Annotated in this window: 39 protein-coding genes and 1 other RNA gene (2 of these 40 cut by a window edge); 3 read left to right on the plus strand and 37 right to left on the minus strand. The window is 40.7% G+C overall.

Annotation, left to right across the window (positions count from 1 at the left end; translation table 11 throughout):
- From D8801_RS07350 to D8801_RS07415, 14 genes are all read right to left on the minus strand, one after another.
- Positions 1–657 carry the 5' portion of an envelope stress sensor histidine kinase LiaS gene (locus D8801_RS07350; RefSeq protein ID WP_125848918.1) on the minus strand. The gene continues 339 nt to the left of window position 1, outside the view, so only the first 657 of its 996 coding nucleotides appear in the window; its start codon is at positions 655–657; the stop codon falls past the left edge of the window.
- Positions 654–1,352 (minus strand): cell wall-active antibiotics response protein LiaF, encoded by a 699-nt coding sequence (gene liaF / locus D8801_RS07355; protein WP_125848920.1) that lies wholly within the window; start codon positions 1,350–1,352, stop codon positions 654–656. The genes D8801_RS07350 and liaF overlap by 4 nt, the downstream gene beginning before the upstream one ends.
- 169 nt (positions 1,353–1,521) lie before the next feature.
- Positions 1,522–2,523, minus strand: a complete 1,002-nt coding sequence (gene fni, locus D8801_RS07360; RefSeq protein ID WP_125848922.1) for a type 2 isopentenyl-diphosphate Delta-isomerase — start codon at positions 2,521–2,523, stop codon at positions 1,522–1,524.
- Complete coding sequence (locus D8801_RS07365; protein ID WP_125848923.1) at positions 2,507–3,514, minus strand: phosphomevalonate kinase; 1,008 nt, start codon at positions 3,512–3,514, stop codon at positions 2,507–2,509. Before D8801_RS07365 ends, fni begins: the two co-directional genes overlap by 17 nt.
- Entirely contained in the window at positions 3,501–4,454 is a 954-nt protein-coding gene (gene mvaD / locus D8801_RS07370; protein WP_125848925.1) for a diphosphomevalonate decarboxylase, read from the minus strand. Before mvaD ends, D8801_RS07365 begins: the two co-directional genes overlap by 14 nt.
- A complete protein-coding gene (mvk, locus tag D8801_RS07375; protein WP_125848927.1) occupies positions 4,436–5,314 on the minus strand; it encodes a mevalonate kinase in 879 nt (292 codons plus the stop codon). Before mvk ends, mvaD begins: the two co-directional genes overlap by 19 nt.
- A 117-nt stretch (positions 5,315–5,431) precedes the next feature.
- Positions 5,432–6,436 carry a choline-binding protein CbpJ gene (gene cbpJ / locus D8801_RS07380; RefSeq protein WP_125848929.1) on the minus strand — a complete coding sequence of 335 codons (1,005 nt, stop codon included), beginning with the start codon at positions 6,434–6,436 and terminating at the stop codon, positions 5,432–5,434.
- A 98-nt stretch (positions 6,437–6,534) separates the two neighbouring features.
- Positions 6,535–7,224, minus strand: a complete 690-nt coding sequence (locus D8801_RS07385) for a response regulator transcription factor (RefSeq protein WP_084860271.1) — start codon at positions 7,222–7,224, stop codon at positions 6,535–6,537.
- An 11-nt stretch (positions 7,225–7,235) separates the two neighbouring features.
- Positions 7,236–8,660, minus strand: coding sequence for an NADP-dependent phosphogluconate dehydrogenase (gene gndA / locus D8801_RS07390; RefSeq protein WP_000158802.1), 1,425 nt, complete (start codon positions 8,658–8,660; stop codon positions 7,236–7,238).
- 75 nt (positions 8,661–8,735) lie between these two features.
- Complete coding sequence (mapZ, locus tag D8801_RS07395) at positions 8,736–10,184, minus strand: cell division site-positioning protein MapZ (protein ID WP_125848931.1); 1,449 nt, start codon at positions 10,182–10,184, stop codon at positions 8,736–8,738.
- Between the two features lie 12 nt (positions 10,185–10,196).
- Positions 10,197–11,354: a THUMP domain-containing class I SAM-dependent RNA methyltransferase gene (locus tag D8801_RS07400; protein WP_125848933.1), complete on the minus strand. Its 1,158-nt coding sequence runs from the start codon at positions 11,352–11,354 to the stop codon at positions 10,197–10,199.
- Between the two features lie 84 nt (positions 11,355–11,438).
- An RNA gene (gene rnpB / locus D8801_RS07405) (RNase P RNA component class B) lies at positions 11,439–11,820 on the minus strand.
- A 20-nt stretch (positions 11,821–11,840) separates the two neighbouring features.
- Positions 11,841–12,170: a cell division regulator GpsB gene (gene gpsB / locus D8801_RS07410; protein WP_000146526.1), complete on the minus strand. Its 330-nt coding sequence runs from the start codon at positions 12,168–12,170 to the stop codon at positions 11,841–11,843.
- Positions 12,171–12,239: 69 nt separating this feature from the next.
- The gene (locus D8801_RS07415) at positions 12,240–12,767 is read right to left on the minus strand and encodes an SLOG family protein (RefSeq protein ID WP_125398578.1); all 528 of its coding nucleotides are present in this window, start codon (positions 12,765–12,767) and stop codon (positions 12,240–12,242) included.
- Positions 12,768–12,833: 66 nt separating this feature from the next.
- Between D8801_RS07415 and recU the strand changes: the two genes are divergently transcribed.
- Positions 12,834–13,430, plus strand: coding sequence for a Holliday junction resolvase RecU (gene recU / locus D8801_RS07420; RefSeq protein ID WP_000248771.1), 597 nt, complete (start codon positions 12,834–12,836; stop codon positions 13,428–13,430).
- Entirely contained in the window at positions 13,427–15,574 is a 2,148-nt protein-coding gene (gene pbp1a / locus D8801_RS07425) for a penicillin-binding protein PBP1A (RefSeq protein ID WP_125848935.1), read from the plus strand. Before recU ends, pbp1a begins: the two co-directional genes overlap by 4 nt.
- Before the next feature lie 173 nt (positions 15,575–15,747).
- On the opposite strand, the gene D8801_RS07430 is transcribed toward pbp1a, so the two are convergent.
- From D8801_RS07430 to D8801_RS07535, 21 genes are all read right to left on the minus strand, one after another.
- A complete protein-coding gene (locus tag D8801_RS07430; protein ID WP_125848936.1) occupies positions 15,748–24,171 on the minus strand; it encodes an SIALI-17 repeat-containing surface protein in 8,424 nt (2,807 codons plus the stop codon).
- 172 nt (positions 24,172–24,343) lie between these two features.
- Positions 24,344–30,838, minus strand: a complete 6,495-nt coding sequence (locus D8801_RS07435) for a SpGH101 family endo-alpha-N-acetylgalactosaminidase (RefSeq protein ID WP_125848937.1) — start codon at positions 30,836–30,838, stop codon at positions 24,344–24,346.
- Positions 30,839–31,180: 342 nt separating this feature from the next.
- Positions 31,181–33,163: a peptide ABC transporter substrate-binding protein gene (locus D8801_RS07445; protein ID WP_125848939.1), complete on the minus strand. Its 1,983-nt coding sequence runs from the start codon at positions 33,161–33,163 to the stop codon at positions 31,181–31,183.
- A 246-nt stretch (positions 33,164–33,409) separates the two neighbouring features.
- Positions 33,410–34,510: a UDP-galactopyranose mutase gene (gene glf, locus D8801_RS07450; RefSeq protein WP_125848940.1), complete on the minus strand. Its 1,101-nt coding sequence runs from the start codon at positions 34,508–34,510 to the stop codon at positions 33,410–33,412.
- A gap of 13 nt (positions 34,511–34,523) precedes the next feature.
- Positions 34,524–35,522 carry an acyltransferase gene (locus tag D8801_RS07455; RefSeq protein ID WP_125848942.1) on the minus strand — a complete coding sequence of 333 codons (999 nt, stop codon included), beginning with the start codon at positions 35,520–35,522 and terminating at the stop codon, positions 34,524–34,526.
- A 1-nt stretch (position 35,523) separates the two neighbouring features.
- Positions 35,524–36,939 carry a flippase gene (locus D8801_RS07460; RefSeq protein WP_084947341.1) on the minus strand — a complete coding sequence of 472 codons (1,416 nt, stop codon included), beginning with the start codon at positions 36,937–36,939 and terminating at the stop codon, positions 35,524–35,526.
- Position 36,940: 1 nt separating this feature from the next.
- The gene (locus D8801_RS07465) at positions 36,941–37,882 is read right to left on the minus strand and encodes a beta-1,6-N-acetylglucosaminyltransferase (RefSeq protein WP_125848944.1); all 942 of its coding nucleotides are present in this window, start codon (positions 37,880–37,882) and stop codon (positions 36,941–36,943) included.
- 57 nt (positions 37,883–37,939) lie between these two features.
- Positions 37,940–38,893, minus strand: coding sequence for a glycosyltransferase family 2 protein (locus D8801_RS07470; RefSeq protein WP_125848946.1), 954 nt, complete (start codon positions 38,891–38,893; stop codon positions 37,940–37,942).
- A gap of 1 nt (position 38,894) precedes the next feature.
- The gene (locus D8801_RS07475; RefSeq protein ID WP_125848948.1) at positions 38,895–39,899 is read right to left on the minus strand and encodes a glycosyltransferase family 2 protein; all 1,005 of its coding nucleotides are present in this window, start codon (positions 39,897–39,899) and stop codon (positions 38,895–38,897) included.
- A gap of 8 nt (positions 39,900–39,907) precedes the next feature.
- On the minus strand, positions 39,908–40,996 hold the full coding sequence (locus D8801_RS07480) for a glycosyltransferase family 4 protein (RefSeq protein ID WP_125848950.1): 1,089 nt from the start codon (positions 40,994–40,996) through the stop codon (positions 39,908–39,910).
- Positions 40,997–41,009: 13 nt separating this feature from the next.
- Entirely contained in the window at positions 41,010–41,840 is an 831-nt protein-coding gene (locus D8801_RS07485; protein WP_084947225.1) for a LicD family protein, read from the minus strand.
- Between the two features lie 85 nt (positions 41,841–41,925).
- Positions 41,926–43,143 (minus strand): polymerase, encoded by a 1,218-nt coding sequence (locus D8801_RS07490; RefSeq protein ID WP_125848952.1) that lies wholly within the window; start codon positions 43,141–43,143, stop codon positions 41,926–41,928.
- Positions 43,144–43,162: 19 nt separating this feature from the next.
- Entirely contained in the window at positions 43,163–43,957 is a 795-nt protein-coding gene (locus tag D8801_RS07495; RefSeq protein ID WP_125848954.1) for a DUF4422 domain-containing protein, read from the minus strand.
- Between the two features lie 217 nt (positions 43,958–44,174).
- On the minus strand, positions 44,175–44,768 hold the full coding sequence (locus D8801_RS07500) for a sugar transferase (protein WP_398575011.1): 594 nt from the start codon (positions 44,766–44,768) through the stop codon (positions 44,175–44,177).
- Positions 44,769–44,865: 97 nt separating this feature from the next.
- Positions 44,866–45,549 carry a tyrosine-protein kinase gene (locus D8801_RS07505; RefSeq protein ID WP_125848957.1) on the minus strand — a complete coding sequence of 228 codons (684 nt, stop codon included), beginning with the start codon at positions 45,547–45,549 and terminating at the stop codon, positions 44,866–44,868.
- A gap of 9 nt (positions 45,550–45,558) precedes the next feature.
- Entirely contained in the window at positions 45,559–46,251 is a 693-nt protein-coding gene (gene cpsC / locus D8801_RS07510; protein WP_125415636.1) for a capsular polysaccharide biosynthesis protein CpsC, read from the minus strand.
- 8 nt (positions 46,252–46,259) lie between these two features.
- Positions 46,260–46,991, minus strand: coding sequence for a capsular polysaccharide biosynthesis protein Cps4B (gene cps4B / locus D8801_RS07515; protein WP_125415634.1), 732 nt, complete (start codon positions 46,989–46,991; stop codon positions 46,260–46,262).
- A gap of 1 nt (position 46,992) precedes the next feature.
- A complete protein-coding gene (gene cpsA / locus D8801_RS07520; protein ID WP_125415632.1) occupies positions 46,993–48,438 on the minus strand; it encodes an LCP family glycopolymer transferase CpsA in 1,446 nt (481 codons plus the stop codon).
- Between the two features lie 189 nt (positions 48,439–48,627).
- Complete coding sequence (locus D8801_RS07525) at positions 48,628–50,586, minus strand: peptide ABC transporter substrate-binding protein (protein WP_125848959.1); 1,959 nt, start codon at positions 50,584–50,586, stop codon at positions 48,628–48,630.
- A 149-nt stretch (positions 50,587–50,735) separates the two neighbouring features.
- Positions 50,736–52,703, minus strand: a complete 1,968-nt coding sequence (locus D8801_RS07530; RefSeq protein ID WP_125848961.1) for a peptide ABC transporter substrate-binding protein — start codon at positions 52,701–52,703, stop codon at positions 50,736–50,738.
- A gap of 168 nt (positions 52,704–52,871) precedes the next feature.
- Entirely contained in the window at positions 52,872–54,482 is a 1,611-nt protein-coding gene (locus tag D8801_RS07535) for a glycoside hydrolase family 13 protein (protein ID WP_125848963.1), read from the minus strand.
- Between the two features lie 152 nt (positions 54,483–54,634).
- Between D8801_RS07535 and D8801_RS07540 the strand changes: the two genes are divergently transcribed.
- Positions 54,635–56,119: a DUF1846 domain-containing protein gene (locus D8801_RS07540; RefSeq protein WP_125848965.1), complete on the plus strand. Its 1,485-nt coding sequence runs from the start codon at positions 54,635–54,637 to the stop codon at positions 56,117–56,119.
- A 131-nt stretch (positions 56,120–56,250) separates the two neighbouring features.
- Here the strand turns inward: D8801_RS07540 and D8801_RS07545 are convergent, their stop codons facing one another.
- Together D8801_RS07545 and D8801_RS07550 are read right to left on the minus strand one after the other, a co-directional pair.
- Complete coding sequence (locus tag D8801_RS07545) at positions 56,251–57,282, minus strand: sensor histidine kinase (protein ID WP_125848967.1); 1,032 nt, start codon at positions 57,280–57,282, stop codon at positions 56,251–56,253.
- On the minus strand, positions 57,249–57,671 hold the 3' portion of the coding sequence (locus D8801_RS07550) for a response regulator transcription factor (protein WP_038806419.1). 276 nt of this gene lie beyond the right edge of the window; 423 of the gene's 699 nt are visible here — the last part of the coding sequence; its start codon lies beyond the right edge, outside the window — the gene reads right to left on this strand; the stop codon is at positions 57,249–57,251. The genes D8801_RS07545 and D8801_RS07550 overlap by 34 nt, the downstream gene beginning before the upstream one ends.

Below are 57,671 nucleotides of genomic sequence, written 5' to 3' on the forward strand. Positions count from 1 at the left end.
CTTGTCCTCAAGCTCTTTTAAGAGGATTTGAATCCCCTCAATCAAACTCTTCTCTTCCAACTCAACAGGTCGCAAATGTAGGAGCAAGACCCGCAAATCTTTCTGGGCTGTTTCTAGGATAGCTGCGACACTTTGCAACTGGGTCTGCATCTTTTCTCTATCCAGCTTCAAAGCCTGCTGACTGACACCTGATAAAATCATATGGGCCGCAAACAACTCCTGACTAACTGTATCGTGAAGGTCACGTGCTATCCGCTTTCGTTCTTTCTCGATGATTGCTTCTTCCTTGACCAGGCTTTGATTTTCAGCCTTTTGAACAGCCTCTGTCAAGAGGTTAAGCTTGCCAGACAAGGACTTAAAACTGGCATCCAAGTCTGGATCTGCAAAGGCAACCACCTCTTTTCCTGCTAACAGTCGCTTGAGATTGACTTGCATTTTTCTGCGAGAGACTTCTTCTATCACGCGCCAAAAGAGGACAAAAAAGAAGGTCATGGAAAGGCTAAAGACCAAGATCAAGAAGATGAGTTTCTCTGTTTTCTCGATATCCTGTAGCAAATAGGACCAATCAAGATTTAAAATATCAAGCAGACTATTGGTCAAAAAGAGGATAAAGAGGAAAGAAGTCAGCCCGATTAACAGATACGATTGCTTTTTCATCCTCTGACCACCTCCACATCGCCAACCATAGTAGTTAGGAAAATCTTGACGCTCTTGTTACTCTTGAGGTAGTCTCTGGTTTCCTGATGATAGTGTTCATTGCGGAGGGATCTCTTAGGTTGATGGAGGAAGGTAAGATCTCCATAAAGACAGTTAACACTGAGGCTGATTTCCACATCTACAGGTACGATAATCCTAGTCGTTCCGACCATCTTTCTAAGGATAATGACATTGTCATGATTGGTTAGGATAACTCTTTCCAGATGAATAGTGTCCTTACCCATGAGGCGAAAGAGGTTGATATCGTCAAACTGGCAAGTCTGGTGACTAGAGAAATGATGGAGATTGCCAAACCAGCGATTCTTTTCATTTTTAACCGTCACCACCTCTTCAAAGACCAAGTCGGTCTCCTCTCTTTCTTGATTCATCATCGGATAGAGAAGAAAGAGACTGTAGATCACCGCTACAAAGATAGCTAAAATCACAAAGGGATTGAGCATGACGATGAAAAAGAAAAGAATGGTAGCCACAAGGAGAAGAAAGTTATTGCCCTCTTTGCCTGCATAATAGCGTATCAGGAGAAGAAAGAGGAATAAAATCAGTAGAAAACGCGAAAAATGCTCTGATACCATCAAAATCAGAGCTCCCGTCAATAGACAGGATTCAATAAATAAAAAGATTTGAAATTTTTTCATAGACGCATCCTCTCCCTTCTATTTTATCACAATTCAAAAAAGTCACCTCGGTCTGAGGATGGAAAAAGACAATAGGACAGAAATCGCCCGTACTAGCTAGGTTGCAGCAGCCCACTACGGTTGTTGACAAAGAGATACAAAAAAGGGCGGGATTCTTGTCCCGACCTCTCTACATCTGATCTTTTGCTTCTTTGAGTTTGCCATAAAGAATATAGTCTACGTTTTGCAGATCCGCTATGGTTGCACAATTAAGGGCACACATGATCAAACGCAGATCTTCTTTCCAGCCTTGAACAATACCAATCACTTCTTCGACGGTATAGCTTTCAACCAATTCCAGAACGGTACGTGACAGTCCTACAGCCTTGGCACCAAAGACCAAGCACTTAATCATATCTAGCGGATTCCGAACACCTCCACTGACCAAGAGTTCGACCTTGTCTTTCCAGCCTTGGGCATTGAGGAGGGCTTGCATAGTAGACTGGCCCCATTGATTGAGGTAATCACGCTGACCACTGCGACGGTTTTCGATATAGGCAAAGCTGGTGCCACCACGACCTGACAGGTCAACCGTTCGAACACCCAGTTCATAGGCTCTCTCGATGGTCTTGGCATCCATTCCAAAGCCTACTTCTTTTAAGACAATGGGAACAGGGATTTGCTTGCTATAGTCTGCCAGATGAGATTGCCAGCTTCGAAACTTTCTTTCTCCCTCGGGCATGAGTAATTCCTGCATAACATTGACATGCACTTGTAAAAGTAGCGGATTCATCTCCGTCACAGTCTGCAAACCAAGTCCAACAGGCTTGTCCAAGCCAATATTGGTTCCAAGGAGGAGATTTGGATGGCTAGATTTGACAGAAAAAGAATTATCTGTAGGATTTTTTAGGGCTGCGCTATAAGATCCCGTCACAAACAAAATCCCACAGGCTTCCGCCACTTGAGCCAGATTTTGATTGATTTCTCTCCCCTTATCGCTCCCACCTGTCATGGCATTGATATAAAAGGGAAAGTCCCATTTTCGACCAGCAAATTCTGTCGACAGATCAATCTCATCCAGGTCATAAAGAGGCAAGGAAGAATGAATCAACTCCACCTCATCAAAGCTATTATAGGAACTTTTCTGCTCAAGGGCATAGCGGATATGCTCGTCCTTACGATTTGTCGTCATGTCCTATCCTTTCTTGGTATAAGAGCTCAATCCCCAGATTGGCCCAACGATTTTTTAAGGTTTCGGTTGATTGCACATCAAAACTCAAGGCAATGCCACAGTCACCACCACCAGCCCCGCTACTCTTGGCAACGGCCTGTAAATCTTGGCTTGCTTCTTTCAGCTGTCTAAGCGAAGGCGTGTAAATATCTGCGCTCAAGCCTTCTAAAAGCTGGCTGGCTGTTTCCACCTGATTAATTATTTCTTCTGCTCTCCCCTGCTCCAAGGCATCTACCAAAGTAACCACTGTTGCTTTTGAAGAAGTTAAAAAGTTCTGGTCTATGTTTTGCTTGATTTGCTGAACCATTTGACTCGATACAGCCACTTCCTTAGTCCATCCCACTAGGAAATCACATTCTAAACCTGGTTTTACTTGTGAGATAGAAAAGCCCCAGTCACGCTCCAAAACTGTCGCCAAATTTTCTTCTTCCAACCACGCAGCCACCTTTTGGCGATCAAATGACTGGTAGAGAACCAAATCCTCTGCCACAATACAAGCAAGGTCTCCCATGGAACCATTGTCGCCTCGCTCGAGCAAAACAGCGCTAGCTAACTTGAATAAGAGTTCCTGATCAACCGTAATATCATATAGAGCCAGCAGAGCCTTGATAACCAAGACAACGACGCTGCCGCTAGAACCCAGACCGAACTTTTTCCCTTCCCGTTCCATTTTTCCACGGATTTCCAAGGAAAAAGGTTGCAAAGCCTGACCGCGAACAGCGAGGAAGTCATCCATCAAAGCGATCGTTTCTTGAATCAAACTGTAGGCAGGATTTGGCGTCAAGTCCACTACGAAATCAAACATATCTGAATAGATATGGTAGCTATCAGAAAAGGCAATCTCAGCCCTCATATAGATGGGTATAGCCTTTATCAAGGCTAACTGTCCTGACTCTAAAATAGCATACTCCCCTGCCCAATAGAGTTTTCCGCAAGTTTTAACAGCAATCATCTTGGCTCAAATCCTTTGTTTTTGACACAATCAAGCGATAACGTTGACCGAAGATTTCTGATAAATGCTCCAAGTCTTCCTCTTGACAGAGGACTTTAACATTGGGGCCAGCATCCATAGTAAAGTAGCAGACTTCTCCTTGCTCACGAAGTTGGCGGACAAAGTCCATAGCTTCATAGGACGCATCCGTCAGATATGAAAAGGCTGGACTAGCAGTTTTGGTCGTAGCGTGCATAGCAAGGGCATTTCTCTCCGTTAATTCTCCAACCTTGGCAAAGTCATTTTCTTTGAGATAAACCAGCATCTCCTGATAATCTTTCTCAGACTGGCGCACCCAGTCATCAAAGGTCGTCGAGGTTTCCACACAGAGTTTCATCCCATCACGGCTAGAGATTGGTTTTTTCTTGTCCTCTAGCACCAACATAATCATAGCTAGTTTCAAGTCTGTCTCTACAGGGTAAATCTCTCCACTATCCTTATCCCAAGCACCTAGCGGTCCATAAAAACTCCGAGAGGAAGAGCCTGAGGCAAACTTAGCCTCCTGTGCCAACTGACTCCGATCCAAACCAAGCTGGAAATAAGCATTGCATGCCTTGACCAAGGCGGACAAACCACTAGAACTAGAGGACAATCCCGCTGCAGTAGGCATGTTGTTTTGGGTATCGATACGGACAAAGCCCTCACCTGCTGGACGATAGCGGTCGATGATCTTGCTCATCTTGGCATGCTCGGCCTCATTTTGTAGCTGACCATTGATATAAAATGTATCAGCCGTCGCATCCGTCGGTAGAGGCGACAAGGTCGTCTCTGTGTACATATTTTCCAAAGTCAGAGAGATACTGCTAGTAGCAGGAACCATCTCTTTTTCTTTTTTCTTTCCCCAATATTTGATAATGGCAATATTTGCGTAGGAACGTACTGTTACAGGCTCTCGATCCATGTCTGAACAGCTCCTTTCTCTTCTAATCGTTTTGCTAGTTCTTGTGCTTGGTCCAGATTGGCTACCAAGGCGATAATACAGCCTCCTAGCCCACCACCACTCATCTTGGCACCCAGAGCACCGTGGCTCAGAGCCGTTTCAACGAGGGAATCTGCTTCAGGGCTACTAACACCAATTTCTTTTAGATGTAAATGCGCTTGACTGAAGATTTGTCCCAATCCTTCAGCATCTTTTTGTCTGATCACCTCTTCTGCCTTCTGGGTCAATTCTCCCAAAGCATGCAAAAACGACAAAGCATCCTTGCCCTTGCTTTGAACCACTTGGATGGCTTCGCGTGTATGACCATAAACGCCTGTATCTGCAATCACCAAATAAGCGGATAGGTCCATCTCAAGCTCTGTAAAACCAAGATTCTTGATAAAGCGAATAGGTCGATTACTGAGACAAGTCTTGGCATCCAAACCACTCGGATTCATATGGGCAATCATCTCAGCCCGATTGACCAAGATTTCTAGTACATGATGAGGCAGGTCGGCTTGATAGTAGTCAAAAACAGCTCGAATGGCTGCTATGCTGATAGCAGCTGACGAACCCATCCCCCGTTTTTCAGGGATAGCCGAGTCGATCACACATCGAATGCAGGCATCCTTGATATTTAGATGTTCAAGTGAAGCATACACCGCCATGGACAAGGTATCTTCCTCATAAAGACGCCATGGACTTTCAGAAGGGACTACCTTACAAGTCACTTCCACCTCTAAGAGAGGTAGGGAAATGGCAGGATAGCCGTAAACGACCGCATGCTCCCCTATTAAAATAATCTTACTATGTGCCTGACCGACACCAACTTTTTTTGTCATGTTTTCCTTTAACCAGACGAAAAGACCGTCTCATTTCATACAGTAGTATTTTCTCCTATCTATTTTATTATATTTTCACAAAAAAAGCGATTGTTTCCTTCACAATCGCCTCTTTCATTATTGAACCCATTCGCCATTATAGTTGACGTAGTAGCCATCTACAGTCGTATTCACTGCTAAAGCACCTGAGCTATAAGCGTAGTACCATTTCCCTCCGACCTGGAACCAGCCTGTCTTCATATCCCCATTACTTGCATGTAGGTAGTACCAAGTCGAACCATCTTTCAACCAACCTGTCGCCATAGCTCCTGAGGAACGGAGATAGTACCACTTGTTACCGACATAAGCCCAGCCTGTCTTCATATCTCCATTTTGAGCATCTAGATAATACCAAGTTGAACCTTCCTGATACCAGCCAGTCGCCATAGCTCCTGAGGAACGGAGGTAGTACCACTTATTACCCAGATATTCCCAACCAGTCTGCATAATACCAGTTGTTGGATCTAGGTAGTACCAAGTCGAATCATCGTTTATCCAGCCACGCGTTAGTTCTCCGACCTTTAAACTGTTGATACGAGATTCGAATCCGCCATTCTTTTGTAAATAATACCATTGCCCGTCGTCATATACCCAACCAGTTTTTAAGGTGTGATAACTTCGTTGGTCTTCAAAATAATAGACTCGTTTCTCTGCTGGGCTATCATATTGTTCACCATGATATTTATCGATATTTGTATCAGTTTTTGCTTCTAAAACTTGCTTACCAACAAACTCTTGTAGTACGCCATCTTGATTAAAGTAGTACCATCTTGACATTGGCATATATTCTAATCTGATACCATTTGGGTAAGGACCAATTGTACTACCTTTATCTGGCATGGGAATATACTGCCATCCAACAACCATCTCACCTGATACATGATCAAAATAATAGTACTTGCCATCAATCACTCTCCAGGCCGTTTCTTTGATCTCACCCTTCTTGTAGTAGGTTCTACCATTTTCTTGGACAAATTTCCAGCCTTCTGAATCAGAATCATCCGCAAATACTGTATTTGTCGCTAGCAAAGCAAAGAAAAAGACTGCGAGTCCAACTTGCATCATTATTTTAAATTTTTTCATTAGATCTTTCCTCCATAATTGATTGTAGCAAAGACCTGACTGTATGTCAATATATAGAACTTCTCAAAAAAAGCAGTTACACAACTGCAACTGCCTTTCTATTCTTGCATGGTGTAACCAACACCACGCACGGTTTTAATGTAGCTTTTTTGACCTTTTACGTCAAGCTTGCTACGTAGATAACGGATATAAACATCCACGATATTGGTCTCTGTCGCACTTTCGTACTTCCAAACACTTTCCAACAACTGCTCACGAGTCAAGACTTTCTTGCTTCCCATGAGAGTAGCCAAAAGGTCATACTCACGGCGCGTCAGAGCAATCATCTCCTCGCCACGATAAACGGTATGATGTTCTACATCCATACGTAGGTTGCGGTAAGACGTTGGGACCTTCATCTGACTACAGTGTTGGTCGATAAAGTCCCGACCTCGAAAAATCGCTGAAATACGAGCTACTAGATTATCAATAATCACTGGCTTATAGATGTAAGAAACGGCGAAGCGCTGGATTGTCTCAATCTGGTCTTGCAATTCTTCGCGATGGTCCAAGACCATGATCACTGAGGCAGGTTTTGTCCGACTCAGCTTGTCTGCAAAATCCTGGGCCGTCATATCCCCCAGACGAGCATTCAGTAAAATCAAGTCATAATCTGTCTGGAGAGCCATGGAGAGGGCTTTTTGCCCCTCCTCGACCAGATCAACACGGTATTGCTCTTTTTGGAGCTCCAGACTGAGAAAATGAGCGAGATTTCGTTCTTTCTCAAGTAATAAAATCCGTTTCCCCATGGCAGACCTACTTATTTTTCGTCATACCAAGAGTAGTGGAATGTTCCTTCTTTGTCTTTACGTTGGTAAGTGTGAGCACCGAAGTAGTCACGTTGTGCTTGGATCAAGTTAGCAGGAAGGTCAGCTGAACGATAGCTATCAAAGTAAGTAATAGCTGCTGAGAAAGTTGGCACTGGTACACCAGCTTGAACAGCAAGAGCTACGATATCACGAACTGCTTGTTGGTACTTAGCGGTTACATCCAAGAAGTATTCATCCAAAAGAAGGTTTGCAAGGTCTGCATCACGGTTGTAAGCATCTGTGATCTTTTGCAAGAAACGAGAACGGATGATACAGCCATCACGCCAGATAGATGCGATGTCCGCAAATGGCAAGTTCCAGTTGTTTTCTTTAGATGCCACACGCAATTGAGCAAAACCTTGTGCGTATGAAATGATTTTTGAGAAGTAAAGGGCTTGACGGATTTTTTCAATCAACTCAGCCTTGTCACCTTCAAACTTGAAGGCAGCTGGTTTTGGAAGCACCTTGCTAGCATGTACACGCTCTTCTTTGTATGTAGAGATGTAGCGAGCAAATACTGACTCAGTGATAAGTGACAATGGCACACCAAGGTCAAGTGATGATTGGCTAGTCCATTTACCAGTTCCCTTATTACCTGCGGCATCAAGGATGTAGTCTACGATTGGGCCATCTTGACCTTCATCGTCTTTACGGCTCAAGATATCAGCTGTGATTTCGATCAAGTAGCTGTCCAACTCACCCTTGTTCCACTCAGTAAAGATTTCAGCCATGTCTTCTGCAGAAAGACCAAGCAAGTGTTGCATGAGATCATAGCTTTCTGCGATCAATTGCATGTCACCATACTCGATACCGTTGTGAACCATTTTCACATAGTGACCAGCTCCATCAGGACCGATGTAAGTCACACATGGTTTGCCATCTTCTGGTGCTTTAGCTGAGATTTCTTCAAGAACATCAGCAACCAATTCATAGGCTTCTTTTTGTCCACCAGGCATGATAGAAGGACCTTCAAGGGCACCTTTTTCACCACCAGAAACCCCTGTACCGATAAAGTTGATACCAGAGTTTGCCAATTCTTCATTACGACGGATGGTATCTTTGTAGAAAGTGTTTCCTCCGTCAATCAAGATATCACCCTTGTCAAGGTGTGGAAGAAGGGCTTGGATAGTTGCGTCTGTACCAGGTCCAGCTTGAACCATCAGCATGATACGACGAGGTTTTTCGATAGATTGAACGAAAGACTCTACATCGTAGCTAGGTACAAAGTTCTTTTCAGGATGGCAAGCAATTACGTCTTCTGTTTTTTCTTTACTACGGTTGTAAATGGCAACTGTATAGCCACGAGATTCGATATTTAGGGCAAGGTTACGACCCATTACGGCCATACCAACGACACCAAAGTTAGCTTTTGTCATGTGACACTCCTCTTGTTTAATATGTTTTATTTTATCATTTTTACCTATGAAAGGAAAGAATTTTGTAACGGACTCCTAGTAGTCCAAGTCATCCGCGTGACCAGCTCCATTACCAACAAAGTATCCAGTCTTACAGTTGAGGGTGAAGAGATAGGTTCCATCTGGTTTGTAGAGGTTATAATAACCATTTCCGTTTACGATATTGACACGTTCTAGGATATATTGATTACCAGTGATATAGCCACGAGCACGTGATGTTGCTAGGATTTGTTCCAAAACACCCTCAGCAAAATTCCAAGCAGGGTTGCTGCTATCCTCTACAGCGGATTGGTTGTAGGGTACACGACTAGCACTTCTTTGAAGATTGACACCATCACTAGACAAACCTCCACTTTCTGGTCTGCTGGCAGGCGCTGAACTTGATGAAGCAGACGAACTGCTCGTACTGCTATCAGTCGTTGTACTTGAACTTTCTTGGCTACTGCTACTTGAACTTGAACTAGAGGCGCTTGTTTGCTGGCTCTTACCAAGGCTAATGGCCTTATCTAACAGTTTATCTAGCTCTGTATTCCCTGTTTTAATTTCTGTAAATTTAGCATCTGCCTTGACCTTCACATTGGTATCCAAGACACCATCAGTAATTGCTGGAGTTTCAAACTGATCATTCACTTCTTGCACAGCCTTGATTTGAGTTTCTAAACTATCATACTTAGACTTGGCAAGGGTATACTCTCGACTGCCTTCGAGTTTATCTAGTTGAGCCTTGAGTTGCTTCAACTTGTCAAACTGACTATTTTTCAAGGCTGTTTTATTAGCATCCGTATAAAAGGCATCGTAGAGAGTATTAAACTCTTGTAGAGTCGCTTGTGTTTCCTGATTACTAGAAGATGATTGAGAAGACTGGATAGCTTGGTTAGAGCGAGTTACTTGGCGATAGATATAGTAACTACCTGCCAAGATAAGGGCTGCAGCCAAGGCTGAACCGATAACAAACATGCGCTTCTTTTTAGAATTAGAAGTTGTTTCTGATTCTCCCTGAGCTGATCGTGAAAGTAGAGCTGTCTCTTCCTCTTCTTTCTCATCAGTAATCTCTGCCGGCTCTTGCTTTTCCAACACGAGCGGTTCCAAGTCTTGATTTTCCTCTCCCAAAGGAGGCAAAATCACATCCGAGCCTGTAGTTTCAGCTGAATCTGACACCGTTTCTTCTGAAACTGTATCGGGTTCCTCCATGATTGACGCCGACTCTTCAGTGATCTCTGGAACTTCCTGTGTCAATTCTTCTTGAGCCTGAGCTTCCTGCAGTTCTTCTTTTTTAAATTGACGTGTTTCAAACTTGTCCGCCTCGATTTCCTCGCGGTGCTGTTTGATGTATTTATCCAAAATATTGTCCTCAGGCAATACTCCAGCTTCAACTTCTTCATTTTTACGGATGACTTGACCAACTGTCAAATCTTTCGCCTCGTCAAAATCAAATTTGGATTCTTGATGCTCTTTTTTATGACGATTGTGTCTTTTTTTACTCATCTATCTTCCTTTCTACTTTACCTCTTGGCGCTTCACACGCTGACCAAAGTATTGATACAAATCCACTTTTAAGGTTCCGTTATAGAGTTTTCGTTTTTTATCTGCTGGACTTCCGTACTTACTTTCAAATGCTTCATCACTCGTCAGGATAAACTTACTCCAGGTTTTCAGTGGTGCAAAGACCTGTCCCATTTCAGCATAGAGTTTGGTTACTCCAGCATCATCCGACAAACGTTCACCATATGGCGGATTGGAAATGATGACACCATTTATCTTGTCTGTGCGCAAGTCTTGTACCCGCATTTGCTTAAAAGTGATATCACCTGCCACGCCTGCCGCTTGAGCATTGGCCTTAGCAATCTCAACCATCCGAGCATCAATATCACAGCCCATAATATCCAATTCTATCTCACGATCGATTTTCTTGGCAGCATCCGTACGCACTTCTTGGATTAACCGATCGCTAACCCAGTTCCATTCTTCAAAAGCAAAGGAACGGCGGAGGCCAGGAGCCATCTTTTTAGCTATCATAGCCGCCTCGATACAGAAAGTTCCTGAACCACAGGTCGGATCAATCAAGGGCTTGTCTGGATACCAGTTAGAGAGTTGTAAAATGGCTGCTGCCATGTTTTCCTTGATAGGCGCTCCACCCTTTTCCGTACGATAACCACGCTTAAAGAGGCTAGAACCTGTCGTGTCAATCATGACAGTCGCCACATCTTTCAGGATGGACACCTCTATCTTAAACTCAGGACCAGTTTCCATCAAGGGAACCCCTTCTGGACGGGCATAGTGCTTTTGCAGTTTCTTCACAACCGCCTTCTTGGAAATAGCCTGAACACTAGGCTCATTGTGAAGTTTAGACTTAACGCATTTGGCCTTGGAAATAGGGAAACGTGCCCCGAGCGGGAGATAGTTTTCCCAATCCAGAGCAAAAACTCCTTGGAAAAGCTCTTCAAAAGTCTTTGCAGGAAAGCTTCCAACTACAATCTTGATGCGGTCAGCTGCTCGAAGCCAAAGATTGGTCTCAATAATTGCCTTCACATCTCCTTGAAAACGGATACGGCCGTTTTCAACATGGCAATCATAGCCTAACTCTCGCATCTCACGTCCAACGACAGCCTCGAGCCCCGCTGCAGCAGTTGCGATTAAATTAAATTCTTTTTTCATTTTACAGTCTTGCAAGACCTTTCTCTTGTTCACTTTAAAAAATGAGGTTGAGAAAAAGTTCTCAGCCCCAACCTATATGCAATTTTCTATAAGCCATGTTTTGTTCCAGAAGTGACTAGGACCACTTCCTTCGATAATCATCTGTCTACCACTAGCAGCCTATAACTGATAGCAGTCAGAGTACTACGTTCGTTTCCGTGCACTCCATGCCCCGACCGAAATTTGGGTTGCTAGCTTGAGGGGTTTACCGCGTTCCACTCTCTCCGTTTCCAGAAAGACTCCGTCACTGTGGCACTTTCAAGCCTACTCTGACCTATCCGAAGACTTAGCCATTTCGACTGCCGTAACGATCTCTCGTCCCTAGGCTTATGGTTTCGCCTAGCACAAACACTACAGGCATCACAGCCTGTGCTAGCATGGACTTTCCTCATGAAAAGGGATTCTCTTCACGCGATTATCCAAAAATTGCATCTAATAGACACCTGATTATAACTCAGAATTGTCTACGATTTGCTTACCGAATACTTCTTTTTCAAGTCGATTCAATCGTTTCAAAATATCAAAATTTGTCATTGGAGTAGAACTTGTTACTTCGATAGAACTTTGTTGAGTAGAACTTGCCTGTGGCTTGTTAGACAATTCCTCCTTCAAATCAGCAATCTCCTGACGAAGAGATTTGACCAAAGCTGCGTAAGTCTCATAATCCTTGATCACATCATCTAGGAACTCGTCTACCTCTGCCTTACTATATCCGCGAACTTCACGTCCAAACTCTTGTTCAAAAATATCTTTTGCTGAAAAAATAATACTTGCCATTTCTCTCTCCATTCTTGATTGCTATTCTTATTATATAAAAAAAGACAAACAAAAATCAAGGTCAAAGCCTCATTTTTCGGAAAAATTTTCCACTATTTCGTTCAGATCCTCAAATGTTAATCTTTTTGTAACATAGCCTTCTTGATTTTTCATCATCTGGTAAAAATACTGTAACTTGGTTTCATTTTCTTCGTCATAAAAGAGATAGCACCCTTCCGTATTTTCCAGCAGAAATTTCTGATAATCGCGTAATTGTCCCTTGTGCTCATATTGTGGATAGGCGTATTTGACAAAGTCAACTTGCTTAAACTCACTGAGTTTGATTTGATTGGCCTCATTCCAATTACTGCCATGGGTTTCAAAGGCAAAAATCGTTGCCAACTGAAAGCCATAGTCTGCTTTCATATCCTGTGCCACTTCCAGCACCCAGTACTCAAAGCCCAAGGTCCCTGTAAAGACAAGCCAGGTCACCCCTTCTTCTGCTAGACGTTCTAGATCTCTCCGAATGGCTGTTTTGATAATATCAACGCGAATATCCTTGTCATTAAAGAGACCAAGGTCGAAGGCTGAATAGCCTAAAATCAAGGCTGTTGTCATTTTTAACCCTTTCTTTGTAAATTTATGATATAATAAAGTGATGTTATTGTACCAATAAGGAGAATTATGGTCAACTATCCACATAAACTTTCATCACAGAAGAGACAAGCACCCCCGTCACAAACTAAAAATTTCGCAAATCGGGGAATGTCTTTTGAAAAGATGATCAACGCTACGAACGACTACTATTTGTCGCATGGGTTGGCTGTTATCCACAAGAAACCGACACCCATCCAAATCGTACGTGTCGACTATCCCCAAAGAAGTCGAGCCAAGATCGTTGAAGCCTACTTTAGGCAAGCCTCAACTACTGACTATTCAGGGGTTTATGATGGATACTACATCGACTTTGAAGCAAAGGAAACCAGGCAAAAACATGCGATTCCGATGAAGAATTTCCATCTTCACCAGATCCAGCATATGGAACAAGTTCTTGCCCAGCAAGGAATCTGCTTTGTCCTCCTTCACTTTTCTTCTCAGCAAGAAACCTACTTATTGCCGGCCATTGATTTGATTCGTTTCTATCATCAAGATATGGGACAAAAGTCAATGCCACTTGGATATATTCGAGAAAATGGATATAGGATCGAGCCTGGTGCCTTTCCACAGATTCCCTATCTCGAAGTTATCAAAGAACATTTACTAGGTGGTAAAATAAGATGAACAAACAAACTTTCCTGCGAATAGTTAAGTATGTCAGTATCTGCCTCTTGACTGTATTTATCGCAGCTATTATGCTAGGTGGAGGCCTCTTTCTCTACTATGTCAGCAAGGCTCCGGCCCTATCCGAAAGTAAGCTAGTCGCTACAACGTCTAGTAAGATCTATGACAGCAAAAATGAACTGATCGCTGATCTGGGTTCTGAGCGCCGTGTCAATGCACAGGCTAATGAAATCCCTACGGAGCTGGTCAATGCAATTGTCTCTATTGAAGATCATCGTTTCTTTAGTCACCGAGGAGTAGATACGATTCGTATCCTAGGCGCTTCCTTACGAAACCTCCGTGGTGGGGGTGGTCTTCAAGGTGGTTCTACCTTGACACAGCAGTTGATTAAATTAACCTACTTCTCAACGTCAACATCTGACCAGACACTTTCACGTAAGGCTCAGGAAGCTTGGCTAGCCGTTCAGCTAGAACAAAAGGCGACCAAACAAGAAATCCTAACTTACTACATCAACAAGGTCTATATGTCCAACGGAAATTACGGGATGCAAACGGCAGCCCAAAACTACTATGGCAAAGACCTCAAAGATTTAAGTCTACCTCAATTGGCTCTCCTAGCCGGAATGCCCCAGGCTCCAAATCAATATGATCCCTATTCTCATCCAGAAGCGGCACAAGAACGCCGAGATCTGGTTCTCTCCGAGATGAAGGGACAAGGTTACATTACAGCCGAACAATACGAAAAAGCCATTAACACTCCTATTACAGACGGACTTCAAAGTCTAAAATCTGCTAATAGCTATCCTCCGTATATGGACAATTATCTCAAAGAGGTAATCGACCAAGTCGAACAGGAAACTGGTTACAACCTTTTGACAACAGGGATGGAAGTTTATACCAATGTTGATCCAGCCGTTCAACAACGTCTCTGGGATATCTACAATACCGACGAATACGTTAACTATCCAGATGATGAATTGCAAGTGGCTTCAACTATCGTAGATGTCACAAATGGAAAAGTCATCGCTCAATTAGGTGCCCGTCACCAATCAAGCAATGTTTCCTTCGGTATGAACCAAGCTGTCGAAACAAACCGCGACTGGGGTTCAACCATGAAACCCATCACAGATTACGCGCCAGCCTTGGAGTATGATATCTACGACTCAACTGCTTCTATTGTTCATGACGTACCTTATAACTATCCTGGAACCAACACACCTGTCTACAACTGGGATAAGAGTTACTTTGGAAACATCACGTTGCAGTATGCTCTTCAACAATCACGGAACGTTACAGCTGTAGAAACCTTGAATAAAGTCGGTTTGGATAGAGCCAAGACCTTCCTAAATGGACTCGGTATTGACTACCCAGACATGCACTATGCCAACGCGATTTCAAGTAACACAACCGAATCTAACAAAAAGTATGGGGCAAGCAGTGAAAAAATGGCCGCAGCCTATGCTGCCTTTGCCAATGGCGGTATTTACCATAAGCCAATGTACATCAACAAAATCATCTTTAGTGATGGTAGTTCAAAAGAGTTTTCTGATTCAGGAACACGCGCTATGAAAGAAACTACTGCCTACATGATGACAGAGATGATGAAAACTGTCCTAACCTACGGGACAGGACGTGGAGCCTACCTTTCATGGCTACCACAAGCTGGTAAGACTGGTACATCAAACTATACAGATGATGAAATCGAGAAATACATCAAGAACTCTGGTTATGTAGCTCCAGACGAAATGTTTGTCGGCTATACTCGTAAATACTCGATGGCTGTTTGGACCGGTTACTCTAACCGACTTACTCCTATCGTTGGTGATGGCTTCTACGTTGCTGCTAAGGTCTACCGTTCGATGATGACCTACCTCTCAACAGATGACCATCCAGGGGATTGGACCATGCCTGAAGGCCTTTACAGAAACGGAGAATTTGTCTTTAAGAATGGAGCACGCAATACGTGGACCCCTTCATCATCTACACAACAAAGTTCGACTTCTGAAAGTTCTAGCTCAACATCTGAGAGTTCAACTTCTCAGTCAAGTTCAACTACTCCAAACACAAGTCAAACGCAGACGATTCCTCAACAATCAGGCACTGCACCTGCTGAGCAAAACCAACCAAGTCAACCACAACAATAAGCAAAATCCTGAGAAGTAAAATTCTCAGGATTTTTATTCTTTATAGCACAATAGTTTATCTCAACAGCGCCATAACTCTTTTGATAGTTTCTCTAACTATTATAGAGGTTATGGAGCTGTCTTTTCACTTCCTCTTGATGCTAAAATTTGTCAAAAACAAAGGTAATCAGAAGCTATTCCTTTTTCCCTTTCGCGATAAAGAGAGCAGATAGGGCTAGACTTACGCCTGCCAGGAAGAGAGCTGTGTCAGATTTGCTTTCACCTGTTGCCGGAAGCTCCTTCTGATCATCATGTTTAACTTCTGGAGTCTTAGTATCAGCGAGTGGACTTAAGTTCAATTTGTACTCTGGTTTTTCAACTGTCGGTGCTGGTTGGTCCCCGGCTGTTCCAAGCTGACCTGTGTACTCTGGTACTTCATGTACTGCTGCTTCTACCGCGTTCACACCACCTGTAAACTCTGGTTTCTCAACTGTCGGTGCTGGTTGGTCCCCGGCTGTTCCAAGCTGACCTGTGTACTCTGGTACTTCATGTACTGCTGCTTCTACCGCGTTCACACCACCTGTAAACTCTGGTTTCTCAACTGTCGGTGCCGCTTGGTCTCCGGCTGTTCCAAGTGGGCCTGTGTACTCTGGTACTTCATGTACCGCTGCTTCTACCGCGTTCACACCACCTGTAAACTCTAGTTTCTCAACTATCGGTGCTGGCTGATCTCCTACTGTACTAAGTGAACCTGTGTACTCTGGAAGCTCATGTACCAAGGCTTCAACTGCATTGACACCACCTGTGAATTCTTGTTTCTCAACTGTCGGTGCTGGCTGATCTCCTGCTGTACCAAGTGAACCTGTGTACTCTGGTACTTCATTCACTGCCGCTTCAACCGCATTGACACCACCTGTGAATTCAGGAACCTCCAGAACTGGTGGTTGCTCTTCACCCTTGCTTGATTGAACCGATTCTTCTGTTAATTCTTGATAGAAGCTCGCCAATTCATAAAACTCAGCCTTGCCGCCTTCCCAGACTAATTTGACGTCTAGAAGAGAGCCACCATTTCGGATAGCGAAGGTTTGGAGACTAGATGTAATGGCACCGAGGTCTGTCCAGCTGTCTTGACCATCCTTGAGTGTTCTAGCAAGAACACGTGCCTTAGCTCCTTCAGGAAGACTGGAAACGAGACGAAGGTGGTTGGCATTGGTTGGCTCAGATAAGTGATAAACTAACTCGCCCTTGTCTTTTTCAGACTTATAGCTGGTCAAGACTTTGCCGTCTACAAGATTATTGTAAAGATTACCTTGGCTTTCTCCACTACTTCCTTCTACTGTTGGATCATTGATTGGTTTAACAAATTCACCGTCATTGATGACCAATTCTGTAAATCCTACAAAACGAGCATCATAGTCTGCAGTATAGAGAACACGGAGATAGTTAGCTTTGACTGGTGTCGTCAATTCACCTTCGATGTAGCGATTTCCTGGCATCTTAGAATCATGTGTCCAACCATCTGTCAGAGAATCATCGTGTTGGCTATTGGCCACACCATCTCCCACTGTCACGACATCTGTCCAAGTTTTACCGTCTTGGCTGACTTGGATCTTACCATCACGAAGGTAGTTTTGAGTTCCGTCTTGGATGTAGGCTCTAATCTTCTTGATAGTGCGTTCGCTACCAAGTTTCAAGGTCACGTGGCCATCTTTATGGGCATAGTCTGAAAACTCAACGAAGTTGTTGTAAACACCGTCAAACAATTGATCTAGATTGTTCAGTTTACGAACATCATTGCTGCCGTATGCTGGGTGAATGCCCATCGTGGTAGATTCCAGTTTAGTTGGTTGAACTTCCTTAGTAGTTACTAGGAGAGAGGTTGCTGTAACAGCTTGCTCTTGATCAGTCTTGTTGACCAAACGAACATAACGAACCAAGGACTTGTCAGTCAACTGACTAGCTGGGTACCATTCTTGTGCATTTGCAGAATATTCCAAGTCGAGAGCTGGATTGTCTTGACCTTGCAACTGAATGCTATCTGCCTGATGGATACGGTCAAGTTTCATACCTAGATAGCTATTTACAGGAAGTTTAGTTCCAGCTGGAATTTGAAGCTCATAATGTCCTAAGCTATCCACTACCGGCGTTTCCTTCAAGGCATCGACGTTGGTGTCCGTTAACTCACTGTTTCCAGAGCGTGTCTCAACAGAGAAGTCTTGGATACGCCACCAGAGGTCGAGTGCCTTAGTATTGCGTACTCGGATATAACGAGCATTGATAGCTCTAGTCACTTCCTTGGTTTGCTCACCTGTCAAGCGATCAAGTTCCTGCCAAGTAGTACCGTCTGTAGAATACTCAAGCACACCTGCCGCAAGTTTATCACCTGTTCCTTGACGAAGGCGAACTTTAGTGACTGACTTGACTTCGCCGAGGTCAAGTTGTGCCCAGGCATCTACTGGAGTGGTATCGCTACCATCAGCGTTTGCCATCATGGCTTCTGTATTGTCCTTGCCATCAGTGATTTGACGGGCTGAGGTATTTAGTTTATAGACTAAATTTGAGCTCAGACTAACTGTCGTTTCTTGTTGGCTACGAGCTTTTTCAACTGGTCGGTTGACTGCAATTTCCTGAACTGCAAACCAAGTGTTCTCACGGTCTGCCGTCGCAATCATGCGAACTGCCTTGGCCTTGATAGTGAGATTTTCAAACTTAAGAAGGGATTCATTTCCGACATAGCTTGGCTCTTTCAAGGTTACCCAGTTGTCATTTTCATCTTGATACTGCACTTCTGCCTTACTAAAGGTATCACGTGGATTTGCCTGCGTTCCCATAGCAAAGGTCAAGGTTTGGATCGCTATCGGCTTGTTGAATTTCATACCGATATAATCACCTGTCTTGATGCTGTTTGGTGATTTAATAATCGCATGGGTTGCCAAGTCGCCATCCGTTACTTCTGCCAAACCTCCCTCTACACCTGTTCGATTGGTGATAAAGGTACTGATGATTTGGTCTGGATGCAAGACTTTTTGAACTTCAGACGCCAGAACTTCTTTCAAGGATAGGATAAATGGACGAATATGTTGAACACCCAATTCAGCCTTTTCCATATGGTCTACATAATGGAAAGTGTGAGTTTGAGACTGTTCGTACAATTTCAAACCTTTATAGTAGCTGTCCCAAAGTTTGGCTGCATCGTTTGTAGCCATCGCTTCAGTTCCTGTAAGGAAGGCATCGAGAGCATTCATTTGATCGATTGCATTATCCAACCAATAGTGGATTTGCGCAACCATTTTTTTATCACCTGATGCTTTATAGAGCTCAGCTGCTTCTTTAATCTTGGCAAATTCAGCTCGCAAGGCTGCACGCTCTGCAGTCACATCCTGACCTGCTTTGAGCTTGGTCATGAAATCTGTTAATTTTGGAGCCAAGTCTACAGATTCTTCTAGTTTGACGACACGATTATCCATGTTTTGGTTGATCATGTGCTTACCAAGTTCGCGGAAGGCTGCTGATACCTTGCTATCTTCAAAATAACCATTTTCAACAAAGTTGAAGGCAATATCATTGATTTTCTTAGCTTCTTCTTCTGATTTCCACTGTTTCCATGAGTATTGAGCTCCTGAAAAGAGGGCAATCTTAGATGGTTCAGACTGTTGCATTGGGTTCAACATGATACCAGATAGCAAGCTTGGATCCACATTTGGATGAAGGAATTTCTCACCACCACCTAGAATCAAGTGTTGTTTAGAGTTATCTGTTACAGGCCAGTTAATCCAAAGTGAAACTGGGCGATAGGTCTTACCACCTGCGGATAGATTGTTCTTGAGAGTTGAAAGGAAGCTTTCAGAAACTTCACCCCAAATCTTACCACCCGTCAAGGTCATGGATGTTGAACTAGGGAGATTTTCATTGAGGGATTTCAACTCATCCTCACGTCCATTACCCCAATACTGTCCAGGAACAAAAATCATTTCTTTACGAAGACCGCTGTAAGTTCCCTGCATTTCAGTCAACCAATCCGTCATGTCTTTCATCAAGCGGTTGTAGCTATTGTAGCCTCCGACTGGGCTTGGAGCATCATCTGCAAGGATACCAAATTCGCGGACACCCACTTTCATCAACTGGGTAAATTTGGCCTTGATGGTTGCCAAGTCTTCTTGGTAGTGTGCTTCATTGCCAAAGCGGATGCGGTTGTTCATGAATGGATGGATGGTCCAGACATAGCGGGTTTTACTTTGATTTCCGACACGAGCAAGTTCACGGATTTCAGCTAGTTTTTCTTCTGGATAGAGTTCACGCCATTTCTTGTTGTGGTATGGATCATCTTTTGGTGCAAAGAAGTATTGGTTCAATTTCAAATCGCCACCATAACGCATGAGCTCTGCACGATCCGCATTAGACCATGGATTTCCATAGTAACCTTCGATGAAACCACGGTTCTTGAGCTCTGCGTAATCTTCTACTGTCACATTGCGAAGGACTGGTACTTGGCTTTCCTTGAGCATATGTTTCAGAGTTGTCAAACCATAGAAGACCGCATCTGTGTCTTTTCCGACTATGGAAATCGAATTATCCTTGATGCTCAAAACATAGGCATCAATCTTGTCAAAGAGGCCTGCTGAAACCTTGGACAAGTTTTGTTCTGCTTGTGAACCTTGTCCATGCACTCCAAGATAGATATTGGTTGCGCCAGCGATTGCCGCCTTACCAGTTGTATAAGATACTTGATTGTCCTGCAAGACACTCTTCAAACGATTGCGAGTATAGATATCGAGTTGATCGCCCATAACCAGATTGACTTGCTTACGAAGGGCTGTAACACCTTCGCCATAGGTCACTTTTTGTGGAGTTGGGAAGACCTTGTACTCTTTCTTGAGATAGTCTGCGCTCTTGCTAGCAGCTGCAATGCTGTCTTCGCTAGCTGGTTTACTTGCTGTGAATTGATCTGCCAATTCAACTGTTCCATCACCGGTTTGGTCTACTTTTGGTTTTTCAGGAGTAGTTGGTTTTTCTGGTTGACTTGGTGCAGGCGTTTCTTGCTCTTCTTTGACAGGTTTCAATAGATGAACTTCAGCTGCACTTGCAAAACCACCAACGCCTTCCAATACTTTCAACTCAATCTTGTTGGTATGTACCGCCGCAAAGTTGACTGTTTTTTCTTGGGCATTGTTGTCCCAGTTTCCTTCTGAAACCTTGACCATTTGGCCATCTTTTTGTGCGTAGATTTCGTAGCGAGTAACGACACCATTTCCACCACCTGGACGTGGGAGATAAGTCAAGCCATTGACTTTTTCTGCTTCTTTCAAGGTCATAGAAAGAGTGTATGGCGCAGTGTCACCAGTCCACTTAGTATGCCAAAAGGTATTTGGATCATTGTCAAAGGCTTTCTCAACAGCGCCTTCAGTCGCTGTTCCTGGCAATTCTTGGCTACTTGCAGTAGCAGTGAATTTGTCATTTGCAATCAAACGAGGATTTACAAAAGGCTTATCAGTCAACTCAGCGCTGTGCAAGATTCCCTTGAAGCCACCGATACTTTCAAGTGGCAATACCAAGCTTGTATGAGCCAAACGTGGATGCGCAGGATCCGCGATACGCTCAATCTTTTCACCATCCACATAGACTTCTGTTGATTGTGGTTTGGTCACGATAGAGACTTGATAGCGTTTGTTCTTTTCAAGTTTTTTCTTGAATTGGATATGGAACTGTTCAAATTGATAAGCGAGGTAGCCATCTTTATCAGCTAGATAGATACGGTTATCCCCACTTGTTGAGAAGGTTTGTTCACCGTCTCCAGTGATAGTTACATCAAACTTCAAGACATGACTTGGACCAACATCACCAGGCAAACCTTCGATGCTACTGTCTTTCTCAAAAGCCAATCCATTTTCTGTTGCGGTTACTTTCTTCGTTGCATATTCTTTCACCTTGTCTGGAGTGATGTTGAATAGTTCCTCTGAAGCAATTGCTTTTTCAGGGTTAGACTGTGGCGCATAAGGACTCGTTGGTAGGGTGCGTTCTGCAAAGGTCGTAGCCGCACGATCAGATCCCCAAGTCCGCTCTGCAGTGGTTTGCATGCTCTTGAAGAAACGTTTAAAGATATCGTAAGAGGTCAAACCTGTCTCATGAAGGTCGATATTGTCGTTCCAAACCGCATGACCTCCTCCGATAATACTTGGATGAGACGATTCAAGAAGCGGACCTCCACCTGTTCGGAAGTCGTTTGGTGTCCAGCTATTATACTGGCGTTCGTAGTTAGCATAGTCCCCGTAGGCTGCTTGACTATTACTTCCACTTGGGACACTATATGTCGGCACATCCGTGATATTGATAATCTTAGCTCCTTGAGCAATGGCTTCATTAGGACGTTGCCAGTGAATACTCCAAATATCAACTTCTACTCCGTTCCAATCAACAGGAGTGTTTCCACGTTTCGCACTGAGCGAGCCCCAGATACGTGGTGTATAGCCCTTAGACTTGATATATTGAATCAAATCATTGACATAACGACGATAGCTTTCTCTGCTACCATAATACTCATCTGTACCGATATGAACAGTGGATACACCATGCAAAGGAGCATCTGGACCATCGAGGAGTTTGTCATAGACGGATTTGACAAAAGCCAGCGTTTCATCGTACTTGTTATCCAAGTCTAGCATGGCAACTCGTTCGACATTGTGCTTGCCTGCGTAATCGCTCAAACTACCTTGATACATGAGGTCTGGACGGACTTTGACAAAGGACAAGGCGTGACCTGGTGTGTCAATTTCTGGTACTAGGTTGATATGCAAGGCCTTGGCCAATTTAATCAGATTTTGCATTTCTTCCTTAGTATAATGCTCATCTGATGTCAATTTTTGACCATTCTTACCGACAATATCTGTCTCCACACGGAAACCAGTCTTGGCATGTTCAAGTACATACTTGAGTTGTTCTTCTGGGGTTAAATTCTTACCTGCCAAGTGTTCCTTAAGGAAGATATAGTTATCATTCAAGTGCAACTGCAAGTCGTTCATCTTGTAGTAAGCCATGTTGAGCATGATATCTACAAGGGTGTCATAAGGGATAAATTTACGACCTGTATCCAGCATAAAGCCACGATGACTGAAACTTGGGAAGTCTCGAATTTCACCGTTTTGCAGATCCTTTTCTCCCATCTGAAGGAGCGTACGAGTGGCGTAGAAGGCACCTGTGTTTGTTGCAGCTTCGATGGTAATCACATCATCTTGGATAGTGATGCCGTAGCCTTCCTTGCCATAACCTTTGTTTTCAACCTTTTTAAATTCAATTCGTTTTTGTGCTTGCTTGTCACCTGTCGCAAGTTCCAATCCACGGCTTGCAAGGTCTGACTGGTAGAAGGTTGCAGCCTGATCAAAACCTGAATCACCTGTCGCAAGAACTGTATCTGAAGTGATAGAAGATTGGCCTTCTTTCCCATACCATTGTTGAACAGCTGGTGCTACTTTTGGTTTGACACCTACACCCTCGTCCTGATGTAGCCCCTTGATGACTACTTCAAACTCTTTGGTAAAGGTATGACTGTCTTTGATTTGTTGGACCGTAACCTTGACACGTTGATCTGTCAGAGGTTGGTAGATGCGATTTTGAAGGTCAATCACACCCTGCTTGTTACTGCCAATCAGACTGACCTGACCCGGCAAACTTGGTAGGACAAGAGACTGTCCATCTTCTGCTACTGTTAGTTCGGTTACTTGGCGAATATCCGTCACCTTACTATGGTCCGGAACGTTTGAATAAGCTCGAATTTCTTGGATTCCAACGTTTCTCCAGCCCATTGTTCCCGCTTGGTAATCATTGACCTCCAATTTGAGGTACTTAGCTTTGATACTTTCAGCTAGGTCTACTTTCTCATCTAAAACAGGATCTCCAGTCTTGGTATGAGCTAGTTTCCATTGTTTTTCTCCGTTAGCGCCCACGTCTTCTTGACCTGCGTAGTAGAGACTCCAAGATTTGATATTTGGGTCATTTTGCCCATTGCGAAGACGACGATCCCAGTCAATTTCCACATGCTTGATGAGGGTAGTTTTTGGAAGAGTTAATTCGAAGGTTGGTTTTGGTACATCTCTGTCCGTTGCCCAACGAGTATTTTCATCTCCATCAATAGCCTTATCTGCAGTAAAGTTGGTACCAGTCTCATGGTTGTTTGCTGAAGCAGTAGTTCCCTCTAAGTGATTGAGATCTGGACGTTCTTCTACTTCTTGATTAGTTGGTTTAGTAGCAGGAGTATTTGTTTCTGCTGGTTGCACTTCTTCTTTAGGAATTTCAGATGTTTCTGGAACTGAAGGAGTCGTTGTTGATGTTGTTTTTCCTGTCTCTTCAGGTTTTGTTCCTTCTTCGGTTGCCTGGCTACCCTCTTGATTTCCTTCTGTTGCAGCTTCTGCATCCGCCTTTTCAAGCGCAGCTGCTAAATCATCTGGTAACTTATCCATGGGTTTAACCTGCGTTATGGTATCCTCTGTACTAGATTTTACTTCTGTCTCTGAAGCATGGGCTAGATTTGCCCCAAAAATACTAGCACCAATCATAACTGAAGCTGCACCAATTGCAAATTTGCGGATACTATAATGACAGCGTTTCTCAAAAAAGTGTTTGTCCATATTTCTCCTATTTCCTTTCATCCGCTTACGATAGTAAGCGTTATCATTTCTCCTTTTAAAAAGAAGAGAACCAAGAGGTCCTCTCCAGGTGTTTGATTCATTTTCCGACTCTGACCCCCATAGAAGTCCAAGTCACTTATCCAAACAATGTAGTTGTGGAATAAATAAATATCTATTCTTTTTTACTGTTAATAGCAAAGAGGGCGGCTGACAATGCTAGGCTGATTCCTGCTAGGAAGAGGGCTGTATCAGACTGGTCTTCTCCTGTTTCTGGGAGTGTCTTTTTGCTTTCTTCATTTTTCAGAGTATCTTTGATTTCTGATGTCTTTGTATCAGCTAGTGGAGCTGGTGTCAACTTATACTCTGGTTTCTCAACAGTTGGTGCTGGTTCATCACCTGCTGTACCTAGTGGGCCTGTGTACTCTAGTTTTTCATGTAGGGCTGGCTCAACTCCATTAACACCACCAGTGTATTCTGGCAATTCGTGTACCAAGGCTTCAACTGCATTGACTCCTCCCATGAACTCAGGTAGGTCATGAACAGCTGCTTCTGCCGCATTAACGCCGCCCTTGAACTCAGGGACTTCATGTACAGCTGCTTCTACTGCATTGACTCCTCCCATGAACTCAGGTAGGTCATGAACAGCTGCTTCAACCGCATTAACGCCGCCCTTGAACTCTGGGACTTCATGAACAGCTGCTTCTACTGCATTGACGCCGCCCTTAAATTCAGGAACTTCAAGAACTGGAGGTTGTTCTTCACCCTTGCTACTTGTTGGAGCGTCTGGTTTCGTAGCAGAATCTTTTAATTGGTTGAGATAGTCTGCGAAGTAGGCCACCATTCTTTCCGTCAAGAGATGGTTATCCGTCGCATATTTCATGCTCGCCTGAACTCCAGCCACTTCCTCTTGATTTTCTTTGTCTGTCAATTTTTGAGCCTTAGCTAAAGCTGCTTCATATCCTGACAAGTCAAGCGGTGTCTCTGCTACCTGTGGACGGGTAAAGATGAGTTCCGCTGCAGATTGGTATTTATCTCCACCGTCTCCGTAAGTCTTTGTTCCCGTAAGGACGATTTTCTTAGCCTTGATTGTCTTACCAAAGTTAATGTCTTTTGGCTTATTGTTATCAGGCCAGTCCGTCGCAGTGAAAGTGTGCTCCTTGCCAGACTCATCTGTTACAACCAGTGTCACATCTCTCAAGTTACCGTTTGAACTTGAACCACGTGGAACATAGCGAAGTCCTGTAATTTCAGTCGGTTCTTTCAAGACCATAGTTGCAGGCTTGCCTACATCTCCTCCATCCCAAGATGTATGCCATAGGCTAGATACATTACCATCAAAGGCATTTTCCAAGCCTTCACCAGCTTGAGCAGGGGCATCCAAACTTTCAAAGTCTTCTGCTACCAAGGCTGTTTTCTTCTGAACCAAAGCATTCTTCAAGGCTTCAATCTTGGCAATCTCTGCACGTGCTTCTTCGACACTGATATCATCATCTGCCTGACTGAGGTTAAAGACCGCCTCTTTCAGAGCATCCATAGACTCTTTGGTGTAGTTGGTCATGGCAACCGTTGGCAAGTAGTTCTTCAGAGCATTTTCTGTCAACATCTTACCTGTTAGGGTAATTTCCTCGATTTGAAGATTGTCCATCATGAAGTCGTTGTAACCACGGAAGTTGGCATTTCCACCAGAATCACCACGAGTATTGCTTGCGTTGCCAGTTGAGTAGATACCTACCCAAGTATCGCCTGTTTCTGCACCAGTCACGAGGAAGGTTGCCTTCTTGGCTTTCTTAGAATCCGTCCACGTATTTGGCAACTCATGCATTTCCAAGTTGCTTGCTTGAGTACCACGACGACCTGACTCGAATTCTCCCTTACCGACTACAAAGGCGTAGGTATTGTCAGAACCTGCTTCGTATTCAAAGGTTACACGGTAGGTCTTACCAGCTTCAAAGCGGAAGTTTTGTGGGATGGTTTGGTAAACCAAGTTACGACGGCTAACCAGTCCATTGGTCTTGAGTGACCAATTTCCATCGATAACATCATCAACTTTCTTGCCGTTCCAACCACGCTGTGTATATGGATCATGCTTTTCAGACAAGTGAGTGCGGTTGTCTTCAACACCTTCGACACCGCCCACTACGAATGGGAAGATACCCTGAGCAACATTTTCAAAGTCTTGTTTGAAGGTGCCTTTACCTGTATCATGGTTTTCTCCGTACATGCTTGAATTATTTTCAAAGGTACGAATTTCATCAAAGTAAGTTGCTTCATCACCAGCTTCGCGACTCAAAGTAAGAGTAACATTTGATACGTCAGATCCAGTTGTAAAGAAAGCGTACATGTTTTGGAAGTAACTTGTATTGTCAACTGTCGCATTGTCACGACGTGTATTGTGAGCGTAGGCCTTAACATAGTTGAGAGCGAGAGACTTATTGGTATAAGTAGTCACTTCTTTTTCACCAGTGTTTACAGTGATGCTCGCCTTGGCATTACTACGATTATCGACACCTACATAAACGGCATACTTGGTATTTGGTTTCAAACCAGTTAATTTCTGAGTGAGACTAACTTTTTCTTTGTTTCCTTGAATACGAAGCATATCGTTTGCCCCTTGAGACTTGACAATTTCTGCCTTAGAAGCATCGCCCGAAATATTCCAATGCTTCAAGGTTCCGCTATTAAATCCTTGGTCATAGATGTGCATGCCTTCGCTCCATGACATTTCAGGATTGCTTTGTTTCGAACGGTAAAGTACGTATGGTTGATTAGCTAGAAGGTCTAGGCTAATCTTACCATCTGTTACAGTGAGTTCCTGCTCTTCTGTCTTACCTTGGTCAGTTAGCTTGTAAAGGTAAACCTTGCTCTTTGCCCAATCGCTCGGAAGGGTCCAAGTTGTTGCACCAGCCTGCGTATTGAAGTAGTACATTTTTTCCTTATCAGTAGGAAGTTTCTTACCATTCGCATCCCAGTTCCAAGGAGTCAAGTAAGCTGAACCATCTTGGATCACACGTCCGTTGAGAGTTACTGTACGTTCACGGTATTGTGGGCTATTGACATCATTTGACTTACGAGTCACAACCACTTTATTCTTGTCAGCATCTACCAATTCCACTCGCATTTCTGGAGTCCATTTATAGGTACTACCATTATCGGTCATGGTTACTGGCGTACCATTTTCCCATTTACTTACAGTGAAGTGTTGGAAGTACTTAGTCATGACATCATGGGTAAACAAGTTGGTTACATAGCCATTGTAGTCGCTTCGTCCTTGCCATCCTTCAAAGTCCTTCATGCTATAGCCACCTAGAAGTGGGTAGTCTGCAGCACCTCCGTAACTTCTGTAGTCCCCTACCCAAGCATCTTTTTGGTGGTTACGGATAAAGCGCGTGATGGCACTGTTGATACCTTTATTGGTGTAGCCACCGTAGGTCAAGTCAGCTGCCCAGTGATGGAAGGTAGAGTCGTACTCACCACCATGGCCCCACTCAATCGCAAAGCGCCAGCCTTGTTTGTTAATCTCTTTAGCGAGAACGTGAGTAGCCCAGGCACCGTTGTCACCTGATTGGCCATTTCCCCAAACGTCCACATAGATAAAGTCGAGACCTTCACCAAGTTTATTCTTCAAATCTTCCCAACGTGCCAAACGACCATGAGCCAAGTCATAAGCTGCATCAATGTTGATACCTTGGTCTAGCCAGTTCCAACCATAACTATAGCTACCATCTGGATTCTTGCGAAGAATTTTTTCATTGAAGTATTTAGACTCTGGATAGGTTTCAGAAGCGTTAACGTGAATACCAAGATAAGCTCCGTACTTCTTAGCCTTCTCAATCAGGGTCTTGAAATCTTCGACACCACCGATACGTTTACCAATATCAGCATAGTTCAAATGACCAGAGTCATGTCCCTCACTACCATATCCTTTAAGGAGAACACCTTGTCCAAGACCATCTGTATGGAGATTAATCTTCTTGATACCATCTAGAGTCATGAGGAATGGGTTTTGTGCTTGAGAACCAAAGTTCATCGCGATACGATAAGCTGTGATATCCTTGACTTTTTCCCAACCTTGAGGGTTGTTCATGATGCTACGATAAGCAATGGCTCCATCCTGCCAATCGACTTTGTTATCCGCATTGGCATCTTCAGTGATAACAACTTTAGCACTTGGAAGTTCCTTGGTGTATTCTGGGAAGACAATGCCCTTATAAGCTTTTTCCCATTGCCATTCAGAACTATGAATTCCTACATAGTTGGCATTTCCGACTGTTTCTTTGTAAGCTGTTAAGCGAGTCCAGTCATAAGAACCACCACCGTAGCTGTTTTGAGAGTTGCTCCAGACCCCTGCAGCAAGCTTATCTGTAGAAACAAATCCATACATGTAACCCTTAGCCAAATCCTTCATTGGATTGGTTACATCGATATGATCATCTCCGCTGACATGGGTATTGTTTGACATAGTTGCCCCATCAAACTTAGCACCAGCTTGGTCACTTGACACAGATACTAAAGCATTCCCAAGGAAACTAATAGAAGAAAGCAGTTTTCTTTCATCGTCAATCTTTTGACCTGGAGTGACTTGATTGTGGTTGACAATCTTGGTCACATCAAAGTGCAACTGATTATCCACAACCTGCAAACGAACCGTCATTTCCGCATTTATTAAGTGAGCATCATCGCGAAGCTTCATCAAGTACTCTGCTGTTGTCTCATTGATTTTTTTGTAGGTAACTTCAGGTGTGACTTCGTGTTTGTTGATAAAGACTTTATTGAATTGTTGGACTTGTCCTGGCAAGGTATGCCCATTCAAGCTGTATTCTTTAATACGTGGGAAGGCTTGGTCAATCACTGCCTTGAGGACCTTAGATTGGATAGTATCATAAGTCACTTTACTATCATCTACTTCAGGACCTGTTTCTTTTTCAGCAGGAGTATCCTCTGTTTTTACCCCCTCTTGGTTATCCGTTTTAACGCTAACAACTGTTCGCTCATCACCATAGGAGCCTGCCTTGAGAAGAATCTTCTTCTCATTTTTAAGATGATCATTGACCGCAGCTGGTAGAGTTACTGTATCAAAGAGCTTCACATCATTATTCGTTGCATTGAGTTGTCCATCTGACTTGAGGGTGATAGAGAGACGGTTTGTTGATCCTGTTTCAGGGGCAGCAACACGACTACCTCTATACCAAGTGCTAGTTGTTGGAGATTTATACTCCCAGAACCAGCCATCCTTGTCATAACCGACAAAAACATTATTATTGGTATCTTTAAATTTCAGGAAGACACCAAAGCGTGATTTGCCCTTTTCAGAATCTTCTTTGAAAGTTAAATCGACAGTCGCATTTCCATTGGCATCAACGGTCAAGCCCTTCTTTTCAAACAGGGCTGGTTTACCTGCGTTATCATTTTGAGCAGTTGAGGATAGTTGGTTGTAGCGGACACCTTTTTCTTCTCGGATAGTGACTGTTCCCTGTTGTTCTTTTTTCTCTACCGTTTGCCATTCAGCTGTCAATTTCTCAGGTGTTTCAGGTTTAGCAGCCGCAGGTTTATCCTCTTTTGGTTTTTCTTCAGCCGGTTTTTCTTTTTCTTCCAAGTCTGCTGGTTTGACACTTGAAATCCCCTGCATGTGGTCTTGGATCCATTTCAATTGGGCAGGTGAGAAGAGAATGCCACCACTACGTTGACCAACAACTCCATTTTGATGAACACCGACTAGTTTTCCTTCTGTATCAAAGATACCACCGCCACTAGCACCTGGATGACTACCTTGATAACCGATCCCTTTTACGCCCTCACCGTAGGATTCGACTAATTCAACAGTTGTATTGAGCACTGGTGATAATTTTCCAGTTGGATAGCCAAAGACATGCAATTTATCTCCAACCTTTTTCACTGCAGGTTTTTCAGTCACTTCTGCTGGAGCATTTTCCAAAACTGTTCGCAATCGAACAAGAGCCAAATCATTCTTGTAGCCTTTTAGGAAACCTTCACGATCCCAGTGAATAATGTCTTTTTTACCAAATTTAACATCTGGTAGTCCTGGATAGGAAATGCTATAGATATCTCCATCACCATTATCATTGTCAACGACCTTACGATTATTGCCATCTGGAACGTCTTTTATAAAGTTATGTGAAACAGTTAAAACAAGATTTTCGCCAATGACAATCCCACTACCTTCACCTGATGGTGTCTTGATTTTGACAGTTGCTCCGTAGTTTAATTCACCATTCTTGGTTTTAGCTACATCTTCTGGAACGAGATTCTCAGTATTCTTAGCTAATTGATCCTTATCAACTTCTTTCCCTTTATCTTCAGCCTTATCTAATTTGCCCTCTAAGCCTTCTGGTAACTTATCTGAACTAGCTGATTTTGCTTTTTCAAGTGCTAATAGTTCTTCTTCTGTCTTAGGTCCATCAGTAACTTCTGGAGACCCTTGGTCTTCTCCCGCCTTTGGTGCTTCAAAATCACGCCCATCATTCTCTTTTGCTGTTGCAAGAGCAGCGGCTAAATCCGCTGGTAAATTCGCTGTGGAGCCAGACTGCACGCTATCTGCAAGAACTGTACTTGTCCCAAAGAATGCAGCCCCAATCATAACAGAAGCAACACCTAATGAAAATTTCCGAATACTATATTTACAACGTTTTTCAAATAATTCTTTATTCATAAATTCCTAAATCCTTTCATTTTTGAGTAAGCGTTTACATTCTTTTTTTAAAAAATACTCCTTCCTCTGAAAGTGCAATGCTTAACCCTGATAAATAAAAAATAATTATACTTTTAATATAACAAATAATAACTGAGAAAGCAATAGGAAACAAGTAAAATTAAGGAAAATTTTCTCTATTCTGACAAAAAGAGGCTCCAAATTTTGAACTGACCCCAAAAAGTTAGACAGAAAAAAATCTAACTTTTGGGGGTCAGTACATTTAGAATCTTTCTTTACAAATGTAAAAAAGGATTCAGCATTCAAGAGAAATACTAAATCCTTTCTTATATTTTGCAACAGTTATTTCACATGTTTCGCGAGATCTTCTTGGGCCTTTTTATTAGACTCTTCTTTTTCTTTCAGCCATTTTTCTTGGGCTTTTTGATATTCTTCTGTTGTTACTGGCTTATCTTGTAAATCTAGGTATTTATACAAGAGGGCTTCGCTCGTACCCTTGTTACCTGAGTAAGCAAACGGAAGAGTAAATGGCACCATCTTAGACAACATTGGACGACCAGTTTTAGAAGTTGTTGGGATGAGCAAGGCGCTGTCTGTCAACCAAGCTTGGGCAGCAGCATACTTTTCATAACGTTTTGAAACATCAGAAACTTCTTCCCCAGCTTCCACAACCATTTTTTCGTAGTCTTCCAAACCAACTTGCTTAGCCGCAGCATTGTTTGTTCCAGAGTCAAATCCTAGGTAAGTCTTCGTATTTTCTCCGACAGATGGCTTGATGATATCAAGGTAGGTAGATGGATCCGCAAAGTCTGGAGCCCAACCAACGTTATCTGAGATATCCCAATCTTCACCAGCAGCAGTCTCGGCAAAGTAAGTGATGTTCAATACATCATCTTTTTGAAGTTGTTGGATATCCACAACTACATTATCTGTTCCCAAAGTTGCTTCAAGTGACTGTTTCAAAGATTGCACACGTTGAACTTTTGTTGTGTTTGTTTGGTCCACAGGCATATCCAAGTGGACTGGGAATTTCACACCTTCTGCTTGAAGAGCTGTCTTAGCCTTGGCGAATTCTGCTTTGGCTTTTTCTGGATTGTAGAGACCATCTTGAGCATCATCCAAGTTCACGTTGCTCCACTCGTCACCGTATGTCACCAATTTTTCTTTGACCAACTCACCAAAGTTTTTGCCATCTGCTTGAACAAATGTAGGTGGAACAAACAAGTTACGAAGCAGTTTAGTCGCACCACTTGCACCGTTTACTTGAGAGGCATAGGCAGTTCTATCAAAACCAAAAGCAAGAGCTTGACGGAAATCTTTGTTTAGAAGAGCTTTCTTGGTTGATGTTTTTTCTTCATCCGTTGTCTTAGAAGTATACTTATAAGACTGGCGATCAATATTCGTACCTACTAAATAAGTAGTAGAATCTTGTTGTGTGTAAACAATATTATCTTTAAATGCTTTTTCAGTCTCTGGGTAGCTAGCGCTTGTTGGGAAGAGACGGGCCATAGTGAAACTTCCATCCTTGAAGGCTTCAGTCGGTTTGTTGGTATCTTGACCATCCCAGAATGATAATTTAACCTTATCAAGATGAACATTGTCCTTATCCCAGTAGTTTGGATTTTTTTCAAACTCAACAGAAGATTTAGCTACGATAGATTTGAGCAAGAATGGTCCATTGTATAGGATGCTACTTGGATCTGTTCCTTTAGCGAAATCATCCCCTTTAGAGTTTAAGAACTCTTCATTAACTGGTGCCATTACACCCATCGTTGTCTTAGAATTCCAGAAGCTTTCTGGTTTGTTCAAAGTGTACTGAACTGTCTGATCATCCAGAGCCTTAATTCCTACTTGTGAGAAATCTTTGATTTCCCCTTTTACATAGGCGTCCAATCCTTTGATCGATTCTTGAACTAAATAAAGACCATCAGATTTTTTATCAGCAGCATATTTAAGTCCTGTTACAAAGTCTTGAGCTTTGACTGCCGCGTATTCTTCACCTTCAGAAGTATACCATTTTGCATCCTTACGGATAGTATAAGTGTAAGTCAATCCATCCTTGGATACAGACCAATCCTCAGCCATAGATGGCACAAAGTTACCATAGCGGTCATTTTCAAGTAATCCATCAATCACATTACTAGTAATGTCAGCAGTTGCTGCCTTACCAGTTGTCAAATAGTTGAGGTTGTCAGGGTCTGTTTCATAGATATATGAGAATGTCTTCTCTCCTTTAGCGCTCGAACCTGATCCAGAGCATGCAGCTAAAGTAGTAGCCGCCAATAAGGTTACACCCGCAAGAGCAAATAGTTTTGAACTTTTCATCATTTTCTCCTTTAAAACTTTCTATCTATTATAGAACCTTTTCAGAAAGATGTCAACAGAATTTTCAGAATTTTTGTGTTAGTTTGGTATATTCTGAAAAATCAAAAAGGAGAAGACAGTGATTGTCCTCTCCAGATGTTCGTTGACATCAACCCACTATAGCTGACAAAGAGCCGCTTTTTCAATCTCCTATTAAGATGAATAAAATGAGGAAAAGAAGTGGTCCCTCATTTTAATATCAAATCTTTAGTTACCTAACTCTTTCTCCGCAACCTCAAGCGCCCGTTCAATCACCACATGCATATCATAGTATTTATAATCGGCCAAACGTCCGCAGAAAATTACCTTATCATTCTGTGCTGCTTCTTCTTGGTACTTAGCAAACATAGCATTATTTTTCTCATCGTTGATTGGATAGTAGGGCTCGTCCCCGCGCTTCCAGTCAGCTGGATATTCACGCGTGATGACTGTCTTTGGCTGCGTTCCATATTCAAAATGTTTGTGTTCGATGATACGAGTATAAGGGATCTCACGCTCTGTATAGTTCACTACAGCATTTCCTTGATAATTTTCCTCGTCCAAAATTTCATGCTCAAAGCGAAGGCTACGGTATTCTAACTCCCCGTGTTTGTAGTCAAAATACTGATCGATCATTCCTGTGAAAACAACTTTGTTAGCAGATGCTTCCAACTCCTCACGGTGAGCAAAGAAATCCACTCCAAGTTCAACCTCTACGTCTTTAAGCATATTTTCGATAATCACATTATAACCACCAATAGGAATCCCTTGGTAACGGTCATTAAAATAGTTATTATCAAAGGTTAAACGAACTGGTAGACGTTTGATGATAAACGGTGGAAGGTCAGTCGCGGAACGCCCCCACTGCTTTTCAGTATAACCCTTGATCAACTTTTCATAGATATCTGGACCAATCAACTTGATAGCTTGTTCTTCCAGATTTTTCGGCTCAACATCCTTCATATCAGCTGTCTGCTCAGCAATCTTATCTTTTACTTCCTGTGGAGTTTTTGTGCCCCACATAGCATAGAAGGTATTCATATTGAAAGGAAGATTATAAAGACTTCCTTTGTAGTTTGCGACAGGTGAGTTGATATAGTTGTTAAACTCAGCGAATTGATTGACATAGTCCCACACTTTTTTATTAGAGGTATGAAAGATATGGGCACCATATTTATGAACATTGATACCTTCTACATCCTCACAGTAGATATTTCCACCAATGTGATCACGCTTGTCTATCACTTTTACTTTTTTACCACGCTTGGTTGCCTCATGAGCAAAAATAGCTCCAGACATACCAGCTCCAACGATTAAATAGTCGTACATATTACTCTCCTTTTTATAATTTAACGATTCGATTGAAATAAGGAATTTTCATTAACATTCCAACAATAATAAAACTAACACTTAAAGTAAATATAGCAAAAAGTAAATACGATCCTACAAAACTAAAACCAAATAGTTTTTCCCATACCTTCATAATATATGTGTGTATTATAAAAACTCCCATAGTTTGATTAGAAAGGGAAACAATCCATTCGCTCCATTTTTCATTCACAGTAAGCGTGAGGATAGTTAGAAAAATTCCCAGGCTTACAACTTTTACAAATAAAATATCATAAAAATATTCAGCAAAAAGATTATGATAAGTGGTCTTCGCTATGAAAAATAATATTACCGGTGAAAGCAATAACAAAAGTATGCTAACTATTTTCATCCAATTCTTAAACCTGGCTTTGAGTTCTTCCATAGTGAATTTCGCTATATAACCACCTAAAAGATAATAGAATAACCATGTCCATAATCTAAAAGTTTGTATTACATATGTTTGTATTGGCATTTGAAGTACAATATTTGTTAACTCAAAAATCAAACCAATAACTGCCAATAAAGAAAGACTGTAGAAAAAACTTCTTTTTGAATTTAGAAATTTTTTCAAAATCGGCAAACATATATAAATGAGCATCAAAGCTCCGAAAAACCAAAACTGAAAGAAATAACCTTTTTGTATTAAAGAACCTACAATTTTTTTAATTAGGTTCTCTGTGAAGTCTCTTTTAAACAGCCAGACGATAAAGGTCCATGACGACACTGTTATTAGAATCCATTTTACTTTCTGCAGTATGTAAGAATAGGTAATCTCTCTCTTTCCTAACAATAAATAACCATTGACCATAAAAAATAGAGGGATAGAATAGGTTCCTAAGTAATATAAATATGTCAAAAGATTCCATGAACCCGTCTCTTTAAACCCACCCATCGTTGTATGAAGTAGAACAACTCCAACACATGCAAGTACTTTTAGTAGATCTAAGTTAATATTTCGATATTTGCGCATTCTAATTTTTCCTAATCATTTGTTTTAATTCTTTCACATCTATTACTTTCATAGATAAAATAGCAAAAAGATAAATGATTCCACCAAGCACTGCAAATACTAGAACATTTATAGTCGGCGAAAAATGTATAAATGTTTTTGAACCTAGCAAAATGCCATACATAATAGCGGATGCTAGGACAATTTTTGTCATAGATCCAATTATAGGAACTTCTTTTAGGTATTTACGAGTAAAGTATAATTGTATCGCCCATACCAACGCCTCTGTCAAAACAGAAACAATGGCCGCTCCGATATATCCAAGTTTAGGAAGGAATAGTAAATTCAAACCAACACTGAGAATCGCAGGAACAGTTGTTGAAATCATATATTCTTTATTCTTATTGTGTGGGATTAGCATTTGAAAGCCCATAATATTGGTCCAACCGATAAAGAACATGCGAAAAATCATTATTGCTATCGCATAGCGGGCATCCTGAAAATCTTTCCCAAGAAAAAATTGAACAAAATCGTTGTTTACAATCAACATTCCTGCCATAATTGGAAAAATAACCAAATTATAAATTAAGAAGGATATCTCATGCATCTTATTAACAGCTTTATGATTTCCCGTCCCCAATAGACTAGATACTCTTGGCAACATAACGCTCCCTAGAGAGGTTACCAAAGTCAACAAAATACTAATTAACTTAAGCGCCTGATCATAAATTCCTACATCCTTTGTAGAAGCCAAGGCACCAAGCATTGTACGATCCAAAGTGACATACAAGGAAATCGCTATCTGAGGGAGGAATAATAAAAGAATTGGCTTTAAATGATATTTGGCATATTCTAAGTCAAAATGCGGTTTTCCAATAAATTCTCGAGCAGGCAACCACATACTTAATTGTCCCAACAACTCAAATATCGTCAAAAGAAAAACATAAAGGTAGAGGTCGGTAGCTGATTTTACAAACAAAAATATTGAACCCACACCAACGAGTTTCACAGTGATATTTCTTACTGTAATTTTACGAAAATCTTCTAAACCCTGAAAAAGCCAAGAAATATCTAATCCTTTGGAAAACAAACTCAAACACAATATATAGGCTACTGGATTTCTCATTGTCCCAACTCTCAGACATAAGAAAATGTATAAGAAAATTGATAACAATGTTGCACCAAATTGGAGTGTATATATCCCCCAGAAATTCTGTGGGATATTTCTCCTATTCGCCGAAATTTCCTTCGTTCCATAACTAGCAACTCCCAAAGTAGCTAATAAAATAAAATAAGTAACAATAGAATTAAAATACCCATATGTCCCTAAATCCTCTGAAGAAAATACTCTAGTTACATAGGGAGTTGTAATAATGGGTAGTACAATGAGTAATAGTTGATAGGAGAGGTTATAAGCGTAATTTTTTAGTACTTTCATATCAGTCGGTCCCATTTATGATAGTTAGAATTTCTTCTTTAAGATTCGGATATTTCTCTAAATCAAATTTTCTAGAAAACTTATGACCTAAAGCTTTACCACGCTTCAATTGTTCTATATCATGCTCAGAGTCAGTCCATGTATGAGGATCTCCATCCCACCAATTGATATATCTTAGATTTCCTTGAAAATCATCTGGGGCATCTGTTATCGGTGAAGATGAATATAACGATTCCATCAAATTGTATTTATACATTATCGTAGGAATGAACAGCTCATCATTTACTATCGAATATTTAAATATTTTTTCAATATTTTTCTCTTCTTCTAGTATTATTCTAACTAATTCCTGATTAATAGATACCCAGTTAGATGCATAACCCAATCTCATGTTATATTTTTTAAAACAGTCTATTTTCACTAAACGTTGAATTTTAATCTCTAGCTTACGGTAATATGCTACAAATTTACGAACATATTTGTTCTTAATATTTCTAGCTAAGAATCTAGGAAATAAGTATCTAAATTGTACACGCTCATATACTTTATTTGATTTCAAAATCTCATCAGAGACCATGCTCAGAAAATTCTTTGATTTGTTCTGATTAAAGAATTTAAACAATTTATCTGCCGGCACTAATGGTAAATCTACACCTGACAACAAATGGAACATACTATAGTTATCGTAATTATATGCATGACGAAATCCTAACATCTCTGCAGAAATTTGTGAATAGCTTCCCCAATAAATAGGAACTCTATCTACGAGAATGACATTGGAATGTATTACACTGGACTTAAGCGAAGTAATTGTAGTTTTCTCCACATTAACTTTGCTGTCTATAATAATAAAAATATCATGTTCTTTATAATCCAACAGAGAAATTAAAAATTTCAACTGTTCAAACTTATTATGTGCAATTANTATATAAGCTTGTTTCATAATTCCTCGTTTCTTAAAATACTCGATATTCTTATTCAAATAAATTGATCTACTATACTATCTTAATCTTAAATACATTTTAGATGATAGCATAAATATTGTATATTTTAATTTTAGTCTCCACGATATTTTTTTATTTAATAACATGTTCTTAAAATCAACTTTCAATAATTCTCGATCTTTCGAAAAATCTGTTAAACCAGAGTCAGCCTTTGCACCAATTACAACAAAGCCTCCTCGTAATTTTTTAGCTTGCAGAGATTGTTTTAATTCTATACTTTGAGTGTATTCTTTCTTTATAACTTCCTCGTTTTTCGAAACGGCATCAAAAAAATCATATCTTTTCTCAGTAAAAGTCGAACGGACAATACTACCTTCTCTACGGTAATAGTTATATGTTTCAAGTGGACTAATCACAATTTTATCCGCTAAGGCAAGGTGATCCGCTACCACATAAAAGTCTTCATAGATTTTTCCAACAGGAAATGGAATTTTTTCCAAGATATTTTTGTGATAAAGCTTAGCACAAGCAGAAACTGTCGCAATCTTGTCGTCTAGCATTAGCTCAAGAGCCTTCTCTTTTGTAACAACACACAAATCCTTATAATCTGACTCCTCAAGTTGATAAGGACTATAATCGTTATACTTAGACGTTGCCTTCACTTTGGTAGAAATCAGGTCTGCTTGATGCTCTTGTTGAATTTTCACTATCAAATCTAGAGTATAATCTTCCAAATAATCATCTGGGTCTAAAAAGAAAATCCACTCTGATGACGCTTTCGAAACTCCTAAATTACGGGCATCAGACAAGCCTCCATTTTCTTTATGAAAAACAGAGACGTTTTCATACTGCTTAGCATACTCTTCACATAACTGAGGGGAGTTATCTGTTGAACCATCATTTACAAGGATTATTTCGAAATTTTGATACGTTTGTTTTATAAGACTATCCATGGCAAAATGTAAATAATCAGAAACATTATAAACCGGAACAACAACACTAATAAACATCCTAAACTCCTCTCTCTTTTTCTTTCTTTTTAGAATATTTTTTCAATATTGGATTGAATACAAAGCCTAGAAAATAATGAGATTTATAGTTCAAATAAGACAATCTATCAAATTTTTTTGTAGGCGTATACTCATAAGAACTCTGCTCAATTTGTCTATATAATTCTTTTGATAGTATCTTTGAGTCCTCAACCATCCATGACAAATCGATTTGTAAACTAATAAGATAGTTCAACGCATCTACAACTACTTTTTTTAAAATAGGATCCTCTGAAATTTTTGAAAAAAAATCTAGCACAGAATTTGTCACAGTCAAATGATGGCGAACATTTCGTTTCATACTCTCAATATTCATACTCTGCTCGGGTCGTCCGATATAGTATTGGTAAACATCATAATTCCAATAACCGAAACTATGAACATACTCTAAAGGAAAAAGAGTGTACTGAATGTCAACATAAAATGTCTTTTCACTTAAACGAATTTTATTCTCAACTAGGATAGATGTTCTGTAGGTTACCGAGTGCATTGGGATTCGTTTCTCTGGAATTCCAGAATATTCCTTACCAACCTCATACTTCTCAGCAAAATCATTTCGAACAGTAGTATTGTTATAAACATGTTGTTCTGTAAAGTCCGTAAGAACCATATCTGCATCAGTAACTGTAAGGGCATCTAAAAACTTTTCAAACTCTGATGGGATAACCCAGTCATCCCCATCAATAACTTTAAAGAACTTCCCCTTTGCCTCCTGGATACCACGATTAATTGTTGAGCCATGACCTCCATTTTCCTTTGTGATAATACGACCATTCAGCAACGAATCTTTTCTTAGAGCCTCTTCTGCTACTTTGGCTGTGTCGTCCGTACTTCCATCATTCACAATTAAGATCTCAAATTTTTGTTTGTAATCTGGGTGTACTTGCTGGAATGATTCGATTCCTTTGGAAATATAGTCCTGAATATTATAACTAGGCATTACAATTGTCAATAAACACTCTTGCATCTTATCTCCTAAATTGTCTCAATTAATTCTATCCACTGATTAAGAATTTTATTTTTATCAAATTTATCCATATTGTCTTTGGCATGTTCTGAAAAAGATTGTCGCAAATCATCATTTTTCATCAATTCAAGCAATTTCTCACTCATCTGATCCACGTCATAGCAATCAATCAGATATCCGTTGATTCCATCTTCAACAATCTCACTAGGTCCCGTCGGACATCTAAAGCTAACAATAGGAAGATTGTATTGTTGTGCTTCTAATAGGACTAAAGGTAAACCCTCATAGCGAGAAGTCATGACGTAGATACTATGATTGGGATAGATATTTTCAGTTCCTTTTACATTTCCTTTAAAATTAACTTGTGAAAAAACACTACCTTCTTCAAGTTTTCTTTTCAGCTCCTGTTCAATGAGCTTATCCCCTGAACCATATATATCCCACTGCCAATCTGTATGTCGGGATAATACTTTTATAGCTACTTTGGCAAGATAATCATACCCCTTTTGACTGTGAAATCGACCCACTGTGAGGATCTTTTTAGAATCATTATTCAAGCCTGTTTTATGGTGCTTGGTTTCTTCTATCCAATTATAAATTGTAGCTACTTTCTCTATAGGAATCTTATATTTTTTTGAGTATTTTATCCGGTCTTCCTGCGTTAAAGTAACAACCTTATCAAAATACTTCGCTCCAATATATCTCTGTATTTTTCTGCTTCTTCCATCTTGAAACTCTAAGCTGTGATGATCACAAAAAACAATTTTCACATCTAGACCCAGAGTAGCTAACCGTATCATGATATTTGTTAAAGGAGCTATTGAAAAAATCACTTCTATTCTTTCTTTTTTTATATACTCTCTGAGCTTAGTAGTTAATTTTAAAATAGCAGTTCTAATACGAATGTCACCCTTGTAAAAATTCACCAATTGAACATCTGGATGAATATCATAATTTATGAATCCATCCTCATCCAATAGAATAGACAAAAGTCTTACATCATAATGGCTTGACAACTCATTAGCCATACTGATAGCTACTTTTTCAGCTCCCCCAATTTTACTTAGATTGTATCTAACTATTGCTATTTTTTTCATATTTAACCTATTCTTATCCTTCTTTCTCACCAAGCGATATTATTTTATAGTGGTGTTGGACTCTCTGTTCTTCTGGAGGCAATTGCATATAATTTTCCCCATAGATCGCTGTCAAATATTCTTTATACCTACAAGGACAACTCAAGGCAATTCCTTCAAATTTTAATAAGACTGGTGTTCCAAAATAATCAGAGGGTACAATCTCCCTCAATTTATATGCCCCAGTATAATTTCCTGAAAATTCTTCATAAAATGAATATCTTTTAATGGTCTTTATATATTTTTTTTGCGCCCAGTCAAAAGAAAGTATCTTTTCAATTTTAACTATGTTTGCAAAGGCAATAATCACTTTTTCAACTAAGGGCCGATTTTCTTTCTTCTGATTTACTAAACTATTAAACTGAGAAAGTTGAACCATCATCCGTCTATATAAGTATCTATACTCATGCATTTTTCTCTTAAAAGGGGCAGCAGGCATACCATCAAGTGGAAAAATGTCTATCCACAAACTCTCTACCAATTCCTCTTTACTATAATTCATTATGATTTTCGTTGAATCGTCCCGAATTACAGAGAAAGCTTTTTTATAACCAGCAGTATTTTCACTCAAAAATTTATAATTACTTGGTAACAGGTCTGGGGCTAGTTTTTTAAATTTTTCATAATCTTCTCTGGGCATGCCGATATCGATGTCATCATCCCAAGGTATGAAACCTTTATGACGTACCGCTCCTAGCAAGGTTCCACCAAGAGCATAGTAGGTTAGGTTATTTTCTTCGCAAATACTAATGAACTCCTTTAAGATAGATAAAATCTTATCTTGAATGATTTTGATATCCGACATACTTTCCTCCTATATAAATCGAAATAAAACCGCCTTCCCAGTCCATGATCTTTTAAGTTCTCGTTAAATACTTCTTAGCATTTCACTATATGATTTTTTCAAACGAATTTCCCCTTAACTCTTCATCACTTTCATCAGAAAACTGATAATCCGGGTAGATTAAACTACCTAACAATATCCAAAAAATATTGTAATGAAGGTACAAATTCAAATCATCAATCATGGAATGAAAACTCATCAATATCAAAATAAAAGCAAGAACCCATTGGCGACTTTTAATTACTTTAAATAAAGTTAAAGTTAGAAGCGAGATCATCAATGCTAGAATTAGTAAACCGTATTTTTGTGAAATTTGAATGTATAAATTGTCCACATACAAGTATGTCTGATCATTTCTTACACCTTCAATAGTAAGAGCATTACCATTCCATTCAACTGATTTACCGAACAAGCCATAACCATAAAGTTGGAGAGATTTGTTTGCTAAATAAATACGACCACCCAACATATAGTTTAATTTAAAAAGAAAATTATTGACAAAAGAATTAGTTGAATTTAGATAGATTTGCACAAGCCAAAAACTTGCTATTGCATTTACAATAAAAGTTAGTTTAAAAATATTAAATATATTTCCTAAGTTAGTGAATAAATTGGGAATCCATTTTATTAATAAATTGCAGACCAATAGTATACAAGAACTATAAAATGTCAACCGGGAATCGGTTTGATCATATACCCAGTAAGTACAAAGTGCCAAAAAGAACCACTGCCAATAATAAATCTTATCTTTCTTTAAGTACAATGAAATGGCAACTATATTCATCAGTAAAATTGACGGAAATAATGCATACCTAAAACCTAAATAGCTACGGACTCGAGCCCCTGATATCTCTAAATAATTAGGTATAACCCCTAATTTTGCACCGATTATTACAAATGATAACAAGAAAATACTTATTATGATGGATGTTTTGGCTACACTCTTGAAAGGAATATCACGCAATGCATAAATGAATAATATCCCTATTGCAACATTAGAACTAAAACCATTTATTTTTCCTACGATGAGATAAATTAAAGATGTTATACACAATCCTATAACAGCTCTATAATCATAATTTTTTTTAAACAATTCTTTTATAGATAATATAAAGAGTGATAGAGCTATCACTAGTTTAGATACTATTCTAGGTAGATATTGAGCATAAAAAGTCACATCTAATATCGAAACGATTAAAAACATTCCTAAGGCAACAAGAGCCAAAAGTTCTGGTACAGATTTTATTTTTAGTACTACTTTCATCCTTATTATTCATCCCTATCTAAAAACTCTGTCCATATTTTTTTCCGAAAAATTTTGCTTGTAGGAAGGATTTCCCTTTTTGAATCAAGTCAATTTTCTCCATATAGATAAACGGTATCTCTTTTACCCGCAAATCTTGTTTTGCCAACCAAACATTGAACAATCGTTCACTGATACGACCAAATAATCTAGCATCAAAAGCAGAATAGTCTGTAATGTCCAATCTTCTATAGAGTTCATCGATAATCGGGAACAACCATTCACAATAGGCTGCTACATTTTCTTTGGACATGATAAACATATTGAACATATAGCCACTGCGTTGCTTCATGACCTGATCAAAAGCGACGATATAGTCCGGTCTCAATTCGCTAACAATCTGACGTGTCACGTCTAAATGATTGGCATCATGAGTATGTGCATAGTGTGAGTATAGCGTTTCAATATAATATTTCCTTTTTTTAGGAACAACAACATCGTATTTTGACAGCAAGTTTTTGACTTCTGACTTTGAAAGAATAATATCATCCATACTAATTGCTTCTCTATATGTGTGTCGTTTTGATGTGAAATATCTACGATAATGTACCAATCCAAGATAATCACATTCTAAATTTTTCCAAGCCCAGTATAATCCTGTCAATTCACAATAATAAGGATTGAGGTGTGAGATATGATTACCTTGATCATCTCGTTGGTAGCCTAAATTTTCCTTTCCTTCACTGCCAACCTGAACAGGAATATATAAGTCCTTATCTTCTGGCATTTGAAATCTTTTATGAGTCGCTACTATAATTTTATACTTTTTTGACATTTCTACATCCTAACTCCAATTCCTAAAATCTTGCCTCACTGGACAATTCTTTAGATTGAATTCCCATTCATTTTTTCAATCAAAAAATACTAGATCAAATCCACTTATTCATAATGCTTCCTTCACTTGAAAAAATGAATACGAATACCCAAGAAACGTTATTCGTATTCAACTTCGTCTTTCTATCTATTTTTTGCTAGATGATTTAGCTCATACATCAATGAGCCCCTTCTCCAGACAGAACTTTTTTTATTGTCAAAAAGAAGATTTTGACATCCAACAAAAAGGATTGGTTCCGAGGATAGTACAGCTCCATTTCACAGCGTTCAGGATAATATACCTCACTCCTACCAGAAACTTGCCACATCCCTGTAATACCTGGCCGTACAGATAACAAAACTTGCTGTTCTTCCTTAGAATACTCCTCTAACTCATTCTCCAAAATCGGTCTAGGTCCGATAAGACTCATATCACCTAACATTAAATTTATAAATTGAGGAATTTCATCAATACTCGTTTTTCTTATAAAATCTCCGATATTGGTAAGACGAGGATCCTCATTTGAAGGTAATTTGTAGCTGTTATTTATATATTTCTCATAGAGTGCTTTATTTGCGGTCAAAACTTCTTCAGCATTTTCAACCATTGATCTAAATTTAATAATTTTAAATTTTTTCCCTCTTAACCCCACTCTGTATTGTGTAAAAAATATACTCCCTTTATAACCTTTTATTTTATAGATAATATAAATTATTAGAAAACAGGGCAAGACTATGAATATTGTTCCAAACAAGCCAATAAGAACATCCATAACTCGTTTTATGCTAATATAGATAATGCTGTTTCTTTTCACCTTAACCCCTTCCCCATGATAAGTATCTCAATTAGTTTCGCTACTACAAACTGGTTTACTCTTTCCCGTAATTCCCATAACTTCCATAAGAACCGTATTTGTCTACTGAAGTATCGAATTTGTTCAACACAACTCCTAAAAACGGCTTCCCAGTTTGTTCCACCTGTTCTTTCGCTTTTTGAATATCCCGTCGATTTGTTTCACCTGCCGCTGTCACTAAAATAGAAGCATCGCATTTTTGCGTAATGATAGCCGCATCAATCACGACACCGACAGGAGCAGTGTCTACGATGATATAGTCAAAATATTTACGCAAGGTTTCAAGCATTGTACTGAAGTTCTTACTTTGGAGAAGTGCTGTCGGATTTGGTGACACAGAGCCAGCCTGAATCACAAAGAGATTCTCAATATTGGTATCACAAAGCCCATGCGACAGATCCGTTGTACTCGATAGAAATTCTGTCAGACCTGTAATTTTATCCCTTGCTTTAAAGACACCTGACATAACAGAATTGCGAATATCTCCATCAATCAGCAGCGTTTTGTAACCTGCACGCGCAAAAGCCCAAGCGATATTGGTGGAAGTCGTTGATTTTCCTTCTCCTGGTTTCACAGAAGTGATAGAAAATACTTTCAAATCATCTCCACTTAACTGTAGGTTCGTACACAAGGCGTTATAATACTCCTCTGCCTTTTTCGCAAGATCTAATTTCGCCTGTGAGATTTCTAACGTTGGCATAACTTCCTCCTATTTCATTTTGTCCAAATCTGGAACGACCCCTAGAAGTGGAATTTGCAGTACATCTTCGACATCTTCAGGACGTTTCACACGGGTATCGAGTAACTCAATCAAAAGAACAGTAATTACTGTTACGACGGCTCCTCCGAGAAAACCAAATAAGGTGTTGCGTCGAACATTTGGAGAAGAGGGAGTCGTAGCTGGTCGCGCTTCTTCAAGCGTCGTTACATCAGATACTCGCGTTACAGCGATGATCTTTTCTGCAGCAACTTCTCGTAGAGAGTTAGCAATGCGACTGGCTTCCTCTGGTTGTTTATCCTTGACAGAGATTGAGACGATACGAGTGTCGGCTGGTACAGTCACTTGAACTTTGCTAGTTAACGCTTTTGCTGGCACATCCAATTTCAAATTTGTCGCTACCTTCTCCAACACATCTTGCGAAAGGATAATTTCGCGGTAGTCTTTTACCAGATAAGATCCTGCCTGCAAGTCCTGATTCGTCAGCCCCGGCTTATCTCCTTGATTACGGTTGACTACGTAAATACGCGTGGTGCTCGTATATTCTGGCTTAACAATAAAAGTGCTATATGCAAAAGCTCCCGCCCCTGTCACAAGTGCCACTAATAAAATTATTAGTTTGCGTTTCCACAAGGTTTTAAGTAATTGAAATACATCAATTTCTATCGTGTTTTGTTCTTTCATCATTTCTCCTAAATTAGTTGATCCATTACAATTTTTCGAGGATTGTCTATAAAAAGTTCCTGAGCCTTCGCTTCTCCGTATTTTTGGGAAACAAGGTCATATGCTTCTGCCATATGAGGAGGTCTACCGTCTAGATTGTGCATATCACTTGCAATCACATGAACCAAATCACGCTCCAAGAAATACTGCGCTCTTTTTTTCATGAATTTATAAGGTTCTCCAAAAAGTTTGGATTTGAGGACATGTGAACTATTTACTTGCGTGTAACAGCCCATATCGATCAGCTCTCGAACGCGTTTTTCATTATTTTCAAGAGCATCATAGCGCTCGATGTGGGCAATGACTGGAGTAACCCCCAACATCAATATTTTACTCAAGGCACTATGAATATCGCGATAAGGGGTGTTCATACTAAACTCTATCAAGGCATAACGACTATCATTGAGGGTCGGAATCCGCTTTTTTTCCAGCTTATCCAAAACATCTGGTGTGTAGTAAATTTCAGCCCCATAAGCAATGACCAAGTCACTCGCGACTTCCTTAGCTATTTCCCGAACCTGAAGAAAGTTTTCTGCTATCTTCTCTTCTGGAGTTTCAAACATGCCCTTGCGTCGGTGAGAGGTAGAGACAATGGTTCGTACTCCTTGTCGATAGGCTTCTGTCAAGAGAGCCTTACTTTCCTCTCTTGACTTGGGACCATCATCTACATCAAAGACAATGTGCGAATGAATATCAATCATTTCATCTGCCCTCCAACACGTCCTGAATAGCAGTTTTGACAGATGCAAGGCTACTGTCGTTAATTTCCATCATATAGAGGTTACTATCTGGCATCGCATAAGAAGGAAGATCCATCCGTCCCGTACCCTTCAAGTCTTGCGAATTCACTTTGTAAGTTCCACCACTTTCTAACTGAGCATTGACCAAGTTCATCATGGTCTCAAGTGGCATGTTTGTTTGGATAGAATCTTGCAAGCTATCAATGATCGTACTATAATTTTTCAGTGCTTCGGTCGAAGTTAATTTTTGAAGGATAGCCACAATCACCTTTTGTTGATTACGTCCGCGATCACGATCACCATCTGCTAGAGAGTAGCGCTCACGAACAAATCCCAGAGCCTGCTCAGAATCTAGATGGACATTTCCAACTGGATAGTACTTCCCATTAGTGTGTGCGGTAAATTCTTGATCATTATAAACATCAATTCCACCTAAAAGGTCAATCAACTTTAAGAACGAAGTGAAGTTCAAACGGACATAGTAATTGATATCCACTCCATAGAGATTTTCTAAGGTGTGGATGGACGAATCAACTCCATAAATGCCCGCATGGGTCAATTTATCTTTTTGATTATTTCCACCATCTGCGATTGGTACATAAGCATCACGTGGCGTTGTGGTCAAGAGGATTTTCTTGGTATCTCGATTGACAGTCATCAGGATATTGACATCTGAACGCGACACCGAACTAATTGGACCATAAGTATCAATTCCACTAACATAGATATTGAAAGACTGATTCTTAGACGTCTTGGGAGCTTCTACTTTTTTAGTGAATCCCTTGGTATAAATCTTTTTTATCTTCGATGCGTAATCTGGATACTCCGATTCGATGATATTTTCAAAGACACTATTTAGGACAATGGCTTTGGTATCTCCTGCAATCAAACTCTTGTAGGCTGCCAAGTAAGACGAACTCTGATTGACCGTCAAATCGGTATTCTGACTTGATTTGATATCAGCTAGTAGTTTTTGAATATTTTCATTATCAGTCTCAGTCGGTGCTGTCACACTCGTCAGTTGCGTAACATTCCCAATCTCACTATCTGCTAAAACAGCTACACTGATCGAATATTCTGAGTAATTAGAAGTCGCATTTAAACGATTGGTCAGTCCAACAAACTGCTGTACTGCAAAGAGCGACACAGAGCTGACAAGGATAGAGAGCACCAACAGAAAAATGGTAAACTTTTCAGCTTTTTTATAGATAATCAAGAGCAGCCCTATTAAGGCAACTAGTAGAACTAAGGCAGTTGCCACTAGATTAAGATATCTAAAAGCAAGGATATGGTATTTAAAAATCAAAAACAATAAAAAGCCAGCCAACAATAGATAAACAGCTAACAAGGCTATGTTAACGCTTCGCTTTACTTTTCCCGAGCGAGTTCTCTTTGAACGTTTAGTCATGTTAATCCCCTATACGTTAATAATTAGGTTAATTATACCACAGAAGTAGGATAATTTCCATTTATTCCCCTAATTCTCAGCGTTTTCATTCATTTTTTCTTAGCTATATTTCGAAGTGATCGCTTTCATTATTTAGGAGCTTAAGCAAACAAAAATAAGATCCCTTGCAAGAGACCTTATTTCAACTTTTTATTTGATATGATTTTCAAATTCTTTTTGACTCTTTTCGATAGCCTTTTTACTTTCTTCTTCCCACTTAGCCTTGGCTTCATCAAATCGTTTCTTGGTAACAGGATCTTTTTGCAGTCTCATGTACTTATAGTTATTTCCATCACCTTTGATTCCCACTAGAGAGTATGCACGTGTGAATGGAGTTACTTTGGTTACAGAGGCCGTACCACCATTGGACATCGTAGACATGATCAGAGAATTATCAATCATCCAAGCTTGAGCTTCAGCGTATTTTTCATAACGCTTAGCGACATCTTGATTCTCAGCGTCTGCTTCTTTTAGAAGTTTCGTATAGGTATCAAGCCCCAGACTCTTGATCAGCTCTTGGTCTTCCTTAGCATCAAGACCAAAAATCTTGAGATAAAAACCATCTTCGGCATTAAATGGATCCAGATAAGTTGATGGATCCTGGTAATCACCAACCCAGCCATCAAAGTTCAAATCGTAATCACGAGCTGCTGGATTTGGAGCTAGGAAAGCGACATTCCCAAAGTCATCCGTTGAAAGTTGCTGAACATCAACGACGATATTATCAGAACCTAGTACTGTTTCAAGTGTCTGTTTAAGCGAATTCATACCAGAAACTGCATTTTTATTGGTTTGATCAACCGGGACATCCAAATGAATAGGGAAGGTAACACCTTGAGTTTCCAATTCTTTTTTAGCTTCCGCAAATTTTGCTTGGGCCTTTTCCTTGTTAAAGTAACCGTCTTGGGCATCTGCCAAGTTGATTCCTGACCATTCTGTTCCATACTGAACAAGTTTAGAAGAAACCACTTCTCCAAAGCTCTTATCTCCCACCTGCACAAATGTAGGGGGAACAAGGGTATTACGAAGGGTCTTGCTTGCCGCTTCTTGCCCGTTAGATTGAGCAGAATAGGCCGTGCGATCGATGGCAAAGTTCAAGGCCTGTCGGAAGTTTTTATTCAAAATCGCTGTTTGCGTAGATTTCTTTTGCTGGTCTGATGTTTTAGCAGTGTGGTTATAAGCTTTACGGTTTACATTAAAGTTGAAGTACCAAGAAGTCTTGTCTTGTAAGCTATAAACGATATTGTCTTGGTATTTTTCTTTTGTCTTGGCATAGCTCGAGCTATTTGGATAGACTCCCGCAAGTGAATAGGCACCACTTTCAAAGTTTCGAATGGTCATCTCCTGATCAGAGCCATCAAAGTAAGCCAATTTAACTTTTTCAATAGTCACCTTGTCATGATCATAGTAGTTAGGATTCTTCACATACTCGATGGAAGATTTTGATGTGAAATCTTTTAACAAGTAAGGTCCATTGTAAAGGATACTGTTTGGCGTCAAGGTTCCAAAGTCTTTATCCTTTGATGTCAAGAATTCTTCGTTAACCGGGAAAAGGATACTGTTGGTTGTCTTTGAGTTCCAGTAGGGCTCTGGTCGTGTCAAAGTGTACTCAACCGTATAGTCATCCAAGGCTTTAACACCAACTGTTGTGAAGTCATTGCTCGCACCTGTCACATAGTCATTCAATCCCTTGATAGAGTTCTGGATGAGATCCATGGCTTGCCCCTTGTTGTCCGCAGCATACTTAATCCCAGTGACAAAGTCTTGGGCTTTAACTGGAGCGTACTCTTCTCCATCAGCTGTGTACCACTTAGCATCTTTTCTGAGTTTGTAGGTATAGGTCAAACCATCTGCCGAAACTGACCAGTCTTCAGCTAGAGCTGGCGTTAGATTTCCATAGCTATCATTTTCTAGCAAACCATCCACAAGATTGGTAATCACTGCAGTGTTATCTGCATAATAGTCTAAAAGATAGTTAAATGTCGTTGGGTTTGCGCTAAATGTTGATGAGAAGGTGCTTGTATCCGTATTGGACTGTCCACAAGCTGTCAGTAAAATCCCTGTAGCTAGGACAAGACCAGTTCCGATGAGTCTTTTTTTTATGTTCATCCTCTACTCCTTTATGTCACTTTTTATAACATAGCCATATTTTATCAAATTTATCCTAAATTGTAAAGTTCCTAATTTTACGACGACTGATGTCTCAAAACCAGAAAAAGGAAGCACAGATTTTCTGCAACTTCCTTTTCTTTTATAGACTATTTAACGTGTTTTTCTAGCTCTTTTTGGTATTTGGCATTTGTTTCAATTTTTTCTTTCTGCCATTTCTTGAGAGCTTCTTCGTATTCTTTTGCAGTCACAACATCATTTTGCAACTCCAAACCTTTGAATACAAATGGGTCTCCCTTGATCCCGACCTGAGAGTAAGCTTTTGTAAATGGTACAGTACGGCTAACCGTTGGAGAACCACCTGAAGAAGCAACTGGGATCAAGAGCGAGCTATCAGATACCCAGGCTTGAGCTTTAGCATATTTCTCATAACGCTTATTGAGATCGCTTGTTTCAGCTGCGGCATCATCCAAGAGTTTCTTGTATTCGTCTAGACCGACTTGAGCCATCACTTCTGGATCTTTTCCACGAGTGATACCCAAGTGTTTAAGGGCAGAACCCTTCTTAGCATCAAGAATGTTGAGGTAGGTAGCTGGGTCTTGATAGTCTGGTCCCCAACCAGTTCCATTCAAGTCATAGTCTTTTTGAGATGGAACCTTAGCTTGAGAAGTAATGCTCATTTTCTCATTATCGGTCATTTGAAGGACATCGACAATGACATTCTCCGTACCAAGTGTTGATTCGATAGACTGCTTGAGTGAGTTCGTCTGCTGAACAGCAATGACATCGGTCTGTTCAACTGGCACATCCAAACGGATTGGGAAGGTCACACCCTTAGCCTGCAATTCTTCCTTAGCTTTAGCAAAGGCTGCCTTGGCTTTTTCAGGACTGTAAAGCGTATCCTTACCATCTGTAAGGGCTACATCTTTCCACTGGTCTCCGTAAGAAACCAGCTCTGCCTGTGCCAACTCTCCAAAGGTCTTTTCACCTACTTGAACATAGTCATGAGGTACTAGACTGTTACGGATAATTTTGTCCGCACCTTCTTCACCATTCAACTGAGCCGTGTAAGAGTGACGATCAAGGGCAAAGTTTAGCGCCTGACGGAAGTTTTTGTTGAGAAGAGCTTCTTTTGTTGATGTTTTTTGAGCCTCGTCTGTTTTGGCTGTTTTATTGTAAGACTGGCGGTTTACGTTAACAGTGAGGTAGTAGCTTGTCGCTTCTTGTGGACTGTAGACAATCTTATCGCTATACTCTTTCTTAGTTGACTCAAAGTTTGAGCTTGTTGGGAAGAGACGAGCTGTTGTATAGGCACCTTGTGTAAAGCTACGAATCAAGGATTCTTGGTCAGAACCATCATAGAAGGTTAGTTTGATGTTGTCAATCTTAACATTGTCCTTGTCCCAGTAGTTTGGATTCTTTTCATACTCGATGACTGATTTTGAAGTCAATGATTTCAAAAGATAAGGACCGTTATAAAGAATACTTGATGGTGTTGGTGCACCGTAGTCGCTCCCTTTAGAATTCAAAAATTCTTCATTAACTGGAAGCATGGTAGCAGTTGTAACTTTAGAGTTCCAGAAGCTTTCTGGTTTGTTAAGCGTATATTCAACCGTATAATCGTCAACAGCTTTCACTCCTACAGTAGAGAAATCATTGCTTTCTCCACTGATGTAAGCAGCCAACCCTTTGATAGAATCTTGAAGGAGAGAGAGGCCGTCTGATTTGCCATCAGCTGCGTGTTTCAGACCAGTAACAAAATCCTGGGCCTTGACTTCAGCATACTCTTCTCCCTCAGAAGTATACCATTTTACACCCTTACGAAGTTTGTAGGTATAGGTCAAGCCATCTTTAGAAACGGACCAGTCTTCTGCAAGCGACGGAATCAAGTTCCCGTATTTATCGTTTTCCAAAAGACCATCGACAACGTTGGCTATAACGTCAGAAGTTGAGCTCTTGCTCGTCACGCTGTAGTCCAAAGATGATGGATCCATAGCATAGACATAAGAAAATGTCTTGGGAGCATCAGCCTTTTTTTCGCTTTGCCCACAAGCGGTTAACAGAAGGGCCGCACTCAAGACAGCACCTGCTCCTAAGAGCCACTTTTTCGATCTCATAAGTAATCTCCTTTAAGATAGTGTTTCCACCATTATACCCTATTTTTTCATAAAAGCAAGAACTTTCGGATGATTTTTTAGAAAATTCTAACAAATATTTTTTAAAGATTTTTCTACACAATTTTTAGTAAAAAACCTCAAGCTTCAAAAGCTTGAGGTTTGCTCATTTTAGTCAATCATTTCCACACAGAAGGCATCCCATGGAGCCAAGACCTGTTTTTCAAGTACTTCTTTAGCCGCAGTGTTTTCAATCAAGACCGATTTAACTTTTCCTTCCACTGAAAAGTTTTGTTTTTCATTAGACAAATTAGCCACGACTAGGAGGCGACGGTCACCGTCCTTACGGATATAAGCAAATACCTTGTCAGCTGTATCAAGCAATTCAAAATCAGCTCGAATCAACCAGCTGTTCTCCTTACGGATTTGAACGAGTTTTTGATAAGTATAGAAAATAGAATCTGGATTTGCCAGCGCTTCTTGAACGTTGATTTCTTCGTAGTTTGGATTAACCGCCAACCAAGGTTGACCAGTTGAGAAGCCAGCATTTTTACTCTCATCCCATTGCATCGGAGTACGGGCATTGTCACGACCGATGACACGGATGCTGTCCATGATTTCTTCAATCGGAACGCCTTTTTCAAGAGCCTCACGCGCATAGTTGAGGGATTCAATGTCTTCTACCTGATCAAGTGTTTCAAAGGGATAATTGGTCATCCCAATCTCCTCACCTTGGTAAATATAAGGCGTTCCTCTCATGAGATGAAGCAAAATCGCAAAGGCTTTGGCTGATTTTTCACGGTATTCTTGGTCATTACCCCAGATAGAGACGATACGAGGGAGGTCATGGTTGTTCCAGAAGAGGGAATTCCAGCCGTCTTCAACTCCTAACTCTGCCTGCCATTTGTTGAAGATTTCTTTTAACTTACTGATATTCAGCTCTTTTTGATAGTGCCATTTAGGTTGCCCTTCCTGATACTGAAGACAGATGTGCTCAAACTGGAAAACCATAGACAATTCTTGGCCCTTCGGATCAGAGTAAAGCTTGGCAATTTCTGGCGTTGCCCCCCAAGTTTCTCCTACCGTCAAGAGATCTTTATCCCCAAAAGTCGCCTGATTCATTTCCTTGAGATAGGGATGGAGCATAGGACCATTATTCACTACCTTCTCATCAGGAATTTTCCCAATCATGTCAATGACATCCATACGGAAACCACCAATCCCTTTATCAATCCAGAAGTTCATCATCTCATAAATTTTCTGGCGAAGTTTTTCATTCTCCCAGTTGAGGTCGGGCTGTTTCTTACTGAAAAAGTGGAGATAGTATTGACCCGACTTCTCATCGTATTCCCAAGCAGACCCACTAAAGATAGAATCAAGATCGTTGGGTTCATCCCGCCAGATATAGTAGTCGCGCTCAGGACTACCAGGATTTTCACAGGCCTCTACAAACCAAGCATGTTCATCCGAGGTATGATTGACTACTAAGTCCATGATAATTCGGATATCACGCTTCTTAGCTTCCGCGATCAGTTCATCCATGTCCTCCATGGTCCCGAAAATAGCAGCAATCGCTTGATAATCAGCAATATCATATCCATTATCATCCATAGGACTGTCATAAACGGGAGAAAGCCAAATCGCTGTGATCCCTAACTTGGCTAGATAGTCCAACTTACTTGTAATTCCTGGCAAATCGCCAATTCCATCTCCGTTGCTATCCATAAAGCTCTTAGGATAGACTTGATAGACTACGGCATTGTGCCACCATTTTTCTTGCATCTTGTTACCTCATTATTTTAATAATCTACAGTCTATGATAGCGCTTTTTCAAACTTTGTGCAAGCGTTTGCCTAATTTTTTTGATTTCTTTTTTACCTTTATAGTTTCCTAACTTCCGATTTTTTATTATAATGGAGGTCAGAGGTAAAAAAATGAAAAAACAAGCTTTTAGTTCTGAACAATATTTGAATCTACAGCGCGACCACATTTTGGAGCGTATTAACCAATTTGACGGCAAGCTCTACTTGGAGTTTGGTGGCAAAATGTTAGAAGATTTCCACGCTGCTCGTGTCCTTCCTGGTTATGAGCCTGACAATAAAATCAAGCTCTTGCAGGAGTTAAAAGAGCAGGTCGAAGTTGTGATCGCCATTAATGCAAGCAACATCGAACATTCTAAAGCACGTGGTGACCTAGGCATCTCTTATGACCAAGAAGTTCTTCGTTTGATTGACAAATTCAATGAATTGGGGATTTTTGTTGGTTCGGTTGTCATCACACAATACGCTGGCCAACCCGCTGCAGATGCCTTCCGCAACCAGCTAGAGAAAAACGGAATTGATTCTTATCTTCATTATCCAATCAAAGGATATCCCACAGATATGGATCACATCATTTCTCCAGAAGGCATGGGGAAAAACGACTACATCAAAACCAGCCGCAAGTTAATCGTCGTAACTGCTCCTGGACCTGGTTCTGGGAAATTGGCAACCTGTGTGTCCAATATGTACCACGACCAAATTAACGGTATCAAGTCTGGTTACGCTAAATTTGAAACCTTCCCTGTCTGGAACCTGCCCCTTCATCATCCAGTCAACTTGGCCTACGAGGCTGCAACCGCAGACCTTGATGATGTCAACATGATTGACCCCTTCCATCTCCAAACCTACGGAGAAACAACGGTCAACTACAACCGTGATATCGAAATTTTCCCAGTGCTCAAACGTATGCTGGAACGCATTCTCGGTGAATCTCCATACGCTTCACCGACAGACATGGGTGTCAACATGGTTGGTTTTGCTATTATAGATAATGAAGCTGCTATTGAAGCTTCTAAACAAGAAATCATTCGCCGCTACTATCAGACAGTTCTTGATTTCAAAGCTGAAAAAGTCGGCGAAACTGCTGTCAAGAAAATCGAGTTGCTCATGAATGACCTCGGTATCACACCTGCAGACCGCAAGGTTGCTGTTGCTGCACGCCAAAAAGCAGAAGAAACTGGTGGCCCTGCCCTAGCTCTTGAATTGCCATCTGGCGACATTGTTACTGGTAAAAACTCAGAGCTCTTTGGCCCTACAGCTGCTGCCTTGATCAATGCCATCAAAAAATCAGCTGACATCGCTAAGGAAGTGAAACTAATCGAGCCTGAAGTCGTCAAACCAATTCAAGGTCTTAAAATCGATCACCTAGGTAGTCGCAATCCTCGCCTCCATTCAAATGAAATCCTGATTGCTCTTGCCATCACGGCTATGGAAAATCCTGATGCTGCGCGCGCAATGAAGGAACTCGGCAACCTCAAAGGAAGTGAAGCCCACTCAACCATCATCTTGACCGATGAAGACAAGAATGTCCTTCGCAAACTAGGTATCAACGTAACCTTTGACCCTTACTACCAATATGATCGCTTGTATCGGAAGTAATTAAACGAGGCTGGACAAAACTCAATTTGAGGAAAAAGCCAGTAAATCTTTACATGATAAAAGATAAAACGCATAATAACAAGTGTTCAAAAGACTTGTTATTATGCGTTTTATGATTTTTCCATTCTCATTTATTTCAATGAAGTTGTCAACTCGACACAGGCGCCTCCTTGGTCTGGATTGAGCAGGGTCAGACGACCACCGTGCAAGAAAGCTACCTGCTTAGAAAAGGCTAAGCCGATACCATGATGGGGATTAGCTGAATTGCGGCTTTGGTCACTCTGGTAAAAGAGCTGATCTGCTCCCAGCAGCATCTCCTCTGAAAATGCAGGGCCATTGTTCCAGATAGCAAAAACCAACTGGTCCTGCTGCACTGATACCGTCAGCTTCACTTCCTTTTGATTCTGATCAGCATGTTCAAGCGCATTCAGTAAAATATTGAGCAAAGCCCGCTTGAGATAGTCCAAATGAACTGACAAAATCAAACTAGGGTCGCAATCTTCTTGGAGATAAAAACGATAGCTTTCCTGTTTGCTGAACAGTGCCCAGTCGTCCTGTAGATCAGCCAAAAAGTCCCCTAAGGAAAGCTGACTAAACTGATTAGAATCAATCTGAAAAGTCTTAGCGTAATCAATCAAAGAACCACAATACTCTTCCATCTTGTGACTGGCCTGCAAAATCTCAGCAGCATAGTCTGCCTGTGGCTGGCCCAACTGCGCCAATTCCAAGAGCTCAGCATTCCCCTTAATCACAGTTAGGGGTGTTTTCAAATCGTGCGATGTCGCTGATAGCTGTAAAATCAACTCCTGATTATGCCGCTGCTCTTTTTCTAGAAGACGAGCATTTTCTTGGTGGCTGTTCCGTAAATCGCTATAAACTTCTAGCATTTCCTCAATTCGAAAAAGCTGGCTTTGATTTTCTTCTAAAAGCTTCTCGCTCTTTAGCATTTTTATTTCCCTGTCGATTTTTCGGAGCAATTTCAAAATATGATAAAAAGTAATCAGCAACAAGCTCCCTGCCCAGAAGAACAAGGTGAAAAGAACGTAATCACTTCCTTGCGTAAATTCATAACCTATAAGCACAAAAATCAAAACATGGAAAAAGACGATTTTTAAACTGGTTGTCCAGACTAGGCTTTTGAAATTTCGGGTTCTAATTGCCATCTATAGCCTACTCCTCTCACTGTTGCGATTGCTTGCAGCCCTTCTTGTTTGCATTTTTGACGAATCTGATATACGTATTCTGAGATGGATCGAAGCTGTGTTTCTGAGCTTTCTGGATAAAGCAAGGTATGCAGGCGTTCAGCTGAAAAGGTCTGCTTGGGATTGCTAGCTAGTAAATGCAGCAACTTAAACTCTCGCTCTGAAAATTTCAAGACTTTACCAAAACAGGCAACTTCATAGCGATCCGGATAAAATTGACAAGAAGCAATTTCAGAATAGCGCTCCTCACGTCTTTCCTCCCGCCGAAGATGAGCTCTGACACGCGCCAGCAATTCTTTGGTTCCAAAAGGCTTGACAACATAGTCATCTGCTCCGCGAAAGAGCCCTTC

The organism is Streptococcus oralis (assembly GCF_003943415.1).
GTDB lineage: Bacteria > Bacillota > Bacilli > Lactobacillales > Streptococcaceae > Streptococcus > Streptococcus oralis_BJ.

Bases quoted from the DNA above. Each gene is read 5' to 3' on its own strand.
- liaF (WP_125848920.1), bottom strand. From the start codon at position 1,352: ATGAAAAAATTTCAAATCTTTTTATTTATTGAATCCTGTCTATTGACG.
- fni (WP_125848922.1), bottom strand. From the start codon at position 2,523: ATGACGACAAATCGTAAGGACGAGCATATCCGCTATGCCCTTGAGCAG.
- D8801_RS07365 (WP_125848923.1), bottom strand. From the start codon at position 3,514: ATGATTGCTGTTAAAACTTGCGGAAAACTCTATTGGGCAGGGGAGTAT.
- mvaD (WP_125848925.1), bottom strand. From the start codon at position 4,454: ATGGATCGAGAGCCTGTAACAGTACGTTCCTACGCAAATATTGCCATT.
- mvk (WP_125848927.1), bottom strand. From the start codon at position 5,314: ATGACAAAAAAAGTTGGTGTCGGTCAGGCACATAGTAAGATTATTTTA.
- cbpJ (WP_125848929.1), bottom strand. From the start codon at position 6,436: ATGAAAAAATTTAAAATAATGATGCAAGTTGGACTCGCAGTCTTTTTC.
- D8801_RS07385 (WP_084860271.1), bottom strand. From the start codon at position 7,224: ATGGGGAAACGGATTTTATTACTTGAGAAAGAACGAAATCTCGCTCAT.
- gndA (WP_000158802.1), bottom strand. From the start codon at position 8,660: ATGACAAAAGCTAACTTTGGTGTCGTTGGTATGGCCGTAATGGGTCGT.
- mapZ (WP_125848931.1), bottom strand. From the start codon at position 10,184: ATGAGTAAAAAAAGACACAATCGTCATAAAAAAGAGCATCAAGAATCC.
- D8801_RS07400 (WP_125848933.1), bottom strand. From the start codon at position 11,354: ATGAAAAAAGAATTTAATTTAATCGCAACTGCTGCAGCGGGGCTCGAG.
- gpsB (WP_000146526.1), bottom strand. From the start codon at position 12,170: ATGGCAAGTATTATTTTTTCAGCAAAAGATATTTTTGAACAAGAGTTT.
- D8801_RS07415 (WP_125398578.1), bottom strand. From the start codon at position 12,767: ATGACAACAGCCTTGATTTTAGGCTATTCAGCCTTCGACCTTGGTCTC.
- recU (WP_000248771.1), top strand. From the start codon at position 12,834: ATGGTCAACTATCCACATAAACTTTCATCACAGAAGAGACAAGCACCC.
- pbp1a (WP_125848935.1), top strand. From the start codon at position 13,427: ATGAACAAACAAACTTTCCTGCGAATAGTTAAGTATGTCAGTATCTGC.
- D8801_RS07430 (WP_125848936.1), bottom strand. From the start codon at position 24,171: ATGGACAAACACTTTTTTGAGAAACGCTGTCATTATAGTATCCGCAAA.
- D8801_RS07435 (WP_125848937.1), bottom strand. From the start codon at position 30,838: ATGAATAAAGAATTATTTGAAAAACGTTGTAAATATAGTATTCGGAAA.
- D8801_RS07445 (WP_125848939.1), bottom strand. From the start codon at position 33,163: ATGAAAAGTTCAAAACTATTTGCTCTTGCGGGTGTAACCTTATTGGCG.
- glf (WP_125848940.1), bottom strand. From the start codon at position 34,510: ATGTACGACTATTTAATCGTTGGAGCTGGTATGTCTGGAGCTATTTTT.
- D8801_RS07455 (WP_125848942.1), bottom strand. From the start codon at position 35,522: ATGCGCAAATATCGAAATATTAACTTAGATCTACTAAAAGTACTTGCA.
- D8801_RS07460 (WP_084947341.1), bottom strand. From the start codon at position 36,939: ATGAAAGTACTAAAAAATTACGCTTATAACCTCTCCTATCAACTATTA.
- D8801_RS07470 (WP_125848946.1), bottom strand. From the start codon at position 38,893: ATGTTTATTAGTGTTGTTGTTCCGGTTTATAATGTTTCTGATTATTTA.
- D8801_RS07475 (WP_125848948.1), bottom strand. From the start codon at position 39,899: ATGCAAGAGTGTTTATTGACAATTGTAATGCCTAGTTATAATATTCAG.
- D8801_RS07480 (WP_125848950.1), bottom strand. From the start codon at position 40,996: ATGAAAAAAATAGCAATAGTTAGATACAATCTAAGTAAAATTGGGGGA.
- D8801_RS07485 (WP_084947225.1), bottom strand. From the start codon at position 41,840: ATGTCGGATATCAAAATCATTCAAGATAAGATTTTATCTATCTTAAAG.
- D8801_RS07490 (WP_125848952.1), bottom strand. From the start codon at position 43,143: ATGAAAGTAGTACTAAAAATAAAATCTGTACCAGAACTTTTGGCTCTT.
- D8801_RS07495 (WP_125848954.1), bottom strand. From the start codon at position 43,957: ATGTCAAAAAAGTATAAAATTATAGTAGCGACTCATAAAAGATTTCAA.
- D8801_RS07500 (WP_398575011.1), bottom strand. From the start codon at position 44,768: ATGGATGTTCTTATTGGCTTGTTTGGAACAATATTCATAGTCTTGCCC.
- D8801_RS07505 (WP_125848957.1), bottom strand. From the start codon at position 45,549: ATGCCAACGTTAGAAATCTCACAGGCGAAATTAGATCTTGCGAAAAAG.
- cpsC (WP_125415636.1), bottom strand. From the start codon at position 46,251: ATGAAAGAACAAAACACGATAGAAATTGATGTATTTCAATTACTTAAA.
- cps4B (WP_125415634.1), bottom strand. From the start codon at position 46,991: ATGATTGATATTCATTCGCACATTGTCTTTGATGTAGATGATGGTCCC.
- cpsA (WP_125415632.1), bottom strand. From the start codon at position 48,438: ATGACTAAACGTTCAAAGAGAACTCGCTCGGGAAAAGTAAAGCGAAGC.
- D8801_RS07525 (WP_125848959.1), bottom strand. From the start codon at position 50,586: ATGAACATAAAAAAAAGACTCATCGGAACTGGTCTTGTCCTAGCTACA.
- D8801_RS07530 (WP_125848961.1), bottom strand. From the start codon at position 52,703: ATGAGATCGAAAAAGTGGCTCTTAGGAGCAGGTGCTGTCTTGAGTGCG.
- D8801_RS07535 (WP_125848963.1), bottom strand. From the start codon at position 54,482: ATGCAAGAAAAATGGTGGCACAATGCCGTAGTCTATCAAGTCTATCCT.
- D8801_RS07540 (WP_125848965.1), top strand. From the start codon at position 54,635: ATGAAAAAACAAGCTTTTAGTTCTGAACAATATTTGAATCTACAGCGC.
- D8801_RS07545 (WP_125848967.1), bottom strand. From the start codon at position 57,282: ATGGCAATTAGAACCCGAAATTTCAAAAGCCTAGTCTGGACAACCAGT.